51 protein-coding genes, 1 tRNA gene and 2 rRNA genes (2 of these 54 only partly in view) are annotated in these 57,671 nt (G+C 52.7%); 22 read left to right on the top strand and 32 right to left on the bottom strand.

The features are described 5' to 3' along the window. The 9 genes from BLS62_RS26245 to BLS62_RS26290 form a co-directional block, all read left to right on the top strand. Window positions 1-1,932, top strand: a 23S ribosomal RNA gene (locus BLS62_RS26245) (it extends 798 nt beyond the left edge of the window). Between the two features lie 274 nt (window positions 1,933-2,206). Beyond that, window positions 2,207-2,321 (top strand): 5S ribosomal RNA (gene rrf, locus BLS62_RS26250). Between the two features lie 74 nt (window positions 2,322-2,395). Next, window positions 2,396-2,472: transfer RNA gene (locus tag BLS62_RS26255), tRNA-Met, on the top strand. Window positions 2,473-3,133: 661 nt separating this feature from the next. Continuing rightward, window positions 3,134-4,672, top strand: a complete 1,539-nt coding sequence (locus BLS62_RS26265; protein WP_093188249.1) for a type I restriction-modification system subunit M — start codon at window positions 3,134-3,136, stop codon at window positions 4,670-4,672. After that, a complete protein-coding gene (locus BLS62_RS26270) occupies window positions 4,669-6,174 on the top strand; it encodes a type I restriction-modification system subunit M (protein ID WP_093188252.1) in 1,506 nt (501 codons plus the stop codon). Before BLS62_RS26265 ends, BLS62_RS26270 begins: the two co-directional genes overlap by 4 nt. After that, window positions 6,167-7,345: a restriction endonuclease subunit S gene (locus BLS62_RS26275; protein WP_093188255.1), complete on the top strand. Its 1,179-nt coding sequence runs from the start codon at window positions 6,167-6,169 to the stop codon at window positions 7,343-7,345. Before BLS62_RS26270 ends, BLS62_RS26275 begins: the two co-directional genes overlap by 8 nt. Then, on the top strand, window positions 7,335-7,514 hold the full coding sequence (locus tag BLS62_RS26280; RefSeq protein WP_093188258.1) for a hypothetical protein: 180 nt from the start codon (window positions 7,335-7,337) through the stop codon (window positions 7,512-7,514). Before BLS62_RS26275 ends, BLS62_RS26280 begins: the two co-directional genes overlap by 11 nt. Beyond that, complete coding sequence (locus BLS62_RS26285) at window positions 7,514-7,756, top strand: HNH endonuclease (RefSeq protein ID WP_093188261.1); 243 nt, start codon at window positions 7,514-7,516, stop codon at window positions 7,754-7,756. Before BLS62_RS26280 ends, BLS62_RS26285 begins: the two co-directional genes overlap by 1 nt. Window positions 7,757-7,812: 56 nt before the next feature. Beyond that, the gene (locus BLS62_RS26290) at window positions 7,813-11,052 is read left to right on the top strand and encodes a type I restriction endonuclease subunit R (protein ID WP_200798576.1); all 3,240 of its coding nucleotides are present in this window, start codon (window positions 7,813-7,815) and stop codon (window positions 11,050-11,052) included. 326 nt (window positions 11,053-11,378) lie between these two features. On the opposite strand, the gene BLS62_RS26295 is transcribed toward BLS62_RS26290, so the two are convergent. Genes BLS62_RS26295 through BLS62_RS26310 form a run of 5 tightly spaced genes read right to left on the bottom strand, consistent with a single transcriptional unit; the run spans window position 11,379 to window position 17,196 of the window. Continuing rightward, a complete protein-coding gene (locus BLS62_RS26295) occupies window positions 11,379-12,044 on the bottom strand; it encodes a peptidoglycan recognition protein family protein (protein ID WP_208991100.1) in 666 nt (221 codons plus the stop codon). Window positions 12,045-12,100: 56 nt separating this feature from the next. Further along, window positions 12,101-12,259 (bottom strand): hypothetical protein, encoded by a 159-nt coding sequence (locus BLS62_RS31115; RefSeq protein ID WP_159436576.1) that lies wholly within the window; start codon window positions 12,257-12,259, stop codon window positions 12,101-12,103. Further along, window positions 12,256-12,477, bottom strand: coding sequence for a hypothetical protein (locus tag BLS62_RS26300; RefSeq protein WP_093188267.1), 222 nt, complete (start codon window positions 12,475-12,477; stop codon window positions 12,256-12,258). The genes BLS62_RS31115 and BLS62_RS26300 overlap by 4 nt, the downstream gene beginning before the upstream one ends. Beyond that, window positions 12,474-13,223: a DUF2793 domain-containing protein gene (locus BLS62_RS26305; RefSeq protein WP_093188270.1), complete on the bottom strand. Its 750-nt coding sequence runs from the start codon at window positions 13,221-13,223 to the stop codon at window positions 12,474-12,476. The genes BLS62_RS26300 and BLS62_RS26305 overlap by 4 nt, the downstream gene beginning before the upstream one ends. A 10-nt stretch (window positions 13,224-13,233) precedes the next feature. After that, entirely contained in the window at window positions 13,234-17,196 is a 3,963-nt protein-coding gene (locus BLS62_RS26310; RefSeq protein WP_093188272.1) for a baseplate multidomain protein megatron, read from the bottom strand. Between BLS62_RS26310 and BLS62_RS32650 the strand changes: the two genes are divergently transcribed. Both BLS62_RS32650 and BLS62_RS26315 read left to right on the top strand, forming a co-directional pair. Further along, window positions 17,195-17,329 carry a hypothetical protein gene (locus tag BLS62_RS32650; RefSeq protein ID WP_280141883.1) on the top strand — a complete coding sequence of 45 codons (135 nt, stop codon included), beginning with the start codon at window positions 17,195-17,197 and terminating at the stop codon, window positions 17,327-17,329. The two genes, BLS62_RS26310 and BLS62_RS32650, sit on opposite strands and share 2 nt — an antisense overlap. A 35-nt stretch (window positions 17,330-17,364) precedes the next feature. Further along, complete coding sequence (locus tag BLS62_RS26315; protein WP_093188274.1) at window positions 17,365-18,486, top strand: type I restriction enzyme HsdR N-terminal domain-containing protein; 1,122 nt, start codon at window positions 17,365-17,367, stop codon at window positions 18,484-18,486. Here BLS62_RS26315 and BLS62_RS26320 read toward each other — a convergent pair. Genes BLS62_RS26320 through BLS62_RS26370 form a run of 11 tightly spaced genes read right to left on the bottom strand, consistent with a single transcriptional unit; the run spans window position 18,453 to window position 25,907 of the window. After that, window positions 18,453-18,938: an NlpC/P60 family protein gene (locus BLS62_RS26320; protein WP_093188276.1), complete on the bottom strand. Its 486-nt coding sequence runs from the start codon at window positions 18,936-18,938 to the stop codon at window positions 18,453-18,455. The genes BLS62_RS26315 and BLS62_RS26320 overlap by 34 nt on opposite strands. Further along, window positions 18,935-19,819 (bottom strand): DUF2163 domain-containing protein, encoded by an 885-nt coding sequence (locus BLS62_RS26325; RefSeq protein ID WP_093188278.1) that lies wholly within the window; start codon window positions 19,817-19,819, stop codon window positions 18,935-18,937. Before BLS62_RS26325 ends, BLS62_RS26320 begins: the two co-directional genes overlap by 4 nt. A 5-nt stretch (window positions 19,820-19,824) precedes the next feature. Next, a complete protein-coding gene (locus tag BLS62_RS26330) occupies window positions 19,825-20,454 on the bottom strand; it encodes a DUF2460 domain-containing protein (protein ID WP_093188281.1) in 630 nt (209 codons plus the stop codon). After that, window positions 20,454-22,454, bottom strand: a complete 2,001-nt coding sequence (locus tag BLS62_RS26335; RefSeq protein ID WP_093188284.1) for a phage tail tape measure C-terminal domain-containing protein — start codon at window positions 22,452-22,454, stop codon at window positions 20,454-20,456. Before BLS62_RS26335 ends, BLS62_RS26330 begins: the two co-directional genes overlap by 1 nt. Continuing rightward, window positions 22,447-22,638 carry a DUF7697 family protein gene (locus BLS62_RS26340; RefSeq protein ID WP_093188286.1) on the bottom strand — a complete coding sequence of 64 codons (192 nt, stop codon included), beginning with the start codon at window positions 22,636-22,638 and terminating at the stop codon, window positions 22,447-22,449. The genes BLS62_RS26335 and BLS62_RS26340 overlap by 8 nt, the downstream gene beginning before the upstream one ends. After that, on the bottom strand, window positions 22,635-23,162 hold the full coding sequence (locus BLS62_RS26345; RefSeq protein WP_093188288.1) for a hypothetical protein: 528 nt from the start codon (window positions 23,160-23,162) through the stop codon (window positions 22,635-22,637). Before BLS62_RS26345 ends, BLS62_RS26340 begins: the two co-directional genes overlap by 4 nt. Window positions 23,163-23,171: 9 nt before the next feature. Beyond that, window positions 23,172-24,131 (bottom strand): phage tail tube protein, encoded by a 960-nt coding sequence (locus BLS62_RS26350; RefSeq protein ID WP_093188291.1) that lies wholly within the window; start codon window positions 24,129-24,131, stop codon window positions 23,172-23,174. Window positions 24,132-24,143: 12 nt separating this feature from the next. After that, window positions 24,144-24,584: an acyl-CoA transferase gene (locus tag BLS62_RS26355; protein WP_093188294.1), complete on the bottom strand. Its 441-nt coding sequence runs from the start codon at window positions 24,582-24,584 to the stop codon at window positions 24,144-24,146. Beyond that, on the bottom strand, window positions 24,584-25,231 hold the full coding sequence (locus tag BLS62_RS26360; protein ID WP_093188296.1) for a DUF6441 family protein: 648 nt from the start codon (window positions 25,229-25,231) through the stop codon (window positions 24,584-24,586). The genes BLS62_RS26355 and BLS62_RS26360 overlap by 1 nt, the downstream gene beginning before the upstream one ends. After that, on the bottom strand, window positions 25,228-25,563 hold the full coding sequence (locus tag BLS62_RS26365) for a head-tail joining protein (protein ID WP_093188299.1): 336 nt from the start codon (window positions 25,561-25,563) through the stop codon (window positions 25,228-25,230). The genes BLS62_RS26360 and BLS62_RS26365 overlap by 4 nt, the downstream gene beginning before the upstream one ends. Continuing rightward, on the bottom strand, window positions 25,563-25,907 hold the full coding sequence (locus BLS62_RS26370) for a DUF2190 family protein (RefSeq protein ID WP_093188301.1): 345 nt from the start codon (window positions 25,905-25,907) through the stop codon (window positions 25,563-25,565). The genes BLS62_RS26365 and BLS62_RS26370 overlap by 1 nt, the downstream gene beginning before the upstream one ends. Window positions 25,908-26,191: 284 nt before the next feature. Between BLS62_RS26370 and BLS62_RS26375 the strand changes: the two genes are divergently transcribed. Further along, entirely contained in the window at window positions 26,192-27,172 is a 981-nt protein-coding gene (locus BLS62_RS26375) for an alpha/beta fold hydrolase (RefSeq protein ID WP_093188304.1), read from the top strand. Between the two features lie 172 nt (window positions 27,173-27,344). Next, on the top strand, window positions 27,345-27,836 hold the full coding sequence (locus BLS62_RS26380) for a DUF2867 domain-containing protein (protein WP_093188307.1): 492 nt from the start codon (window positions 27,345-27,347) through the stop codon (window positions 27,834-27,836). Window positions 27,837-27,939: 103 nt separating this feature from the next. Here the strand turns inward: BLS62_RS26380 and BLS62_RS26385 are convergent, their stop codons facing one another. Genes BLS62_RS26385 through BLS62_RS26415 form a run of 7 tightly spaced genes read right to left on the bottom strand, consistent with a single transcriptional unit; the run spans window position 27,940 to window position 36,287 of the window. Then, the gene (locus BLS62_RS26385) at window positions 27,940-29,964 is read right to left on the bottom strand and encodes a prohead protease/major capsid protein fusion protein (RefSeq protein WP_093188309.1); all 2,025 of its coding nucleotides are present in this window, start codon (window positions 29,962-29,964) and stop codon (window positions 27,940-27,942) included. Continuing rightward, the gene (locus tag BLS62_RS26390) at window positions 29,964-31,490 is read right to left on the bottom strand and encodes a phage portal protein (protein WP_093188312.1); all 1,527 of its coding nucleotides are present in this window, start codon (window positions 31,488-31,490) and stop codon (window positions 29,964-29,966) included. The genes BLS62_RS26385 and BLS62_RS26390 overlap by 1 nt, the downstream gene beginning before the upstream one ends. Next, entirely contained in the window at window positions 31,487-31,696 is a 210-nt protein-coding gene (locus tag BLS62_RS26395) for a phage head-tail joining protein (protein ID WP_093188316.1), read from the bottom strand. Before BLS62_RS26395 ends, BLS62_RS26390 begins: the two co-directional genes overlap by 4 nt. After that, window positions 31,693-33,678 (bottom strand): phage terminase large subunit family protein, encoded by a 1,986-nt coding sequence (locus BLS62_RS26400; protein WP_200798577.1) that lies wholly within the window; start codon window positions 33,676-33,678, stop codon window positions 31,693-31,695. The genes BLS62_RS26395 and BLS62_RS26400 overlap by 4 nt, the downstream gene beginning before the upstream one ends. Continuing rightward, window positions 33,671-34,234 (bottom strand): hypothetical protein, encoded by a 564-nt coding sequence (locus tag BLS62_RS26405; RefSeq protein WP_093188320.1) that lies wholly within the window; start codon window positions 34,232-34,234, stop codon window positions 33,671-33,673. Before BLS62_RS26405 ends, BLS62_RS26400 begins: the two co-directional genes overlap by 8 nt. Before the next feature lie 3 nt (window positions 34,235-34,237). Beyond that, entirely contained in the window at window positions 34,238-34,963 is a 726-nt protein-coding gene (locus BLS62_RS26410; protein ID WP_143521601.1) for a hypothetical protein, read from the bottom strand. Then, on the bottom strand, window positions 34,929-36,287 hold the full coding sequence (locus BLS62_RS26415) for a site-specific DNA-methyltransferase (RefSeq protein ID WP_143521602.1): 1,359 nt from the start codon (window positions 36,285-36,287) through the stop codon (window positions 34,929-34,931). The genes BLS62_RS26410 and BLS62_RS26415 overlap by 35 nt, the downstream gene beginning before the upstream one ends. A gap of 687 nt (window positions 36,288-36,974) precedes the next feature. On the opposite strand from BLS62_RS26415, the gene BLS62_RS26420 reads away from it, so the two are divergent. Both BLS62_RS26420 and BLS62_RS26425 read left to right on the top strand, forming a co-directional pair. Beyond that, complete coding sequence (locus BLS62_RS26420; RefSeq protein WP_093188329.1) at window positions 36,975-37,178, top strand: hypothetical protein; 204 nt, start codon at window positions 36,975-36,977, stop codon at window positions 37,176-37,178. A 97-nt stretch (window positions 37,179-37,275) separates the two neighbouring features. Further along, on the top strand, window positions 37,276-37,497 hold the full coding sequence (locus BLS62_RS26425) for a hypothetical protein (protein WP_093188332.1): 222 nt from the start codon (window positions 37,276-37,278) through the stop codon (window positions 37,495-37,497). Window positions 37,498-37,753: 256 nt separating this feature from the next. Here the strand turns inward: BLS62_RS26425 and BLS62_RS26430 are convergent, their stop codons facing one another. The 5 genes from BLS62_RS26430 to BLS62_RS26450 all read right to left on the bottom strand — a co-directional run bounded on the left by BLS62_RS26430 (window position 37,754) and on the right by BLS62_RS26450 (window position 40,054). Then, window positions 37,754-38,017, bottom strand: coding sequence for a hypothetical protein (locus BLS62_RS26430; protein WP_093189653.1), 264 nt, complete (start codon window positions 38,015-38,017; stop codon window positions 37,754-37,756). 355 nt (window positions 38,018-38,372) lie between these two features. Continuing rightward, a complete protein-coding gene (locus tag BLS62_RS26435; RefSeq protein WP_093188335.1) occupies window positions 38,373-38,759 on the bottom strand; it encodes a DUF6362 family protein in 387 nt (128 codons plus the stop codon). Beyond that, window positions 38,756-39,043 carry a hypothetical protein gene (locus BLS62_RS26440; protein WP_093188338.1) on the bottom strand — a complete coding sequence of 96 codons (288 nt, stop codon included), beginning with the start codon at window positions 39,041-39,043 and terminating at the stop codon, window positions 38,756-38,758. The genes BLS62_RS26435 and BLS62_RS26440 overlap by 4 nt, the downstream gene beginning before the upstream one ends. Before the next feature lie 61 nt (window positions 39,044-39,104). Further along, window positions 39,105-39,809 carry a helix-turn-helix domain-containing protein gene (locus BLS62_RS26445; RefSeq protein WP_093188341.1) on the bottom strand — a complete coding sequence of 235 codons (705 nt, stop codon included), beginning with the start codon at window positions 39,807-39,809 and terminating at the stop codon, window positions 39,105-39,107. After that, entirely contained in the window at window positions 39,806-40,054 is a 249-nt protein-coding gene (locus tag BLS62_RS26450; protein ID WP_093188344.1) for a helix-turn-helix transcriptional regulator, read from the bottom strand. Before BLS62_RS26450 ends, BLS62_RS26445 begins: the two co-directional genes overlap by 4 nt. Before the next feature lie 559 nt (window positions 40,055-40,613). On the opposite strand from BLS62_RS26450, the gene BLS62_RS26455 reads away from it, so the two are divergent. Further along, window positions 40,614-41,219 (top strand): hypothetical protein, encoded by a 606-nt coding sequence (locus tag BLS62_RS26455; protein WP_093188347.1) that lies wholly within the window; start codon window positions 40,614-40,616, stop codon window positions 41,217-41,219. Here the strand turns inward: BLS62_RS26455 and BLS62_RS26460 are convergent. Next, complete coding sequence (locus BLS62_RS26460; RefSeq protein ID WP_093188350.1) at window positions 41,119-42,477, bottom strand: site-specific integrase; 1,359 nt, start codon at window positions 42,475-42,477, stop codon at window positions 41,119-41,121. The two genes, BLS62_RS26455 and BLS62_RS26460, sit on opposite strands and share 101 nt — an antisense overlap. Window positions 42,478-42,720: 243 nt before the next feature. Further along, the gene (locus tag BLS62_RS26465) at window positions 42,721-46,944 is read right to left on the bottom strand and encodes a sacsin N-terminal ATP-binding-like domain-containing protein (protein ID WP_093188353.1); all 4,224 of its coding nucleotides are present in this window, start codon (window positions 46,942-46,944) and stop codon (window positions 42,721-42,723) included. 1,241 nt (window positions 46,945-48,185) lie between these two features. Between BLS62_RS26465 and BLS62_RS26475 the strand changes: the two genes are divergently transcribed. The 3 genes from BLS62_RS26475 (at window position 48,186) to BLS62_RS26485 (ending at window position 52,588) form a co-directional block, all read left to right on the top strand. Beyond that, the gene (locus BLS62_RS26475; RefSeq protein ID WP_093188356.1) at window positions 48,186-49,436 is read left to right on the top strand and encodes a helix-turn-helix domain-containing protein; all 1,251 of its coding nucleotides are present in this window, start codon (window positions 48,186-48,188) and stop codon (window positions 49,434-49,436) included. 927 nt (window positions 49,437-50,363) lie between these two features. Then, window positions 50,364-51,416 (top strand): ornithine cyclodeaminase, encoded by a 1,053-nt coding sequence (locus BLS62_RS26480; protein WP_093188359.1) that lies wholly within the window; start codon window positions 50,364-50,366, stop codon window positions 51,414-51,416. A gap of 20 nt (window positions 51,417-51,436) precedes the next feature. Beyond that, window positions 51,437-52,588 (top strand): amidohydrolase, encoded by a 1,152-nt coding sequence (locus tag BLS62_RS26485; protein WP_093188362.1) that lies wholly within the window; start codon window positions 51,437-51,439, stop codon window positions 52,586-52,588. A 219-nt stretch (window positions 52,589-52,807) separates the two neighbouring features. Here BLS62_RS26485 and BLS62_RS26490 read toward each other — a convergent pair whose 3' ends face one another. Beyond that, on the bottom strand, window positions 52,808-54,067 hold the full coding sequence (locus BLS62_RS26490) for an IS256 family transposase (RefSeq protein WP_093188365.1): 1,260 nt from the start codon (window positions 54,065-54,067) through the stop codon (window positions 52,808-52,810). 87 nt (window positions 54,068-54,154) lie between these two features. Then, entirely contained in the window at window positions 54,155-55,012 is an 858-nt protein-coding gene (locus BLS62_RS26495; protein ID WP_093188368.1) for a LysR family transcriptional regulator, read from the bottom strand. 168 nt (window positions 55,013-55,180) lie between these two features. Between BLS62_RS26495 and dctP the strand changes: the two genes are divergently transcribed. From dctP to BLS62_RS26510, 3 genes are all read left to right on the top strand, one after another. Further along, window positions 55,181-56,173 (top strand): TRAP transporter substrate-binding protein DctP, encoded by a 993-nt coding sequence (gene dctP / locus BLS62_RS26500; RefSeq protein ID WP_208991102.1) that lies wholly within the window; start codon window positions 55,181-55,183, stop codon window positions 56,171-56,173. Between the two features lie 178 nt (window positions 56,174-56,351). Then, the gene (locus BLS62_RS26505; RefSeq protein WP_208991103.1) at window positions 56,352-56,867 is read left to right on the top strand and encodes a TRAP transporter small permease; all 516 of its coding nucleotides are present in this window, start codon (window positions 56,352-56,354) and stop codon (window positions 56,865-56,867) included. Further along, window positions 56,864-57,671, top strand: partial view of a TRAP transporter large permease gene (locus BLS62_RS26510; RefSeq protein WP_093188377.1) — the 5' portion only. It continues 482 nt past the right edge of the window; 808 of the gene's 1,290 nt are visible here — the first part of the coding sequence; it begins with the start codon at window positions 56,864-56,866; its stop codon lies beyond the right edge, outside the window. Before BLS62_RS26505 ends, BLS62_RS26510 begins: the two co-directional genes overlap by 4 nt.

The following is a 57,671-nucleotide window of genomic DNA, read 5'->3' on the forward strand; positions in this document are numbered from 1 at the left end:
ATTTAGGTAGAGCGTCGAGTGAATACTCCTGGGGGTAGAGCACTGGATGGGCTATGGGGGCTCACCGCCTTACTGATCCTAACCAAACTCCGAATACCAGGAAGTACTACTCGGCAGACACACAGTGGGTGCTAACGTCCATTGTGGAGAGGGAAACAACCCTGACCGCCAGTTAAGGTCCCTAAGTTATGGCTAAGTGGGAAAGGATGTAGAGATCCCAAAACAACCAGGATGTTGGCTTAGAAGCAGCCATCATTTAAAGAAAGCGTAACAGCTCACTGGTCTAAATAAGGGTCTCCGCGCCGAAAATGTACCGGGGCTCAAGCCATACACCGAAACTGCGGGCTTAGTTTATCTAAGCGGTAGCGGAGCGTTCTGTAGGCCGATGAAGGTGGACCCGTGAGGGCTGCTGGAGGTATCAGAAGTGCGAATGCTGACATGAGTAACGATAAAGAGGGTGAGAGACCCTCTCGCCGAAAGTCCAAGGGTTCCTGCGCAACGCTAATCGGCGCAGGGTTAGCCGGCCCCTAAGGCGAGGCCGAAAGGCGTAGTCGATGGGAACGGGGTTAATATTCCCCGGCCTGTGGGTAGTGACGGATGCCGTGTATCGTATCTCCTTATTGGATTGGAGATGCGGTGAAGGTGTTCCAGGAAATAGCTCCCACGATAAGACCGTACCCTAAACCGACACAGGTGGACAGGTAGAGTATACCAAGGCGCTTGAGAGAACTGTGCTGAAGGAACTCGGCAAATTGCTCCCGTAAGTTCGCGAGAAGGGAGCCCAATGCGAAGGCAACTTTGTATTGGGGGCACAGAATTGGGGGTTGCGACTGTTTATCAAAAACACAGGGCTCTGCGAAGCCGCAAGGCGACGTATAGGGTCTGACGCCTGCCCGGTGCTGGAAGGTTAAGAGGAGTTGTGCAAGCAGCGAATTGAAGCCCCAGTAAACGGCGGCCGTAACTATAACGGTCCTAAGGTAGCGAAATTCCTTGTCGGGTAAGTTCCGACCTGCACGAATGGCGTAACGACTTCCCCGCTGTCTCCAGCACAGACTCAGTGAAATTGAATTCCCCGTGAAGATGCGGGGTTCCTGCGGTTAGACGGAAAGACCCCGTGCACCTTTACTACAGCTTCACACTGATATTCGTGATGACATGTGTAGGATAGGTGGTAGACGTTGAAACCAAGGCGCCAGCTTTGGTGGAGTCATCCTTGAAATACCACCCTTGTCCTCATGGATATCTAACCGCGGTACTACAATACCCGGGACCGTGTGTGGCGGGTAGTTTGACTGGGGCGGTCGCCTCCCAAATGGTAACGGAGGCGCGCGAAGGTAGGCTCAGAGCGGTCGGAAATCGCTCGTTGAGTGCAATGGCATAAGCCTGCCTGACTGCGAGACTGACAAGTCGAGCAGAGACGAAAGTCGGTCATAGTGATCCGGTGGTCCCTCGTGGAAGGGCCATCGCTCAACGGATAAAAGGTACGCCGGGGATAACAGGCTGATGATGCCCAAGAGTCCATATCGACGGCATTGTTTGGCACCTCGATGTCGGCTCATCACATCCTGGGGCTGGAGCAGGTCCCAAGGGTTTGGCTGTTCGCCAATTAAAGTGGTACGTGAGCTGGGTTCAGAACGTCGCGAGACAGTTCGGTCCCTATCTGCCGTGGGTGTAGGAATATTGAGAGGATCTGTCCCTAGTACGAGAGGACCGGGATGGACGTACCTCTGGTGGACCTGTTGTGGCGCCAGCCGCATTGCAGGGTAGCTATGTACGGAAGGGATAACCGCTGAAGGCATCTAAGCGGGAAACCCACCTTGAAACTAGTATTCCCTTGAGAGCCGTGGAAGACCACCACGTTGATAGGAGGCATGTGGAAGCATAGTAATATGCGAAGCTGAGCCTTACTAATAGCTCGATTGGCTTGATCACTCCCATTAAGCTATAATCACAAATGACAAACTTCTAAGTTTGTCACATAGGCCTGCTCAAAAAAGCAGATAAGCCTATGGATGAAAATGACAAATACTAAGCCAGTCACTTGGCTAACAAAATAGACCAGTTCAATATACAAGATCAGATAGATGACGCTAATCATCAATCTGAAAGATGCTTGAAACCTCAAGCCGTGGATCGTAAACCAAGATCCGCCTGAGGTGCAAAGCACTCTCAGACAAGCTGATCGCAATTATGTATGTTTATCCTGCCCGGTGGCTATGGCGGGGCGCCCCCACCCGATCCCATCCCGAACTCGGAAGTGAAACGCCCCTGCGCCAATGGTACTTCGTCTCAAGACGCGGGAGAGTAGGGCGCTGCCGGGCATGATAAACATACAAAATATCTTCAAAATAACCAGAATACATAAGGGCAACATAGTGCCCAATACTAAGTTTACCGCGGGGTGGAGCAGCCCGGTAGCTCGTCAGGCTCATAACCTGAAGGTCGCAAGTTCAAATCTTGCCCCCGCAACCAAATAAAGATCGAAAGATCAACAACATAACAAAAGCCCTGAACCTCTGGTTCAGGGCTTTTTGCGTTCGCGTCAACACCACGTCAACAAAAGACACGTTCTCCAGCAGCTTACTCAGTAGATGTGGGTGGGAAATGACAGCCGCAGTTGCAGTCAGTGCGGGGGAGAGTCTCCAAGGCAGGCGTAGTGAGGCATTTACCGCAAAGCATAGTTTCGGCTGGGGGGATTGCCACCTACTCAGTGCTGCTTATTTTCCTTTGGATGTTCGCTGCCTGAAGAGGAACTCGTGGGAGCTATCTTGCTTTGAGTTGAATAAGCTGATCAGGATGAATCCGTGACCAATTATTATGGTTGAAAGATCATCATCGGACCTGTGCTCCCGCAAGACTTGAAATGTGAATATTAGTGCAAACACTTTACAGGTGAAGAACATCTTCAATAGTCTCACAGGCTTGGAAATTTGGCATTGCTCGCCGCCAGAAAGAACTATAAAGCTCAATACTTCGAGCCTAAGCGCAAGAAACGAATCTACGCAGACTTGAACAATGTCGTGGCATTTGACACCACAAAATGAGTTCTAGACCAGGAATACTGGCGCGTCGAACATATCAAAGTGTAACACTTCGCTATGGTTGACGCAGCCACACAAATTTGGACGATTGTATGAAAGACGCAGCCGGAAGCTTAGCAGTGGGCAAACAACCATGTGGAGCAAGCCAACTCAAGTCTGCATTGTGGGAAGCGGCCAACACTCTGCGTGGCTCGGCCGTTGATCGCACTGATTGGAAGGGCTACATTCTCCCGCTGCTTTTCTTTAAGCGCATATCAGATGTCTGGAATGAAGAAACGTCCGAGGCACAAAAGACCTACGGTGAAGCTGATCCTTCCATGTTTCCCGAGGTTCATCGCTTTGTTGTTCCGGACGGCTGCCATTGGAATGATGTTCGTGAAGTCGCATCAAACGTGGGCGCTGCGTTGCTACGTGCAATGCAGGAGATTGAGCGAACCAATCCAGATACCCTTTTCCGCGTCTTTGGTACGGCTGACTGGGGTAACAAAGAGAAATTTTCCGATGAGCTATTAAAAGATTTGATTGAAGGCTTTTCGGAAATTCAACTCGGAAACACTGCGGTCAGCACTGATGTTCTTGGCGACGCATACGAGTACCTGATCGGTAAGTTCGCGGATGTCACACGGCGCAATAAGGCAGGCGAGTTCTACACGCCGCGTAGCGTCGTTCGTACGATGGTGGAGATTCTCGATCCTCAAGAGAGTGAAAGTATCTACGACCCAGCTTGCGGAACGGGTGGCATGTTGCTTGGTGCAATCGAGCACGTTATTCGCAAAGGCGGTGACCCCCGAACATTTTATGGCAAGATTTATGGCCAGGAGAAGAACCTAACCACATCGGCAATTGCGCGGATGAACTTGGTTCTACACGGGATCGAAGATTTTCAAATTGCTCGTGAAGACACCCTTCGCAGCCCGGCCTTCACTGATTCCAGCACAGGTGGAACCGCGACCTTCGACTGCGTGATCGCCAATCCTCCGTTTTCGCTGAAGGAATGGGGGCGAGAGCTCTGGGAGGCTGATCCCTGGGGTCGTGCTCAGTATGGAATCCCGCCGGAAAGTTACGGCGACTACGCCTTTGTCCAACACATGATCGCATCGATGGCCCAGACCGGAAACGCTCGGATGGCCGTTGTGCTCCCGCAGGGAGCTTTGTTCAGAAAATCCGCCGAGGGCAACATCCGCCAGGCGCTGCTTGAGAATGACATGATCGAAGCGGTCATCGGTCTCGCGCCTAACCTGTTCTATGGCACACAACTAGCCGGTTGCGTTGTGGTCCTGCGGCGTAAGAAGCCGGCAGAGCGCAAGAACAAGGTTCTAATCATCGACGCATCCAGTCTATTCCGAAAAGGCCGGGCGCAAAACTTCCTAGACCATGATCACAGCGAACAGATCGTATCGTGGTATCGCGCCTTCCAGGATGTGGAGGATCGTGCGAAGGTCGCGACCATTGACGAGATCAAGAAAGAGGGCTGGACGCTCAACATCTCCCGCTACGTACTCCCTCCCATAGGTGAGGATATTCCGCCGCTTCCCGAGGCAGTCGATGCTTTTAAGTCGGCCCTTGCGGACGCGCGCGTAGCCGAGGATCACCTGCGCAAGGTTCTGACCGAGGGAGGCTGGCTGCAATGACTGAACACCTCTCACAGCGAGAACTCGAAAGCTATCTCTGGGGTGCAGCGACGCTGCTCCGGGGTCTCGTCGATGCCAGCGATTACAAGCAGTACATTTTCCCGCTGATGTTCTTCAAACGCCTCTCGGATGTTTGGGACGAGGATTATCAGGAAGCGCTCCTTGAGACCAAAGACGAAGGCTATGCGACCGCCACGGCTAACGACCGCTTCGTCATCCCCGAAGGCGCGCATTGGAACAACGTGCGCAGTGCGCCAAAGGACGTAGGGCGAGCAATGCTCTCGGCATTCCTGGCCATCGAGGCCGCCAACCCGGAGCGGCTGCGGGGCGTTTTTGGCAACGCCAACTGGACCGACAAGGGCCAGATGCCCGATGCTACGCTTAAGAATCTGATTGAGCACTTCTCCAAGCACGAACTCACGCTGGCCGCCGTACCTGAGGATGAGCTCGGCAACGGCTATGAATACCTGATCAAGAAATTCGCCGACGACAGCGGCCACACCGCGCAGGAGTTCTACACCAACCGCACGCTGGTGCATCTGATGGCGCAGATGCTGGAACCGCAGCCAGGCGAGAACATCTACGACCCGACCTGCGGCACCGGCGGCATGCTGATCTCCTGCCTTGCCGAAGCCAAGCGGCGCGGCGGCGACACGCGGACCATGGGCCTTTACGGGCAGGAGCTGATCACCATCACCGCCGCCATTGCTCGGATGAACCTCGTCATCCACGGTGTGTCGGACTTCCAGATTACCAGCGGCAACACGCTGGCCGCCCCCGCCTTCACGCAAGGCGACAAACTACGCACCTTCGATGTGGTCCTCGCCAATCCGCCGTACTCCATTAAGAAATGGAACCGCGGCGCGTGGGAAAAGGATGCCTGGGGGCGCAATTCCCTCGGCACCCCTCCACAAGGGCGTGCGGATTACGCCTTCTTTCAGCACATTCTACAAAGTATGGACCCGGAAACCGGGCGATGCGCAATCCTGTTCCCACATGGTGTGCTCTTCCGTAATGAGGAGGCCGAGATGCGACGCAAGCTGATTGAGGCCGATCTGGTGGAATGCGTGCTCGGGCTTGGACCGGGGCTGTTCTACAACTCGCCGATGGAGGCCTGCGTCATCCTCTGCCGCAGTAAGAAGCCCGCCGACCGGCAAGGGCGTATCCTGTTCATTGACGCGGTGGCCGAAATTGCCAGAACTGACCAGAGCTTCCTTCGGCCAGAACATCAGACACGCATCCTTGTTGCCTATCAGGATTTCACCAATGCAGCGGGGTTCGCAAGCGTTGTCAGCACCGCCGATGTACTGGCAGCCGAGGGCAACCTGTCCATCGCCCGTTATGTTAAAAAGCCCAAGAAAGAAGTGGCGGTAGGCGATGCCGTGACCCTGACTGCCGCTTGGGATATCTTCGATACCGAAGCGCGCGGCTTCTGGGCTGGCATGGATACTCTGGTCGATATGCTCGACCGGTTGGAACTTATGGAAGATGCCGATGCTTGAGCGTCCATCAAAACTGACCTCCTACCGCTTCGATCAACTGGCGGATCATATCAGTCAGCGTGTGATGCCCGCAGAGGCGGATGTCGAACGCTATGTCGGACTGGAGCACCTTGACCCCGACAGCCTGCGCATTCGCCGTTGGGGTGACCCAAGCGAGGTGGAGTCGACCAAACTGCGGTTCGAGGCGGGCGACATTATCTTTGGCAAGCGCCGCGTCTATCAGCGCAAGGTCGCGGTGGCCGATACCGAAGGCATATGTTCCGCGCATGCAATGGTGCTGCGGGCCAAGCCAGATACCGTGCTGCCAGAGTTTCTGCCGTTCTTCATGCAGAGCGAATTGTTCATGGAAAGGGCGCTGAGCATTTCGGTTGGCTCGCTCTCACCTACAATCAACTGGAGGGCGCTGGCGAAGGAAGAATTCCTGCTGCCGTCGATCCAAGAGCAGGTGCGGTATGTAGAAGCCTTTCAGGCTATGAGTTCGAGCATTGAGTGTCATAAAGAGCTACTTTCTCAATTTGATCCACTTCTTCAAAGACACTTTGGAAATGTCATCGAGGGCGACATTGGCTCTATCCCGGAATGCATTCGAGGGTCGTTGGACGTTTCAAATTGGAAGAGGAAGTCTTTAGGTGAGTTGTGCGTCTTGGGTTCTGGTAACGGCTTTCGGCCAAAAGACTGGTCGGAACGCGGAATGCCAATAATTCGGATTCAAAATGTGCGAGGAAGTGCGGACTTCAATTACTTTGCCGGAGAAACAGAGCCGAAGTGGATTGTAGAGCCAGGCGAGCTTTTGTTCTCATGGGCTGGCGTTCCGGGAGTTTCCTTCGGTCCGGGAATTTGGAATGGCCCAACTGCAGTATTAAATCAGCATATCTATCGCGTAACGCCGAAGGATTTTGTAGACAGGGATTGGCTCTATGAAGTTCTTCTATACATCACGCCAAAAATCGAACGCCGGGCGCACGGATTCAAGAGTTCGCTTCTTCACATCAAGAAAATTGAATTCACATCTCAAAGTGTGCTTGTTCCGACGCTTGATGATCAAAGAATACTTGCACATTGGATTCAGGGTCTTCGCCAGCAGCGAAATGACGTAAAGTCACGAACTGGTGAGCTCCGAACGATGTTGAAATGTCTCCAAGACGAATTGACGCCGAACTATGACCTTTAACGAAGCCAACACCGTCGAAGCTTTCATCCGCGACCGCCTCACCGGGACGATCAGCCCAACCACCGTTACACCCGGCCTTGCCCGGCAGGGTGGCAAGATCTCCGGGCTCGGCTGGCATTTCGTCGGCCCGACCGACCTGCCGTGTCAGTCTCTGGAGGCTTCTGCTTGATGTCTTCGCGCCCACCGATCCCAACCGATATTTCACGCGATCTCATGGTCGAATGTGGTCATCGTTGTTGCGTTTGTGGTGAGCATGTCTCACTTGAACAAGCCCATATTATTCCTTGGGCGAAAACCAAGGATCATTCATTTGAGAACCTGATCGTCCTCTGTAGCCTTTGTCACAAAAAGTCCCACGATGAAAACTGGGACAAGAAGACGATGCAGGCCTACAAAGCGAAACCATGGTAGCCCGTTACAGGGGGGCTCCTGACACGCTCGGGTCAAAGCAAGTCCTGACGCTGAAGTTGGACACGACAAAGGAAGAATTCGAAGAAGAGAAGTTGCGTATTTTGGCAGCTGTCTCAGCAGTGCTGGATGCATGCCCGAAGGACATATTCGTCGTGTCCGTAGAGCAGGGCAGTATCCTTCTGACCGTGTCGGTGCCCGCAGCCGCTTCCCATAATTTGCTTCTCTCCCCGAAGGCGCATGAGCAACTGTGTGAGCTTTTGAAACCAATCAAGTTAATTAGTATTTTAGCCGATGGCGATGTGCATAAGAATTTTGATCGGAATGGTAGAAGAATGAGTAATTTCAATGAATCTAATACTGTAGAAGCCTTCATCCGGGACCGTCTTGCAGGCAGCGCTGGTCCGGCCACCGTTTCGCCCGGCCGCGCTCGGCAGGGCGGCGCGATTTCCGGCCTTGGCTGGCATTTCGTAGGCCCCTCTGATCTGCCGCGCCAGACACAGGAGGCATTGGTCGAGCCCTACCTACGCGATGCCCTGATCCGCCTGAACCCCGACATCGCCGCCAAACCGGGCCGAGTGGAGGATGTGCTCTACCGCCTGCGTGCCATCGTTATGAGCGCGCGCTCGGACGGGCTGGTGAAGGCCAATGAGGAGTTCGGCGCCTGGATGCTCGGCGAACGCTCCATGCCCTTCGGCCCGAATGGCGAACATGTCACCATCCGCCTGATCGATTTTGACGACATCGAGCAGAACAGCTTTGTCATTACCCAGCAGTTCACCTTCCGCGCTGGCAAGACTGAAAAACGTGCCGATTTGGTGTTGTTGGTGAACGGCCTGCCGCTTGTTCTGATCGAGGCCAAGACGCCGGTCCGCTCCAGCCAGAGCTGGCTCGACGGCGCCCTTCAGGTTCACGATGACTACGAGCAAAATATCCCAGAGCTATTCGTAGCAAATGCCTTCTCGGTTGCCACAGAAGGGAAGGAGTATCGCTATGGCTCCATTCGGATGCCGGTAGATCTCTGGGGTCCTTGGCGCTCAGATGACGACACATTGCAATCATTGGAAGAAGTAGAGAAGGCCGTAGTGGATATGCTGCGGCCTTCTGTGGTTTTGGATCTTCTTGCCAACTTCACAGCCTTTGCTACGCAGAAGGGTAAGCAGCGCATCAAGATTATAGCCCGTTACCAGCAGGTAGAGGGCGTAAACAAGATCGTGGAGCGGGTCGTCGCGGGTCAGCCGCGCAAAGGCCTGATCTGGCATTTTCAAGGGTCAGGCAAATCGCTGTTGATGCTGTTTGCCGCCCGCAAGTTGCGCCTACACCCCGTACTGAAGAACCCGACAGTGTTGGTGGTGGTTGATCGGGTAGATCTAAACAGCCAGATCGCCGGCACATTCTACGCCGCTGATCTGGCAAACTTGGTGCGGCCTGAGAAGCGTAAGGATCTGCAAAAGCTGCTGGAGAATGATACGCGTAAAGTCGTGATTACCAATATCCACCTTTTCGGGGAAGCTGAAGGCGTTCTTAATGATCGCGGTAACGTGATCGTAATGGTCGACGAGGCGCACCGCACGCAGGAAGGCGACTTGGGTCGCAAGATGCGTGAAGCGCTGCCAAACGCGTTCCTGTTCGGCCTGACAGGCACCCCGATCAACCGCGCGGACCGGAACACATTCTACGCCTTCGGCGCGGAGGTCGACGAGAACGGCTACATGAGCCGATACGGACTGAACGAATCCATACGGGATGGTGCTACGAAAGAGTTGCACTTCGAACCGCGACTGGTCGACCTGCACATCGACCAGCAAGCGATTGAGGCTGCCTACGCCGAACTGACTGATGGCTTGACAGACGAGGACAAGGACAAGCTCGGTCGCGCCGCTGCCAAGATGTCGATCCTCGTGAAAGCACCCGAGCGCATTCGCGCAATCTGTGGCGACATCGCCAAGCACTATCAGGAAAAGGTCGCGCCCAACGGGTTCGGTGCACAAGTTGTCACCTTCGACCGTGAAAGCTGCCTGCTCTACAAGCAGGAGCTCGACAAACTCTTGCCGCCTGAAGCGTCAGACATAGTCATGTCGGTCAACAGCGGTGAGGATCAATATGCAACCTATAAACGCGATCGGGACGCGGAAGAAAAGCTCCTTGACCGATTCCGCGACCCCAAGGACCCGCTGAAAATCATCATCGTGACCTCGAAGTTGTTGACGGGCTTCGACGCCCCGATCCTGCAGACGATGTACCTAGACAAGCCGCTGCGCGACCACACGCTGTTGCAAGCGATCTGTCGGACAAACCGTCCTTATGGCGAGCAAAAGACACATGGACTGATAGTAGACTACCTCGGTGTCTTCGACGACGTTGCACAAGCGCTGAAATTCGACGAGAAAGGTGTTCAGAAGGCCGTTTCCAACATCTCAGAACTCGCGGGGATGCTACCGTCGTCAATCCAGAAATGCTTGGAATACTTTGCAGGTGTCGACCGAAATCTCACCGGGTACGAGGGCTTGATCGCAGCGCAGGATTGCCTACCCAATGATGAACGGCGCGACGCGTTTGCATCCGATTTTAGTATTCTCAGTCGTATCTGGGAGGCACTGTCGCCTGATCCCATACTGACGCCGCATGAGAAAGACTACCGCTGGCTTACACAGGTGTATGAGTCATTGAAACCGTCAACCGGCACTGGTCGGCTTCTGTGGCACCGTCTTGGCGCGAAGACTATCGAGTTGATACATGAGAACGTTCATGTTGACGCGGTGCGGGATGATCTCGACACCCTAGTGATGGACGCGGAACTTCTTGAGGCGGTTCTTGGAACCCCCGACCCAGAGAAGAAGGCCAAAGAAATCTCCGTCAAGCTGACAGGGCGCCTTCGAAAACGCTCTGGTAACCCTCAGTATAAGGCACTGGCAGAACGGCTCGAAGACCTTAAGAACCGGCACCAACAAGGACTGTTGCTCAGTATAGATTTTCTGAAGGAATTGTTGGAACTGGCGAAGGATGTAGTGAAAGCAGAGCGTGAAGCACCCGTTGAAGAAGACATTAACCGAGGTAAGGCAGCTCTCACTGAGCTTTTTGAGGAAGCGAAGAACGGAGAAACACCTATCATGGTGCGGCGGATCGTTGATGATATCGACGAACTTGTCCGAGCAGTGCGATTTGATGGATGGCAAAATACCCATGCGGGCGAGCGTGAAGTAAGAAAAGCGCTACGCCAAACTCTTTTCAAATATAAGCTTCATCAAGACGCTGATCTTTTCGAACAAACCTACAGTTACATCGGTGAGTATTACTAGAGTAAATTTGAAATTTGCCGAGCTAAACGTCAGATAAAATTGGGTATATTTGTTATAATAGAACTTCAATCTGGCAAAGTATCAGGTTTGTTGAGATACAGCACGATCTAACATTGGCCTTAGAGAGGTATTTATTGAAATAGTGCAACGCTGTGTTTATGTTTTGACTAAATGTCCGTTCTGGGTAGGTTAAATGAACAAAGCACACAAATGGAAGCGATAGCAAAAGCCCGTAGGCGAGCTAGTTCAACCCACAATGGGCTGTTAAGGCTTCATGCCGTATCTCTTTGCACTTGTCGTGAATGGCTGGAGGAGCTATTGGAAGCTCAGAGCATCACCTCAGCGATGAGGGAGCGTAGCTTGTTACCCACGTCAATCGGATCTCCAGACCCTGACATATCAGGCAACCAGGTAATGTCCCATTTACTGCGCTGTTTGACACCTAGTGTTGGTTCGACCTCTGCATGGGTTAGGACCGAATATGGGCTGACAGGGATTTGATAGGTATCGCAGAGATCTGCAACAGTCTCGGCTAGCGCTTGGATTTGCTCGTGCGTGATTGGATACTTGCCGGCATCAAAGGGAGATTGCTTTGCGTCTGCCATGGCGTCGAGAGCTACGCCTATGGAACCTGTGTTGAGCGCCCTAGTGTGAGCGGCATAGCGTCCATCGCGGCAATTGGTATTGGCCTCCGGTTTAAGCGTACCTGCATGCGTTCGACCTGTCCGGTCAACAATGAGATGATAGTGCTGTCGCTCCAACTCGATGAGGCCATCCGCGCCAGCTGTCCAATGCAGAATGATGCGATGAAGGCCAGAGCGATGAAACAGCTCCTCAACGCGCTTTATGTTCTGCGCCTTCAAAGCTTCAGCAACAGCTGTCCTTGTCTTTGGTCCATCACGACCATCGATGGGACCAGGATCATAACCCAGCGCAGCAAGCTGGGCTTGAGTGTCTCGTGTGGTGTAGATCATGGGAAGTTCTCCAGACATGAAAAAAGCCGCCCTAAGGCAGCTTGAAGAAGCGGTGTATTGAGAATGGATAGGTGTCAGGCTCGGTCTTTTGCTTTTCTGGCTTGAGCTAGTTCCTGAAGCGCTTGGGTGAGTTCCTGGCGTTTTTGGCGCACAGCTATGACGGCTTCTCGGCTGCAGGTCTTGCCTGTCCGTTCCCTAGCTCGTTGCGCGGTTTTCAGGATGCGTTTAATCATGGCGCTTGGATCTCCTCAGTTAAGGCGCGAATGGCTTCAGTGCTCGCTTGTAGGCTTTCAGTGGCTTCCTTTTGGATCTCGCGAAGGGTAGCGTTGTATTCTTTGGTGTCTTCCCTCCACCAATTGAGAACCCGCCATGCAAAGAAGCCCAGACCGACGATAGCAACGGCTGCTGGCCCGCCGCCCAGCACACTGATGATTTCGCCGAAGTTGGTCATGGGGCGTCCAGTACACCGATGCTGAGATAGTGGATGGCCACGCTGACGGTACCGCCAGTGAAGTCGCCACCATTCGCTGTCAGGTGGATAGGCGTGTCTGCATAAAAGCCCTGTGGGCCAATGATGCCCAGGTTGGTACTGCCAGCAGCAACGCCGAGACTGCCACCGAACTTGGAAGGCTCTCCGTTGATGCCGCAGTCAAAAGAGGTGGCACCTGTGATTACCGTCATCGTGCGTGTCGAAACACCAAAGCAAATGGACCGATCTGGAATAGCAATTGTCGTCGCGACGGAAGAGCCCGATAGGCTTGCCAGAGTTTCTTCTAGTACGCCTAGACCTGTTGTACCACCAAGTGGTCCTTTCGCGACCTGTACCAGAGGTGCTGATTTTAGAAGGTTCAGTGCTTCGGGAAGGGCTTTCCAACTCCCTACGGTGTAGACCAGTAGGGTACTTGCTTCCGCATCCCAGGCACGCATGCCGTCGATGGCGGGGAAGCGGAACCAACTGCCATCAGTGTAGAAGGCCACATCCTTCTCCCAGTCCGTCCACACGTCTGTGGCTGGAGCGGCGATGATATAGGCGTCACCTTCATCAGGAGCGCTTGGTGGAGTGGTGGAGGTCGCGTTGATGATGCGCATCTGAACAAGCCCATCGAGCAGGCGAAGAGCTTCATTGTGGGTGATATGCTTTTGAGCCTGCGCTGTCATGATGAAGGGCAGGGCGAGACGAGATGTGGTCTCTGACATGGAAGTGACCTCAGAAATGTAAAGTGGTGGTAAGCGGTGTGCCGCGGCCCAAAGTGTTTGAGAGCTGGTAGATGCGAATGGCAATTGTGGCGCCAATCGTTAACTCGGCGCCGAAGTCCTCAATTTGCTCCGCTCTGATGTAAACCATGCTGGCGGTTGCTGAAGTCAGCGTACGAATGACCGAGCCTTCTTTGAAGATCTCCATCTCATAGGCTTCACTATGCTCGCCTAGCGGGACATCCCGGGGAAGCCAGCTGTCTGCTTCCAATACTCGAGAACGCCTAACCCAAGAGATGGTGAGATCTCCGGGAAGTCGGCCTTTGCGATTGGGCTGGGCAACATGAATAGGTGAGAATGGCTTCAAGCCGTTGGCTTCTGGTGTAAAGCCTAAAGCCAAACTTGCTGGGTCCGACATTGCAGCTCTGCCAGGTACAATGCGCCACTGGAACGGCAAACTAATCTCGCTCAAGGCTATGGGAGTAGGGACCAGGTTATCATCAAGGCGAATGACCCTTGCCCCTGCAGGGATACTGTCACCAATTGCGCTCTCCGTACCACGTTGACCTCTGAGAAGGCGTGAGAGCTTATAGGTGCTCAGCGCAATCAGCTCTGCCTTGCTGGCTTGAATGATCTCCCAGATGTCTTGGGCAGTTTCAATCGCAAAGGCATTGTCACCTGTAAAGAGCTCAAGGTCTGGAATGCTTTCAATAGTGCCTGAAGAGACTGATATGATCAGTTCATTTGCAAGATCAAACCGGGAAGTAGGACCTCGCTTGAAGGGTTCCAGAGTTACCCCGAACTGAGCTGGCGTGGTGATCCGCGCAATGCGCTTAAAGCCGGCGTCCTGCTGGCTGCGATAGACATTCAACGCACCCGGCCAGGGATCCGCATAAGCGGCCATCAAAGGCTGGTGAGCAGGCGTGCTGTCTGAGAGCTGAGGCAGGTCGAGAAATGCAAACAGCGGCTTGCCAAAGACAACCGCCTGAGAAAGGGCGCCATCTGCTCTCTTGCGTGATGGGCCGGGCGGCATGTCGTAGATTTGGCGATCCTGTCTGACACTGGTTAGCTTGCGCTCCACGCCATCATTCACGCTCAGGAGTCTCAGATCATAGCTTCGGCCATCATGGTTCAGCGCAACCACATCTGTTGGATCAAGGGCTAGCTCTGAGGGCGGCAGGGCAAAGCTGGCACCTTCGCGTCCAACCCAAGCTTCTTGCAGGGCGCGGCGCACCCGGCGCTCTGCTTCTTCCGGGGCAACAGCAAGCGGGAAGTTTTCAGAAGATACGCGGCTTGCCTGTACCGTTACCCGCTGCGCTTCCACCTGAATGGCGTCATAGTCCTCATCAGCACGGGCGACAGACCATTTCAAAGCTTGTGGCAGTTCAGTTTCTTGCGCACGTTCAAACTCAATGGGCTCAGCGTCCTTTGGTGCAGCGACCAGATCATCAAGTCCAAGCTGCTTGATGGCACCACGTCCTCTCATCTTGAAATGCAGGATGCCCTCGCTCTCAACCGCATCAAAGCCGAAGTGACGTGCCAGCACCGCGATGGAAGCTCGCGGACTTTGCAAAGCCGAGATCACATAACCTTCCACTGCGCCGTAAAGATCTGAGGTGTCTATCAGCTCTGGATCCAGCCCAGCGCGCTTACATAGATGCTTAACCAGTGCGCCAAGTCCAACTGCTCCGAGCCGTCCTCCAAGCCAATGGCCTAACCGCCAGTTCTCGCCATCTGACCAGACATTGGTGAGCTCTGGGAAGAAGGGGTAGGGCCGTGCATCCCATGTCCAGGCCGAACAGTTGCCAAGGTCCAGCATGGGCTCGCCATAAATACTAGAGGTGGGATTGCTGCCGGGCTCTTGCCAATAACTCAGAGTGGCATCCAGATAGGCGCGCTGGATGGCATCATCACGCCAGGCACGGGAGAAGTATGGAGCTTTGGATTCTGACGATTTGGGATCGATGAACACGTTGGGCTGGTTGGTGGCACGGTCCACAGCGGGACAGCCGAACTCAGTAAACCAAATGGGTTTGCTCTGTGGCACCCAGGCTGTTGGCTCCGCTTCTTCCACACCTCCCGGGCGGTCAAAATGTTGGTTGCCCCACCAGCCTTGCAGATCTTTATAGCGAAACACCCAGGGCTTGTTGTGCGCACCATCAGTGATTGGGGTTCTTACCTGAGCAATGCGAGTAGCATCACTCGCATAAAACCAGTCAAAGCCTTCACCTCCGGCGATGTTGCCCTTCAAATAGCTCTGATCGTAGATATGCGGGTGGGCCTGCGCATCCAAATGATCAAAACCATCACGCCAATCGGAAAGTGGCATGTAATTGTCGATGCCGACAAAATCACAGGCTTCATGCGCCCAAAGGGGATCGAGATGGAAGAAGAGGCCGCCGCTATCATCTTGTGGCCTGAAGCCAAAATACTCGGACCAGTCGGCGGCATAGGAGAGTCTGGTGGCATTCCTCAGTGCAGAGCGTACATCACTTAAAAGACCGGTCCATTGGTCAGTCGCAGGAAAATTGTTTGCAGATCCTCGCACCTGATTAAGGCCGCGCATTTCGGAGCCAATGAGAAAGGCGTCCACATCACCCGCAGCTTTGCAAAGCTGAGCATAGTGCAGGATCATGCGGCGCAGTCCCCAGTCATTGGGAGGGCCAGTCCAGGAGACGTTGGCTCCGCTCACACTGAAATCACCAATGGACGCCGAACCGAACAGTGCAGACACTTGCCCAGTCGCTGCTTCGCCTTTGTCTGGCGAACCAGTAAAGTCCGGAGCAGGGGAACACGTTAGTCTGCCGCGCCAGGGATATGCAGGCTGACCAATGTCACTGGCATCATCGCTGTAGGGATTGGGTAGGGTGTTGTCTGGTGGGATATCCATCAGAATGAAGGGATAGAAGGTCACTCGTAGGCCACGAGCCTTTATCTCTCTTATTGCTTCCACAACGGAAAAGTCAGCAGGCGTGCCGCCAAAGATCGGATCGCCCTTGTCATCACGGCTTACCAGAAAAGCATTAGACCGGCAGACACCATTGACGCTCCAGGACGTGCTGGCATTCTTGGTCGGTTGATCGACGCTAGGGCGGATTTTGCAAGACCCGCATCTGAGGTCATCCCCAAACCAGGCCACCACAAGTGAGATGCTTTGAATGTTGGGGGCTGAAGCTTGCAAGCGATCCAATGCCCCGACGAGATCGGCCTGCGTTGCCTCAGCATTCACATTGATGCCGATGGTTCTGGCACCACCCTCGGTTTTTGTCACCTGCCGCGTGGCATAGACATACTCGCCGGATGCCGGGACTAATGTGACCGACTGCAACCGGCCTTCCGGGGTGCCCTCCAACAGAGGGCGAAACACCTCCACGGTCACCTGCGGAATGCGGTTGCCGTAGCTTTCCAATAACAGCTCTTCAAAGACCAGATAGGCCGCACCGCGATAGGCAGGTGCCTCGCCCATCTTGGCCTTGATGAACGGATCTGGTTCCTGTGTCTCATCGCCCGCATACCAGCGCCAGGTGACGCCTTGTAGGTCCATGAGCTCACCGTCAGCCCATATGCGGCCAATTCCGGTGATGATCCCTTCGCACAGTGCGATGGCGAACGAAGCATAGTAAGCGTAGGTAGTGGTCGTGACCTTCGGCCCTCCGCCTTTGCCACTACCTTCTGTGCGCTGATTGATCTCCTCGCGAAAGTCGGTTGCCCAGATGATGTTGCCGCCCATCCTCATGCGGCCAAACACACGGGGAATGACTGCTCCCTCAGTCGAGGTGGTGACCTGCAAGCGGTTGAGCCGTTGACCCTCGATGGTCTGATTGGGAAGCGTTGTGCTGATCAACCAACTGTCAATATACGAGCCAGCCGCCGCACCAATCGCACCGCCAATGGTGGCAGCGGTCACGCCAAGAAACGAGCCGCCAATGGCTCCGCCCACGGCGGTGCCAACAGCGCCAAGGACAAGTGTAGCCATGGAAAGCCTCTCTTATGATCAGGATTTTGCAGCAATTTTGCTTGGAAATCAGTTTTATAGCGAGGGTGGCCGCTATCATCTGCATAACACGAACGCTGATGTTGCCTTTATTGATGTGACAATTTTAAGTTGATTAAAGGGTTCGACTCGCAAGAGAGAAGTTGTGAAATGACGATTGTAATACCGGCGGTTCTTCAAAAGACACATTCATATAACGAAGCAAAGGTGCGGTATCAGGTCATAGATCCCATTATGCGAAAATTAGGCTATGACGACGGTGGAGAAACTTATATCGAGCTCGAGGAAGAACTTGCCTATCCTTATTTTCACATTGGCCATAAAAGTAAGAAAAAGGATTTACCGCTAGGATTTCCTGACTACAGAGCAGGGTTAAAAGGAAGGCGTGGCAGCTTTGTTGTAGAAGCAAAAGCTGCAAAAGTAGGAATCTCTGCAGAGGATGTAGAACAAGCACATTCCTATGCTGCTCATGCACTAGTAGGTGCAAATTACTTCGTACTTTGTGATGGAAATACATTTGTCGTTTATGAAACACTGTCTGGTCCGAACAGCAGTCCAATCATAAATATTCCTCTAACTGAAATTGATGCTAGATTTCATGAGATTGAAAATATACTAGCGCCAGAGAGTTTAGCAAAGAACTGTCAGGTTTCTTATGATTTAAACCTTAAGCTGTGTGAAGGATTGAGGTCATCCGCTGAGCTCCGCTCAGGAGAATATGAAATTGATGAATGGTCTTTCCATATTTATCAAAATGGTATTGATAAAACAGAAGATTTCAAGAAATGTGCTCCGCAGTTTCAAGATATAGATGTGCAAATGAATCAGTTAAGAAGCGATTTTAACCTTAAGATCGAAGAGGGGACCTTACAGCGGGATAGAACAGGCAGGATTAGTGCTCACGTTAGTTTCATGGGTGCAACTAAGAACAATTTGTCTGCCATGAAGCAGCTTGGCATCAATACTCTGACTTTTGCTACAAAAGACGAGTTTTTGTCGTTAGATCGCACTCAACCAACGGTTTTTGAGACAACTGCAGATTTTTCTCTTGAGCACGGTACTATGTTTCCCCAGCTTCTAGGAAGTGCAGTACCAATCGATACAGATCTGGAGGGTGATACGCACACTGTTGCTTATCTTTTCAAAGAAGCAGATGCGGTGCTGGGTGATTACATTTCAACTGCAGTGTATAGGGTTCCACAGCTTGCAAGTTTGGGGCTCAAGCTTGAGTTAAAGTTTCAAGGCCGCATATTAATACGTTTGGCACCATAATTTGTGCCCCTTAATTGAGACGTCCCTATCAAACTAAACCCAAACGCCAGTCTCAGTCTCCACGCCTTGGTGAGCTGTTGCTCGATAACTCCAACCCGCTCATAGGCATGGATGAAGTGGTTAGCATCGCTCATGATCCCGCAATGCTTAGCGATGGCGGTATCCCTCATACGAAACATCAGAATGCAACCGGGTTTGATATGCTCAAGGGGGACCGGTTGAAGCCATTTCTTAGCTCCCTCTGCTAGAACCTCTATGCCACCAGTTTCCCCCCAATCCCGTGTGTAAGGCGGGATGTCGGTTGGCTCGTCACCGATGACCTCACGCCACACACCGCGGATAAGCCCAAGGCAGTCACAGCCCACACCGCGAACGCCAGCTTGATCGTGATAAGGCGTGCCTATCCAGCTTCTGGCGGCTGTAATGATCTGCTGGGCCTGATCCTCGGTCACAACGGCTCGCCCTTGTGTCCTCTGCTGGTGGCGGCATAGCGGATCAGCGTGTTGTTGCCGGGAATGTGTGGGAAGCCGCGGTAGTTATCGCCGTTGCTGAACTTTTCAAGGCAGGTTTGCCATCGCTTGTCGCAGCCGGCCTGAATTTTGAAGATATTCCCTACGCTGGGCGGGCGCACCGGTGCTTCCAGTAATGTAAGGATTGCAACGCCGGAAATGACCTCATGCCGGGAGATTTCCACCTGACGTCCTTCGTTACCTCCGCTCTGCCAGGTGAGAAGGCCAAGGGCAAACCAGTTTGCTGCGAATTCATCCAAACCAGAGACGGCAAAGCCACGATCCCCAATGAGGCTGGTGATTGCGCCTGTGGCTTGATATGCAGGCGTTTCCAGATTGACCTTACAGCGGGTATCGCCAAGGGTGGCATCGCAAGCATTCTGGAAGGTACGGCCCACGCTTTGTTCCAGCACATGTGCCATGCTGCGGACTTCCGCGACAAAGGCAGTTTTACCACGCCGGATCTGGCCGATAGATCCACGTCGCATCAGAACGCGTTCCTCTGCGTTCTGCCAGTTCACGCGCCACACCTCTACGCTGGCATTATCCCATAACCCTGCAAAGATATCGCTCTCCGAGATGCGATCGGAGGACAGCACACCTTCGGCTTCCTGTGCATCAACGGCAAGGCCAGACGAGACGCGCAGCTCTGACGGAATAAGCCCAGTCTCCGGTTCAAAACTGGTGCCGTCAAACTGCAGTGTCAGGTCATGATCGGTAAAGCCAAAGACCACACCATCCCCGCGGGTCAGGCGCCAGCACCAGCACAGCGTTGTGGTGCCGCTGGCGAGATGCGCTGTCAGGCCTTCGACAAGTTTCTTCATGGGTGTCAGGTGTCCCGAACTTCAATAAGAGGAATGGATGTGATGGAACCAAGGCGTTCCAGATCTAAGGTTACGTCAATGCTGTCTGTGTCAAACCGGCAAGGCACGTCGAACTCAAAGCCAGCGGTGATCGTAGCTCCATCTGCTGGCGCGCTATCAAAGCTGATGAGACCGGTGCTGTGGTCAGCTGTCCAGCTACTGGTTTGCTCAGTCTCGTTCACCGCTATTGAGATGCTGCCTGCTATTGGCTTCGTGATGGTGCGCCAGTATCCAAGCCCCTCTGTGCCGTAGAGTTTGCGCAATTGGAAATCGGTCTTTGTTCCGTCACCAACGCCTAGCTGCTGATCCAGAGGTGTGATGGCTTTAGAGGGCAGGGTACTTTTGTAATCCGCCCAGTCCTTGAAACGGAAAGCATAGAGCCTCCCATTGCGGGCCTCAAAGAAGGCCGTGACCTCTTGCAGCTGATCACTACTGCGAATACCAAAGGCAACATCATATTCGCGCCGGGAGTTGGCCCAGGAGGCATTGCGTTCCTCAAAGCCGGAATAAAGCTGTACTACTTGCGTGCGCCGCCGCGGTCCACCTCTGGCTCCGCGGCTGATCTTTTCCGGGAGCCGCACATCATGAAAGACCATCACAGTCCTCTGCGGCCACGGGCGATCGCCCGCTGAATATCGGCAGCCACTTGCGTTCTGGACTGGCGAAAAGATTCCACATCACGGGTTTGAATGTTGACGATCACGGGTGGCATGGCTTGTTGCTTCTCCCGGTTGCCTCGGAATTCGTCAATGATGCGCTCTTGCGGATGCATGAGAGCCATAAAACCGCCACGGCCATCAAGGCCACCCGAGCGCGGCGCTGCGCCCGTATGCCCGCCGCCCGCAAAACTTGTTGCAGGTGTCAGGAACGATTTGAAGAAACCTGCCAACAGGTTTTGCAGACCTCCTGATGGATTGCTCAACCCACCTGAAAGACCTGAGGCAATGGGCCCGAAGATAAAACGCCGTGCCGCAAGCTTTGCCATATCTGCAATCAGTGAGGTGATCAGGCTTTTAAACTCCAGCTTGCCAGTTTGGACGAAGTTCGCGATGGCTTGCTCCCCATCAGAGAACACTTTGACGATGCGGTCGCCAAAGGCAGCACCAATATCACGGGCACTGGCCACATAGGCATCAAGGGAGGCAAGAGCTGCTTCCCATCCAGTTTTGGCTTCTTCTGTAGCTTTCTTGACTGCCTTGCCGGTCTTGTCTGCTGTCTCCGCGATACGGATGAGAGCATTTTGGACAGCACGGGTTTTGATAGCGGAGAAGAGTTCGCCCAATGGATCTTCTTTTGCGATTTTAGCAACGAGCTCATCAAGTGCTCTGGAGGCAGTGGCTACCTGATCGGGATAGGGATTGGCGATCTGCTCAATCTGGATGTTTTGCAACTGGCCAATACGGAAGTTTTCATCAAGGCCCGGAATATTGGATAGAACCCGGTCGGCGGCCTGGATCAGTGTATTGAGGCCCTCGATGGTTTTGCTGATCATCAGATTGATACCGCGGATGACCGCATTGGTGGTTCCAATCATGATAGCTGCAAAGGCGGCAGGTAATTGTTCCCATATGGTTTTTATGATCTCGTAGGTGATCTTCATCTCGTTGATGATGAAGTTTCCGGTGGCTTTGGTTGCCGCGACAACACGGGTCCAGGCTGCTTCAAACCAAGGCGCCAGCGCATTGATGACGGGGGCGATGAGGCTATTAAAACCATCACGGATAAGCTGCCAGACCGCTAGCAGTGTGTCACCCATGGTGACAGAGACATCGGTGGTCTGATTGATCTCATAGGTCAGACCAGCAAGAGCCGCTGTCACCACTCCAATGGCTACAGCTACCGGCCAGAACCTGCGGGCTACACCTATGAGGAGAGACTTTAAGTCCTTAAACGCCGCAGAAACCCCTCCATTACCAAAGCCATAAATCTGGGCAAGCTGGGTGCCTTGCTGAACCAATACCAGAAACGGGTTCTGCCCACCTGCCAGCGAGACGCCGATATCGTTCACCTGAAAGAACATTTGCTGCAGGCGCAGGGTCGCTCCTCGTGAAGCACGCGCCAAGCGGGTCAAAGTGGTGGTTCTGTTTTTCAAGACGGCAATGCTCAGCAGAGCTTCCCGGCGCTCACGAGAAATGGCAGCTGTCATCTCATTTGTAGAAAGCGCTCCCTCCAGATGAGCAGCTCTGATTTCAGAAAGGGCTTGGCGGTACCGGCGAATGACGCCAAAGATTGGATTGTATCTGGCGCGTAGATCATCGAGCGCCAGGCCTTGCGCCAAATACGCGGCGGTGGTCTTGCCGATAGCAGGTGTAATACCGCTCATGCGGTTGATCTGATCAATCAGTGGCGTTGTGGCAGATGCTGTGGCTTTCAGCGCATTGGCTGAACGGGCAGCTTTAGCGGCAAGCTGCTCTAACTGTTCCCGGCCTCGGGCAACAGCCAAGGAGACCTGATCCAAGCCTGCATTAGCGGCCTCGCTGGCAGAGCCAATCTGAGTAAGGGCTGCACTGCCAGTCTTGCCGATGGCAACAAGATCATCTTTAAGAGCTTTACCGCCAATAGCAGCCAGTCTTACAGAGACCTTGCGTTCAACCATGGGCCTGTAGCCTCTCGTTGATCTTGGAGCATGCAGTCTGCTCAACCTCTGGAAGGATCAAGGCTGCGAGATATGGATTGGCACCAAGACCATCGGCAAGCCTCAAGGCCGCCGCCATGTCCCAGCCCACCACCACATAACCATTCATCGAAGAAACCGTGCGGACCTGGCCGCCCAGTCTCATGACGACCTGCCAGAGGCGCTTGCCTTGTTGGGTTTGCGGCTGGTTTTGCCGCTGCGGGCAGTCTTTGCATTTGCTTGGGCACGCACTGCAATACTGGGCGCCGCCACTGAAGTGCCATTCAGCAAGGGCGCAGAGACGTTTTTTTCTGAAGTAATGGTCTCGCCCACCTGAAGCCAATGCTGCATGTAATAAAGTAGCCAGGCATCGGCTACTTGCGGATGACGCAAGAATGCTGCGATGTGGTCAGGTGTTAACTGTGCCTTGGTGCCTGCTTCATCTTCAACACCTTCCCAATCGCGGATAACTTGCTCAGCGACGACTAAGGAGAGAATGCGGGCGAGTTTGGAAGCTTTGCCGGGTTCAAGGACTTCAGGCAGGGCTTCGTCCCCGGCGAGATCTTTCAGTCGTTCGTCGTCGCGAGCTGTGTCCATGATGTCGGTGACGGCAGGATCGGCCAGAACCCGAATGCCAGCTTCGGGGATGAGGTCATACCATTTAGGCTCTAAGCTAATATCAAGGCGCATGGTAGCTCCTTAAGCTGTGGGATTGTCGTAGGTGGCAACATCATTTTGAAGAGTGGCTGTTGCCATCCGGCCTAATGTTTCATCGCGGGCGGCTTGCCAGGCAAAACTCACCTGAATACCGCCGGGTCCTTCAATGGCAAGCTTAGGCTTGGGCAGATAGACCGCATGGGCGACAAGCTCAAAGCTGGTGTCACTGCCAAGAGCGTAACGAAAACTCAGTTTACACGGATCACCAGAAAGGGCTTGGGACAAAAGGGTCTGGTCGGCAAAGCGCACATCGATGGTGCCAGACAGCATGCCCATGGCAGGGTCTGCGCCATCAATCATGCCATCGCCGCGGATGGTCTCGATGGGCTCCAGATTGTTGGTGTAGGTGATCTGACCGGAGGTGATGTTGCCGAGTTGCACATCGTTACGAAGGATGGACCCGCTGAAGGAGCCAAAGCGTTTGAGCGCCAGTTGCTCCAAGTCACCAGTGCTGGAGGTGGTTCCGGTAATCTCGCCCTGGGCTATGAGGCTGATAGCAGCTGTCACTAGCCCCGAGCGCTGCATGGTCCAGCTGATGGAGTTGGCGCGGCATCCGGTGTTCATGGCAAAGTAGGGCACATCCGGCATGCCCACTTCAATAGCAAGACTGGGTAGATCCCACTTGCCACTTTGAAAGGCATGAGAGTAGGGCGCAGCAGAGCCTGTCGTCTCTGGCTGCCCTAAAAGCGCTTTTAGCCAGATGCCAAGGTAGCGCACATCAATGGGCACGCTGATATCGCCTTCCGTGGTGATGGCGTCTTTCACCGGTGGATAGGGATCACGGCCCTGTCCTAAGAGTTCGCTTTCCAACAAGGGCTGCTCGCTGCCAAGATTGGAACTGGCAAAGGGTACTTTCCAATATGAGCCCGCTGCCGGCGCGGTGCCGTAGTTGGCTTCAAATGCAGCCGCCAATATAGAGCGGGCACCTTGGGCGCGGGCCATGGTTATTCCTTTCTAAGCTAGAGGATCGGATGAGGCGTAGATCAGCTTAATGGTGATGCTGGCGGCTTTAATGGCTTCCGTGCCCTCAAGAGCCAGGTCAATGGGCTCTGGGGCTTCTGCTTCCACGTAGTCGCAAAGGCCAGCCATGGTTCTGTCAGCAGAAATGGCGGCACCTATAATCTGCTTAAGTGCATCAAAGGCAACATCCCGTGCCTCAGCTTCTCTTGCTTCCACCAGTACATCGACTTCGGCGCGGTGCTCATAGAGGTAAGACGGCGGAGAAAGCGTAACTTCCGGCTGACCGGGATCGCCATCGCGCAGGATCAGTATACCGGCATCAGGAATGCGCTCGGGATAGGTTTCATTACGCAGAAAAGTGACACCTTCTGGCCTCATACTTTGTAAGGCTGCAAACAAGGTCACAAGAACATTCTCGGAGGTGCTTAAGCCCATCACCGGCCTTTCCAGTTTGCAAGGATGAGACCAGGTAGGCGGCTTTCCCAAAGCTTGGTGTCGCGATCAAGGTCCAGGCGCTTCTTGAGTTTGACTTGAGGCACCAGCAAAAACACAGGGATGGTCTGAGCTCCGGTCAGGATACCGTCTTTTCGTCGGCGGCCACCTTTCTTGCCGATGCGTCCGCGTTTGGTGAAACGGGCATCCTCTGCCACCAGCAGCGAAGGCTGCCCGCGCCGATAGATAAAATGCAGGCGAAAGCCGGTGCGCCGTTCAAAGCCACTCGGCGTAATGCGCTTGTTTTGCGGTCCGCGCATGTTGGCGGCAACGCCAATGGGAATGGCAAGCCAGAAGCCTTCTTTGGATCTGATGAGAACACCGCGATCATGGGCGTCAACCACTTTGCTGGCGCGGCTGTAAACCAGACTGGCTGCTTTAAGGCTGGTTCCCCGCAAAGGATAGCTCTGCTGGCGAATGGTGCGTGCCAGTTTAGTGCCAAGACCCGCGCTTTGGATTTGCGCACGCCAGTCGTCTTTGAGGCCCTTGCCAGCAGCGCGAATGCCTTTGGTGACAGCGTTCTCAGCAAGTACCAGCTCTTTTACCATCAGGTCTTCTGGAGAACCGTTGATCTTGACGAGAAGCTTCATACGCTGGCTGCTTCCCCTTGCCAGATCAGGCGCTCTCGGTCTCGGGCGGGCTCACCGGTAAATTCATAAATCTCCCCTGAAGGCGTTCCATCGTCGGCTAAAAGCTCGAAGGTATCGTGCTTGGAAAGTTCTGGGACTTCGCTTACCCGCACATCAATGAAGACCGCATCCTGACGAAACCTGCCGCCATTGAACTGCTGCAGGGCATCGGGAGCGCGCAAGATTATGCGCACGAGAATGCCATCACCTTCACCTTGTTTGTGAAACAGCGCAGAGCGGGCCATGCTGTTGTCAGTAAAGATCAGATCAACTGCCGACTTGAAGAAGTCCATCAACCAAAGGAGCCGTTCAGCCGTACCTTGCCAAGAATATCGGTGGCCCCACCACCAACGGCTTCAATTGCTGCACCGATAAGCGTGTTATTGGTGGCAACATTGGTGCAGTGTTTGGCTGTGTTGTCCCAATAAACGGCGGCGCCCAGGCTCCACGCCTCTGAAGGTGCTTTAGCCAACTCGTAGGTTCCCAAAAGGTTTAGGATATCGCTTGTGTTCTCAGCAATATCACCAGCAGCAATGCCGAAGATAATGCCGAGCAACACACCGCTGCCAGAAGCGATTGGCGTGCCCGTGTCATTGGTGAACGTGAGCGTATTTCCCTGAGAGATGAAGTTCTTCATGGGTTTGACCTTTGACGTAGTTTTCGGGAATGAGAATGGGTGTTCGAAGGTTGCAACCAGAGAACGAACAGTATTGAATAAGTTACTCACGCTACAAGCGATCAGAAATTCCAATTGTCGCTTACCAACGCTCAGTGGGTAATTGAAGTTTGCTGTAATTATAAATCGGTTTGGTGTATTCAAGTTGATCTGAAATATATTGTAGGATCAATAGGTTAAAGTTGTTCTGTTTGCTTAAGTTAGGAAAATGATTTCGTTGTCCCGACCAGAGGAATTGCTATTACATGTCGGATCGTGTTGAGGCGCTAATGCCTCCTGTGAAGTTTTGCCGGTGCAATGGCATTAATATGGCTGTTTATGAAGCTGGCACTGGTCCAGCTGTTGTTTTGCTTCACGGCTGGCCGGAGATTGCGTATTCATGGCGTTACCAAATCCAACCGTTGGTGGCGGCTGGCTACCGCGTGATTGCGCCAGACCTTCGCGGTTATGGCAAAACGGGCCAACCAGATGAGGTCGATGCGTATAGCATGAAACATCTTATGGGAGATGTCATCGCGCTTTTGGATGCGTCGAGCATAGATCAGGCATTTGTGTGCGGTCATGATTGGGGCGGGCTGTTAATGTGGCAACTGGCGCTGTTTCATCCAGAACGGTTGATAGGTGTGATGAGCCTCAATACGCCGTTTATTCCGCGTTCGAAGATCGACCCGGTTGAAATGTATCGTCACAAGTTTGGCAAGGACATGTATATCGTGGCGATGCAGGAAGAAGGTAGGGTTGACCGTCTTTTGGACAATGAGCCGGAACGTTTTTTACGATCCCTCATGCGACGTAGATCCGTACCTTCAGGTAGAAAAGAGGCTAAGGCTCCAACAACAGACAATATGGCCCTGTTCAAAGAGTTTGAGGAAAATCGCGATGCTGAACCTCGAGGCGAGTTGCTGTTATCTCAAAGTGATCTTGATGTGTATGTTCGTACCTATCAGCATAGCGGCTTCACCGGTGGGCTAAACTGGTATCGCAACTTCTCTCGAAATTGGCGTGAAACTGAGGGAATGGAGCAGATTATTAAAGTGCCAACTCTCATGATTTGCGGGGCAGACGATGGATACCTTCCCCCATCATTGAGCGAGCAAATGCATCAGTCTGTTCTGAACCTAGAACGTCATGTTATCAAAGATTGTGGCCACTGGTCTCAGCAGGAGAAACCAGAGATCGTTTCAAACCTCCTTATTGAATGGTTGGGACGGCAACAAAGAACGTAAGTCTATTTCCCTGAGAAATATTGTTTCTTACGGGCTATGACCTTTGAGGTCGTTTCCTGAGATGAGAGCTATTGATGCTAGATGATTTCGATAGGTGTGCGTGGCAAGCATGTATAATCTAAGGGTTTATTCCGCCCTTTTGTCTTGATGATTCACCTGTTAGATTATGCAAATGATTAGATTTCCTGAAAGCAATGTCCGGATTCTCAAACCTGTTGCTGAATTGGACTATTTCGACAGCCAGGCTATTGAAATACCAAGCATAATCCATCCTTTGGAGGCGTGGCGGGTTATGATGAAAAAGCCGCAGCCGATATTGAAAGCTGCGTTCAAGGTGCGTGATGAAATTTCGTCACTCTTTGGTGTCAAGAAAATCAGCGGATTTGGTGGCGAGATACCTGACACTGTGGTGGAGGGTGATTATCTCGATTTTTTTTTGGTCGAGCACACAGATGAAAGCGCTTTAGTGCTTACAGAGAGAGACAAGCATCTTGATGTTATGACATGCATTTCGACGGACGGGTCCTCTGTCGCCGTGACATCTTCAGTGCTTGTCCATAACTGGTTCGGTCATGCTTATATGGTGCCAGTAGGTATTGCTCATAAGTGGATCGTACGTGGGTCTCTTGAATATTTGGAGAAGGAATTGGCTGGTATTGTGTAAGGGGCGCAGCATTCATTCCTGCACTATTCCACACCCGGCTCTAGAGGAGCTGGGTGGAGCCGGGTGTGGGTGGTCCTGACAAAGTACGGGTCTTGTCAGGACATTAGGGTGCCGCCGCACCAGGGTTCTTGTAGAGCCCACGATGATCAATGGCCTTGGCGGCAAAGTCGTGCCGGGCCTTTATCTCAATGCCGTCGACCTCAAAGCCTGTGCGGGTTTCAGTAAAGACACCTTCCTGGCCCTCCAGATAAGCAAACTCCACCGTATCAATGCGAACTGGATCGGCAGCCATGAACCAGGGATCCTGACCTGATGCCGGGATCAGGCGCGGTTCTTCTATGGGTTCCAGGCGACCTGCGTATGCATTCACATCCGCGGTATTGGCCGGGGTGGTGGCAGTGATTTGCTTGCGCGCTTCGACTGACCGTGGGCCGGGCGGAGTGATGATGTAGCGTGGCTGAACCGAGATCAGCCGGCCTTCTAGTCCCTTGTGCAGGCCAAAGGCACGATAAGCTACGGTGAGCGATGTCTCATCAATTCTGGCGGCAGCTCCCAGATTGTTATGCTTTGCATGAAACAACGCAGTCCCATCCTGCATGACCGGATTGTCCTTGAGGATGGCGTAGACAATATCGCTTTCAAGATCGGCGGCTGACGCTCCAAAGGAACGTGGGATCCTGGTAAAGGCATCCAAATCATCATTGATGAGGGCCTGCCGGGTGATGGCGATGATCTTGCCGTAGGTAGCCAGTGCATAGACTTCTTTGCCTTCACCCATGGTGCCGTATTGGAATTCACCAGATTCCAGCACTTTTTGTAAGTCAGGCGCACCGCCAAGCTGGGTGCGCTGTACGGGTTTGAAGTCCACGATGGTTGTGCGCCGTGCCCAGGGACGGAAGGTTCGCGGGGTGATGTCATAAGCATCGCGCAGGGTCTTGCCAGCCACATTGGCAAGAATGGCTGGAAAGTCTGAGGTTGCATGATAACCCGCGGAGCGCATGGCAAAGGCGGCGGTTGCAAGCTCCATCTTACTCATGCCAAGGGTGCTGAAACCGCGCCTCTCCAGAGCATGGCGGGCGAGTTCCAAAAGCGTCATGCCACGAAACTGCCGAGCATCCTCATTGAGTTTGTTGAGATCAGGCGAAGCGCGGTGTTGCAGTGCATTGGTGAGGGCATCGCGATAAGAGATCTCTCGAGTGTCTTGTCCTCGTGCTTCTGCTGGTTCTGAGGTTTTGCCTTTGAGCGGATCTGCCTCATAGATCTTGTCGAGGATTTCTGATCGGGCGGTCTCCAAGGACACGCCACGGGTGATTAGATCATCTGAATAGCTTTCTTCCAGCTTATGACGCCGGCACAGCTGAGTAATGGTGCTCACACGGGTTCGCTCTTCTGCACGCACGCTCTCAACGTTTGGTGCTTCCTCTGTGGAAGTTGAGGGCGAAGCTGTTTGCTCTGGCGTTTTCGGAGGGGTTGTCCTTGTCTTATCTTCTGTTGGTGGGGCTTTGGGCGTATCGGGCATCAATGCCTCCTTGGGCGAGGGGGAGAACGGCACACTGCGAATAAGGGTGCAAGGACTGAAGGAGTGGGGCATTTCTCCTATAGCCCGTGTTTGCGCACCCGGATCAGCTGGAATGGCGACTGCTGAAACTTCCAGAGGCTCCCAGTCGGTGGCACGCCAGAGTTCACGTTTGCCTTCTTGCGCTGTGATCTCATAGGTATGGACCCGGTAGCCAACAGACACACTGCGAACGGACCCTTCCAAAATACGCTGGACAATGCTCGAGGCATCTGGCGCATCGGTGAGCCGGATGGTGGCAACGCCTTTGCCGTCTTGCAATCGGACGGAGCCGGGCACCACGGAGCCCAGCACACTTTCCAGTCGCCAGGCATTGTGGGAGTTTAGGAACGGGGCTCCTGCGTCCAATCTGCCAAGGCGAACGGACCTCTCATCGACCAGCAGCTCTTCATCATATTCAACAAGCTCATCCCAACCCTCCCAGCGCATGCGTTGCACGGTGGCGCCCGTGGTCCAGACAATCTGGATAGTCCGAGCCTCACGGTCCACGCTATCTGCGCGCACTTCCGCGGCCCGCCCCAAAAGCGGCAGGTTGAATGTTTGCTCTGGCATCAGGCTTGGTCCTTCAGCGTGTTGCTCGGGGTGTCTGTTTGCGGTTCAGTTTGAGCAAGTCCGGCGCGGGAGACTTTGCGGGGATCGCTATCAAGAACCAGGCCAAGGGCATCAGTCTCATTGAGGAAGGCAGCTTGTTCCTCCGCCACCTGTTGTGGGTCATAACCACGTTTGGCGATCTGCTGGGGCAGGGAGGTGAAGCCTGCTCTGGTCTCGATAAGATCTGTTTCAGCATCCTGCTTGGGATTAACGCTTTCAAACTTGGGCGGTGCCCATTCGGCTGGCACCTCCAGCGTATCAATCAGCCCTGCGGTGTAAGCGGCCTCAACAAACCACGCCCAAATGGGCTCACAGAACATCGGGATAATGATGTGCCATTGCACCTGATCGACCATACGGCGGAACTCGTTCAACCCGGCGCGGTTGGAGGAAAAGTTGGCTTGGCTGAGGTCTCCTGTCATCAGCGCATACGGCACGCGGAAACCCGACGCGATGATATGCATCTGCACCCGGTTCCATTCGGCAATGCCACCAGAATGGCCCGGTGTGTTGAAGCGAATGTCTTTGCCGCCCCGCGCATAGGCAATCATGCCGGGCGAGAACTGCTCGATCTGGTTGCCGTCAGCATCTTCCACCGTGGGGGCAACAGAAGCTCCGCCATCGCCATCTTCACCAAGTACCACACCCACAAGGCAGGCTTCGGTCTTCTTGCGCACCATTTCAGCAAGCTGCCAGTCGCCCAGGTCTCGAAGCGCAGTCATGGCTGGTGTTCCCCAAGGGACGCCACGGGACTGTACCCGCTGACGCTCAAACAGATGGGCGACCATGTCTGCCGGGATGCGAATGGATTCTAGGCGCCGTATGAACGCGGAGGTGGTATCGCCCGGGTGGTCGGGAAACATCCAGTAGGCAGTACGCCGGCCTGTCTTGTCATATTCAATGCCTTGGCGGATAGAATTGTCTTTGGCCTCACTCAGGCGAGAGGTGTCCAGGTGATCAGCTTCTCGTAGCTCGATCTGCAACGGCACCTTGCCTTTGGCCGCGCGCAGCGGGCGTTTGAGTGCAAAGACCTCGCCACCTTCAATCATCTCACGCACGGCCAGACTGAGCAGACCATGAAAGTCTGTATGACCATGGGCATCGCAGGACTTGGACCAGACGTTCCAGAGCTTGTCGATCTTCTTGTTGCGCGCTTTGCTCGTTGTTGCCGCCCGTGGCCGGATGCCGGGACCAACCATGTTGTTGACCAGCACCTGAACCGCTTGAGCTGCTAGTGGATTGTTGCGCACCAGATCACGCATGCGCTCCCGCAGAAGACCGCCTGCTGCTGTGATCTCACTATCCGCAGCCGTATTGCTGGAACGCCATCCGTCGCTTAAGCGTCCTTTTTGCGCGCCTTCATAAAGCCGGCGTAAATTGGCAAGGGTGGCGCGGCTGGCATAGCGCTTTGCAGCCCGCGTTGGTGAAAACAGAGCCAGCGCCCGATCACTCCAGGTGAAAGGAACGTGCACCGACTTCGTTCTCATCGGATCTCCCGGGTGAACCGAACAAAGCCTGCCAGCGGTTTCTTCTTGCCACTTATCGCGGTAATTTCCGCATCAATGATGCGAATGCGGGCAAGCAGCTGGGCGCCGCTGTCGTACTCAACTGTCTTGCCCTCATAAGACACACGGGTGGCACCGGCTGCATAGGCTTTCTTCAAGGCTGCAAGCTCTGCCGATGTCCAGCTCATTTAAACCAGTTCCTTTGCTGTTTGCCGAACCAGGTGTTTTGCTTGATCTTGCGGGATCGCTTCTGCCGTTGCGGTTGGCCTGCTGGTTCTGGGGCAGATTGCTGAGCTTGCTTGAGCTGAGCTTCCAGATCCTGCCAGCGGCTTTCATCCCAGCGATCGATGCCCAGCAGCCAGGCCACAGCTCGGGCATAGACGCGGCAATCCAATGCCTCGTTGCGTTCGCGAGTTTTGACCCATTCTGATTTGGCAAACCCAGTGCGTTTGTTCTTGCGTTGAACCAGCTGCTCAGCGGTGATCTGCTTGAACCATTCAGCACTGACGCCCTGACCCACGTGGATAAAGCCTGCCGGATGGGTTTTACCAAGAGCAAGGTCTTCGTCGGTGGGCACATTCAAGCGGAAATAGCGGTAGGTCTCTAACTTGAAGACAGAAACTGCCACATTCCAAAGAGCAACGCCGCGGGAGATTTTGCGCCCGCCCTCAGTCACGTCCACATAGCTTGGCCCATCAACAGGGGCGATGCGGTCAAACCCGCCACGGCCTTTGAGGGCGATCACCTGGCCGCGACCCATCTTGCGCACCCAGGCATAAACGGAATCCACGGTCATGCCATCGCCCGTATCAATGCCCACGCGGGCGATGGACATGGGCACACCGCTCTCATGCGGCCAGGTGCTGCCACAAAGCTCGGTGAGCTCGTTCCATACATCGACCTTGGTGACATCGCCATCCAGCGTGATGTGATCAACCAACCAGCTCTCACTACCTCTGCCCCAAGCCCAAACGTCTGCCTCTAATCGCCCGGTTCGCTGAACATCAACGCCCATGGTAAGCACCAATCCGCCATGTGGGACAGTGCAAAGTTTGAAGGTCTCGCGGCGCTCATAAAGCTTTTGCCAGTCCGGTGCTTCGCCTTGTTCTTCCCAGGTCTCGCCAAGAGTGGTGTTCTTGAACGCCTTGAGAAGTGCGTCCTTACCCTGGGCTGCTTCCCAGGAGCGGGCAATCGCTTCCCAGGACAGCCAGCCAATGGGAGAATAAAGCCCTGAGATATGAAACCCGATGATGCCAGCTTCATGGGCCTTGCGGATCAATTCAGGATCTGCAGTTGGTTGCCAGCAGGCGCCGTTTGCAGGATCCATCATCCAAGTCTTAAAGCGTTCTTCGATTGGGTGGTCGCAATGCTCACACAGATAACAAACTGAACGCGGACTACCCCAATCCCATTTGAGGCGTTCGAACTTTAAATGCTGTAGGCCCAGACAATGGGGGCAGGGCACGAAGTAGCGGTTCTGGTCACTCAGCTCGAACTCTGCTTCGATGCGCGAGGCCCCTTTGATGGTTGGCGTAGACGAGATGTAGATCTTCTTGCGCCGGCCAAACGTATGGGTGCGTGCTTCAGCCAATGTGACCGGATCACCTTCCTCATCCAGATCATCTTTGTAAGCATCTACTTCATCAAGGTGTACATAGCGGATTGGCATAGACCTGAGGCCTGCCGCTGAGTTGCCGCCAGCAATGAAGAGATGCCCACCAGGATAACTTTTCTCCAACTGCGTGTTGCCGCTGTCTCGCGACTTGGCCGGGGCCACGATCCCTCGTATCGTTGGTGTTGCCTCAATCATCGGATCCACCCGCTGGCGGGAAAACCGCTTAGCAGTGGTCTCATTAGCCTGCACGGCTAAAAATGGTGCGGGCGCCACCTCCATGGTGTGCCCGATCCAGTTGATGCCGGCCTCCGTTGCGCCAACCTGAGCGGATTTGGCAAAGATGATCTTCTGAGCCCAGTGACTGGGGGAAAGTGCATCCATAATGGCGCGCATAAACGGGGTGCGCGAACTTGCATATTTGCCGGGCTCAGCTGCACCCTTTGAGGACAGATAGCGTTTGGCATCAGCCCATTGGGTAACCGTAAGGGCCGGATCTGGAGCCAGTCCCGAAAGCCAGGCGGTTTGAATGTCACTTGTGCCCTGATACTCACCCACTGAGCTCTATCTTGATTTCGGAAAGCCGGGCTAAGTGGTCACGAATGACCTCATCGAGTAACTGTTCCATCTTGTGCGCATCTACGCCAAGTTCGGCGGCCATATTGGCGGCAACACGCGCTGGTAGTTGCAACCACGAGTCTCGCTCTTTACGGGCCAGATCAAACACATGGTTTACCGCCGCACGACGATCAATGAGCTCGCCCTTGAGCTGCTGCAAGAGCAGCTTGGAGCGTTGTGCCTTTAGTGCCTCGTTTGCTGCCCTTGCCTTGGCATATGTAATGCCTTGGGAGCTGCCAATCGGGTCTGCACTCTCGGGAATAGCAGTAGGTGCCGCAGGTTGAGGCGGGTGAACCCTGGAGCGTTTGTGCTGCCTGCGTTTAGCATTGTCTGTCGATGCCTCCCATTCCGCATCCGCTTTGACGGGATCAATGCTGCCATCGGCCTCTAGTGTGACCCTGCCGAACTGGATTGCTTTACGAACGGCGGATTCTCCTCTGCCAGATAAACCCAAAGCTTTACGGTGGGCGGCATATGCACGTCGCGACAGTCCCATGTATCAGGTCCATAAATGATCGATTTCATCAAGAGACACAGCAATATCCTGTGCCGAGTGTGACCGTAAGGAGGTTTGTTGGAACTCCTGCTCTTCTGGGCTTTCAAGATAGCGGTCATAGACTGCCTGAATGATCGCCTTGTTATCCTGTGAGCGGGCTGACTGTTCCCACAAGGCATCAAACCAGCTTGTGTAGAACGCTGTCACTTTGTTATCCACGTCTATGTCGAACTGCTCGGTGCGTAGGTTCATGTTGAGGTTCATTGAGGAGCGCATCACCGCCTGACCGTGCTCGCCAGAGACAATCACCACCTTGGCGTGGACGGACAGACAGCGGAATGCCTCCACACCCAACTTCTCGATAAGTGGTCCAGCAAACTTGGGCGATTTTTCAAAGGTGCCGCGATCAAGAAGAATGCGGATATTTTTGATCCGGCCTCCCATCTGGATCTGCCGGGTCCGTTCCACATCATAGATCCCAGTGGTCCAGGTCGAGATGCGTACATCTGCGAGACCCAGTTCTGAGACCATGTGCTCCATGGCATCTATGGCGGAGAACTGTCCTGCTGTAAGCCCGGTGATGTGCAGACCAGGTTCCAACGGGCCGATCAGAGCTGCCGCACTTGCTGTTCGATGAATTACGGTGCGGGTTGCTTTGGACGCATATCGGAGTGCGCGCGGACGGCCTTTGGATTTAGCCATCAGCGCATACCAATGTTCTGATTTCATCAAAACTGCGGCCATCGCCCAAAAGTGTGGCTTTCTGGCCGGTGTATTCCTGCCAGCGGGCCACAATCACATCACAGTATTTGGGATCAAGCTCCAGCAGCCGTGCCTTACGTCCCATCTTTTCGCAGGCAATGAGGGTAGAGCCGGAACCGCCAAACGGGTCGAGTACCAAATCTCCTTGCTTGGTTGAGTTTTCCAGCATCTGCTGAATGAGAGAGACTGGCTTCATGGTCGGATGTTCAGCGCTTCTGATCGGCTTGTCGTGGTGGATCACAGTGCTATCAGCTGAACGCATGCTCATGTGCTTGCCTTCAACAATCACCACCTGATCTCCCAGATCAATCTGTAGACTACCATCTGGCATTACTCGCAAGGATTTGCCGTCCGCTTCAAAAACGGTGGTGTTGGTGCGACCGCCATACCAGCTGTGAGAGGCTCCAAGCTTCCAACCATAAAGGATGGGCTCGTGGCGCCACTGATAGTCTGCGTGCCCGATCACCAAAGCTGGCTTAACCCAAATGAGGCAGCTGGAGAGCTTAAACCCTGCCTCCACAAAAGCCCGGCGGAAACTCCTGCCTTCGGTTTCAGAATGAGCCACATAGATGGGTGCGCCTGAACGCATCACCGAGGCAGCGCAGGAAAACGCATCCAGAAGGAGCTTGCGAAACGCGCCGCGGCTCAAATTGTCGTTCTTGATCTTTCCAGCCGCGCCTTCATAGTTCACGTTGTACGGCGGGTCGGTCCAAACCGCATCTACCAACTTACCTGCGCACAGCGCGCTCATTTGCTCCATGGTTGTGCTATCGCCGCACATGACACGATGCCCACCAATAAGCCAGATGGCACCGGGAACCGAGGCGTGCACTGGATCTGGTGAGGGAACATGATCCTCATCACCATGCGGAAGTGGAGGGGCGTTCTCACTTCCAAAACCTAAAAGGTCACCAAGCTCCTCATCGGAAAAGCCCAGAACATCCAGATCAAAACTATCATCACTGAGCGCGGCCAGTTCTTCACGCAACAAGGCGTCATCCCAGCCCGCATTCTCAGCGATCCTGTTGTCAGCAATGATGAGCGCACGGCGCTGTACTTCAGATAGATGCGCAAGCCGAATGGCAGGGACTTGCTTAAGCTCCAGTCGCTGCGCTGCAAGCAAGCGTCCGTGGCCAGCGATGATATCGTTGTCAGCGCCGACTAGGATCGGGTTGGTAAAACCAAACTCGGCAATGGAACTGGCAATCTGGGTAATCTGCCAGTCGGGATGCGTTCTTGCGTTGCGTGCATAGGGCACCAGCGCCGCGATGGGCATCATCTCGACTTGCAATTGGAAACTCCTGTTGGCTGGGTGCGAACCATGGAAATCAGGGTGCGCACCCGAGTAGCCAAAGTGCGCACCCTGAGGTGATGGGTTCGACTGATGCCCTGCGAGGTGAAAACTAATCGTCTCAGTAGGTTATTGTTGCTGTGTTGCGGTGCAAAATTTGCCAAGTGCGCACCTGCGCACCCAAACTGCGCACCCAAAAAATCCGCCTGTAACTGGCGATCTGGTGCGCAAAGCCCCACCGCATACGGTTGCGGCCCGGAAGGACCCAAAACCCGGACTAGGGGATGCTTGGTATCGGATTATACGGGTGGTTTGGCGCGGCTTGACTCGATTGGAGGAGGGGCCGCAGCTCCACTGAGCATAGCGGCAATGTGCCTGAAACTACCCGATTTTGTCGCGCCAATAGTTCGGGTGATTTGTAGGGGGAGGCGGCACAAAGCAGCTGAACCCAGCCCAAAGTGGATGTGAGACGATGCCAGCCAGAAACAGACGGCACCAGCAGATAAGGCCCCTCTTGTTATTAGAAGCGCTCCGCCCACACTCAAGGCGCGCCGTGCCCTCGCAAATCCTAGGGTATGATAGACCAAAGCCCTTGATTGTGCAGGCCGCTATGGCATTCCACGGTACTCAGATAAGCACGGCTACTCCATGTGTAGGAGGGACAAGCAACCAGGAGGAGCAAGCGCCATGCACGTCAATTACATCTACACAGAACACCCGCAATGGAGCTCAGAAATTCTGCAATACACCAATGAAGAAATGCGCGAGGTCTTTGGCGATAAGCTCACTGAGGAACTCTGGGCCGGCAAGATCATCCTGCACAAGGGCGGTGCCTACCTGGACATGCTGTCTGCGGCGCGAGAGAAGCTGGCAGCAGAACTAGAAGCCTAAACCAGCTGCACCCCAAACATGACGAACCCCGCCAAGAAGTGCGGGGTTGCAGTCGTGAGAGGCGGGCAAGGCGCCTATCCCGAACGGAGGAAGGGCTATGAGAACCAGCACAATCAGAATTGCAGCACACGATCTGGCTAAAGCAGGCTTTGATGAACATAGGCCCTATGAGGCGTGCGACCCAATAGCTTGTGAGCTCGACGATAAGGCTGCGGTCAAGGCCCGTGTTAACGCAGACAGCATGACGCTTACGGTGGAAGTGAATACCGACCAGCTCCTCGACGCAGCGACCACACTTCGAGAGCTTGGTCTGATTTGAACCAGCTGGATGTCAGTGCATGGATTATAACCCCGCTCCGCGCGGGGTTCGTCTTTTGGCAAGTTTGGTGCCGCCAGAAGATTCGTTTGTGGTAAAGGAGGCATGGGCACCCCTTCCGGGTCTCTAGTGATGCACCTTCCCGGTCTATGGATGAGCTTTCAAAACTCAGGTCAAACCAAAAAGGCCTGAGAGGCACTGTGCCTCCCAAGCTAGAACATTCCATGAGAGGCGGAACCTCTCAGCATTCCAATGCTTTTTAGTCTTTTGAGACTTCCAGTGCGCAAGGTTCAAGCAGCTCGGATATCCTCTCGCTACTCCCTTGCACATTTTCTATGTGATTGCGCACAGTATCAAACAGCGTCAGCAACGCTTCATATTCCTGGGTATGCTCCATGCGTTCGCTCATCACCACGCTCATGGAATAGACTAGATTTTTGAGGTGGTTAGTTGATAATCGAAGCTGATCCACTTCATTGCGAAGGGACGTATGGGCACATTTCTCTTTTCCAGTTTCAGTCATATCAAAGCCCTCTTCGTTGGCTTGTTGAACAAACCACTCAGCAGAAGGCTTGTGACAACCCACTGGCGAGCGGGAGGTTCACAACCTGACGAAGACAGGCGGGTTTATTCCCCCGCGAGGGGTATTATATTCACCGCCCTCCCGCCCATAAGCGAGAGTTTGCGTAAGGAGAGCTAACTCCGAACACAAAATGACCGACAATTAACGGCTGCGGTGACCGCTTCGTAGAGGTTGTGATGCCTCAAGATGACCATGCGATGAATGTGGCAAGGTGTCAATGCAAGTAAACCGAATTCCTCCACAAACCCATGGGATTAGCCGGTCATGAATGTAGAGGGTAGAGGCATGATCGTACTTATCTTTGGTGTTTTATGGTGCGCTGTATGGTCAAAACAGCCGCCACAGCATGTCGGTGAGCGGTAGAGCGCGTGAGCCCCACCTGAATGCAGATGGGTCGCCAGCGGAAGCCTTCCGCACGCATCCAGAGTATTTTCCTGTCGTCGGGCTCTGGCACGTATCGCAGCCAATCGATGGCTTCTTCCATGAGCTGAATGTCCCTGGCGCTGGGTACCGCTCGGATTTGAGGTTTGTTGTAACCATAGGCTTCATGAACATCATGGATGATCTGCGGCCAAGTGTTGCCATCGCGGCGTGGAGATGACCGCGGCGGGTTGGGAAGTCGCCGTAACGTGCTGGCAGCAAGCTCCAGTCGGTCGACGATCTCTGTGGTGCTGAGTGTCATGATACCTTCTCGGTAGTTGCCTCTTGCGCTTCCAAAACGCTATGCAGCACCCGGATATGGAAGTTTCGCGCTGCCATGATGGGCTCAGTCAAGGTCATCAGTTGACCGGGTGTAGGCGCGATAGTCTTGCTGCTGCGCCGCCAAGCCTGACAAGCGGCAAAGATTACGTCCGTTGGATAGCTGCCCAAGTCCTGGATCCAGTCCTCGATGAGCTGAGTGATGGCCTCTGGTGGGAGGCGTTTCTGCGGGTAGTGGTTGAGAAGTTGTCCGACAGCTAAACTCACCGGTTCTGCCCCTCCAGGTGAGTTGGCCTGTGTGAGTGTGCCCAGAAGCTGCTCAAGTTCCTCAATCTCCTGAGTTGTCCGTTGCGCCTGGCGTCGTTCTGGTCTGGTGGTTACCAGATGCTGTAAGAGCCTCATCCCAGGCTCTCTGCCAAACAAGGGAAATGGATTTTTTGCGCTGGGTGGCTTCATGGGATCGAAAAGATTGCTCATGGGATTTCTCCTTGGCTGGCACTTTGGGTTTTGCCCGAAGTTGTTCACAGGTGGTGTTTTGGGGGATAGGGGGAAAAGGTTCTTTTGATGGTTCTAAATGACGGTTCAAGGGGGGCACCACGTGCCGGTTGGTAGCGGCACCACATGCCGGTTGGTGCGGCACCACGTGCCGGTTGCTGGAGGGGCCATCCGGCACGTGGTGCCGGTTGGTTGTTCCCGGTTTGATCGCCGGTAAGTTTTCTAGGGCAGGGTGGTCGTTTGTATCGGTGATGGGTTTGCGATCAGCAAAGCCTGTGAGGATGAAAATATCGGACCTCCGAGAACCATTGGCGCGGCGACGTTGATAGCGGGTGATGAGGCCCACCTCTTCCAGATGAGTTAGGCAATTGCGCAGTTTGCGCTCGCAGCAGCAGCAGGCCTCCTGCAGCGCGGCTTGCGATGGCCAGCACAGTCCGTACTCGTCTGCAAAGTTGGCGATAGTGACGAGCACAAACTTCTCGATCGGATCGGTGATCTCAGTGCATTGATAGGCCCAGGTTATGGCTTGAACACTCATAAGTTTGAGATCCGGTTCTCGCGGATTTCTTTTTGCCTGAGCCAGTCCAAGACCGCTTTGCGACGATAGAACACACGTCGCCCTGTACGCACACAGGGTGGGCCAATGCGCATGGTCTGCCAGCGGCTCAGCGTGTCGACGCAAACGCCAAGCTCTTTGGCAAGCTCTGCTCGTGTCATCCAGCCATCAAGGACGGCCTTAGGCTCTGTTTGTTCAGGGTCTGGGGTAGGGATGCTCTCTTCCATGTGCTCCTCCAAAGCAGGACCGGTTGAGACTCAAACGGTTTGCGGAAAAGCTAAGCATGGAAGGTCAATAGGCACGTAGGCGTTGATGGGCGTTCATAGGCGCTTAAACATTTGAGCACTGCCTATTGAGGCGAAATAACCCTCTACCAAACGCAGTTCGAGATGCGTAATGAGGCGTGGAATTCGCCTCTGTTAGTTCATGAGGGTTTGGAATATCCCTTAAATATCAATGGGTAATTTTAGATTCTTGGCGACGGCAAAACCTTTCAGTATTTCAAAAGGTTGACGCACTGGTCAAATCAACTTTGTTGGGACAGCACAATTGAGAGACTGGCCTGTTGTTAGCCGGTAAAGGTCTTAAGTTCTGCTGGAAATATCCTGACCTAAACGGCAGACTGAATGTGAAATACATGCGGCGGCGTGTTCTTTGATGAGGCCCAATAGAAGCTGGATGCCACAAGGCAGGATTTAAACAGCAGATATTAGACGCAGGTGATTTGCCTCGCGCCTCAACTTTTCTTCTTCATGATGTTTGGGTTGCGCGAGGGGAGGGAAACCAATGACGCTGCCATCAAAGGAGTATTTCACCTTATTTGAAGCTGAAGCGCGCTGGGGTGCCCCGTTAGGCACCATCGCTGGTTGGGCAGAAGTTGGCCGCTTTCGCATTGTCACCAGTACGCCGCATATCGCGTGTGGTGATCGGCGCGTTTTTGGCATGGTGGAGCTGTTTGGATCAGATTTGTTCAAGATGCTGAGTACGACAGGAAAGCGCTCCCGCTGTTGTTTGGTTCAGCGTGTGATCCCGTTTCACCAAGACTGTGCTGAGCTGCTCTATGTGACCAAGCCAGAACAGGGCTTGAAGGTCCAGCCCGATGAACTCTGGATTCCAGCCATCGATCTTTATCGTTTTGAAGAGAAGTACGGCCTTGCCCAGCGCGCTGGTAAAGGTGGTCGTGAGCCGAAATATGATTGGGAGGGAATGTGGGCACCGCTCTGCGTGCATATCTTTGCAGAAGGCGTTCCCAAAACCATGCAGGAGTTGGCGAATGAAGTGCAGGCCTGGTTTATTGAGGCGTCTCCAACCGGAGAGGCGCCTGATATGAGTACCATCCGCCGCCGTATTCGCCCCATTTGGGAGGCACTGAAGAAGGAGCGGGAGAATTAGAGACAGGTGCAGGCATGTTGGGGGGAGGCGATGCAGCAACCTGCTGTGCTTGTTGTGATGGTTTTTGTTTCACATACTCCGCCACCGCATTGACGCTATCACGCAGTGGAGATTCCATTAGATGGGCATAGCGCTGTGTAGTGCTCATCTGGGTATGGCCTAAGAGTCGACCGATAACCTCAAGAGACGCACCACCTGAGACCAGAAGAGACGCAAATGTATGGCGTAGGTCATGAATGCGGACATCGGATATTTCTGCCTTCTTCAAGATGCTCTGCCAATACCGGCGCATTTCATGAACGGGTTTACCAGTACCGTCTCCTGGAAAGAGCCAGGGGCAGTCCTCTAATACAAGATCCAGTCGCCTTTTCACTAGATCAGCCACTTCTGCGGAAATAGGCAGGCGGTGGGTGCGCTTCTGTTTGGTAGTCGTTGCTGGCTTAAACCAGGTGAGCAGTTCCAGATTAAAGTGCTCAAAACGAGCATTACGCACTTCTCCAAGGCGGGCGCCAGTTAGTAAGCACAGGCGGATTACATCGGCTCCACGCTTGTCTTCGCTGTTCTCCAGCGCTGTAGAGAGACGGTTGATCTCGTCAAAGGACAGAAACCGCTCGCGAGCATTCTCAGGACGCTTGTGAAACCCTTGGGCAGGGTTATCTGAACGCATCTTCCATTGCACAGAGAGGTTGAACATCTTGCGCAAGATCTCGCCAAGCCGGTTAGCACGGATTGGTGTCGGGCAGGGGGCAGATCGGAGCAGTAGTTTCTTAGTGGGACGGTGACGCCCAGCAGCCATCTCAAGCAAGAGCTTATTGACGTCTGCTGGAGAAATCTCGCGCACCAATCGGTTCCGCCACTGCGGCAGTACCAGCTTGGTCAACATGGAAATCTGGTCAGCTCGGTTGCGGACGGCCAACTTAGGCAAATGCTCGTCAATGTAGCGCTCAACCAAATCACTTATTCGGGGCACAACACGTTCTGCTTCCCGGTTGCCCAGCGGGTCGCACTCCATCTCAATCTCGCGGCGGATAGTTTTGGCGCGTTCTCGGGCTGCTACTACGCTCCAAGCGGGCCACATGCCAATGGTATAGCGGCGTTGGCGGCCATTAACACGGTAGGACAGATTAAACGCCCTGGAGCCGGATTTATAGATCACCAACGCAAAGCCCAGGACCTCAGTGTCAAATAGTTGATATTGGCGCACGGTTGGCTTTGCAGCGCGTGCTATCTTTTCTGTAAGGCGTTGACGACTATGCACAATACACTCCCCCTCACATGCCATCCCAGTAATGCGTAGTGTGCTAGCACTTGCAAGATTAAAGTCTTGGGGTGTTAAGCGCAGGTGCACAAGGGAGAGCCTAGAGGCAGACGCCTTTGGGCGTATAGGCGTTCATAGGTGTTTGAGGTATTAAAAGGGTATGCAAAGTAATAGTCATAGTAAGTGATAAACGTTGCTGAACAACATAATTAAACGGTTGTTTTCAGACCCCGCCGTTGAAACTCACAAAGCCTCTTCAATTACGCCATCAGTATCATCAACATTATTGGCCTTGGGTATAAGGTCGTACACATCTGGGGCCACGACCTTTTCGATTTGCAGTTCCCTCTCAATACGTATGGCTTCATGAAGCGCGACCGGATTTTGGATGATAGTGAGCTGAGCCAGGTCACGCCCGCCCGATATAAAAAATACTTGGTAAATGAAGTACCGATCCTGAAAGCTGTTTGCGGCTGCCCACTCATTGTCAGTGAACTTTATGCTCCCTGATTTCGTCTCGATGAAGCGGTTGATTAAGTCAATTTGGTCAGGGTTTTCTTTGAAGGTGGCGCGTTTCTCTTCGGTATCAAAGCTGAGAAAATCACACCCAAATGACCTATTCCCTTGGAGATGGGCCACGGTTAGGGGCCAACGACCTTCTTCAATTTCGAATGCCTTTGTCCAGTGTTCCGCATCAGCTGTGCGGTAATTGTCAGAATTTTTTGGGCTTCCGATGGGGCCGGTTGGCCTAGCAACCCGAAGCGTTCGCTTAGGCTTTTCGTTCGTGGTTGGAGATGTTGATGGAGGCATATCCCGTGGTTGCACCGCCAATTTAACATCGGGACCGGATGCTCTTGGATCGTTATCAGCCTCCACTTTCCCTTCTGGGCTTTTGTTAGCCTGATGATAAGTTGGATCTACATCGTTAGACTGGTGAGAGCTCCCAGGCGCAGGGCCAGATGCCAAAGTCTCTGCATCCACGTCGGGTGCATAAGGTGATTCAAATGCCCGGTCGGTGCCTTTGATAAGGGAGACGAGCTCCTCTTCACTAAATGACGTCAGATCGTGCTTGAGCTGACTGAGAAGTAGTTTTTCAGATGAAGCCATGAGATAGGGGAAGAATGCCGCCCCATTTTGCAATTCAAAGATTTCAGCGATGCCATCAGAAATAGCTCGAAGACTCTGGCTAATGATCTCATCTTGTGACCCTGTGTCGTCTATGGTTATCACAATCTGTTCTTTATCCAAGCTATGTTGCCACGGTTCCAGCTGTTCCTTAATCGTCTCTGCATTGATGCTGAACTCGATCTCGACCTTTCTGGCCACAGTCAGGGTGGTGGATTTGAAACGCTGATGGATTGCGGTGTATGACAATCCAATGCTTCGAAACGCTAGAATATATGGCTTTGCACGGTTGTAACGAGAAACAATTTCTTCTGAGAGAACGCTAGAGACTTTGTTGATTAAGCAAAGTCGAAGGTTGAGTTCATCCTTGCTTAACGTGGGCACTCCAAAGCGCGCCTCCACATGCTTGGCATTACGTCTAGAAGGTAGATCAATGAGCCGTAAGTGCGTCCTTGCTGACGCAGGTAGATCATTGCGATGCGCATAGTAGACGCCTTGCCGCTCACACCAACTGCGTTGTCCTGAGTTTTGAATTGGTAGAAACCCTTCAGTTATAAATTTGTCTCGCTCCTGCCCCCCAAGCTTAGGATCAAAGGAGTCTCGCTCTAGGATTTGCAAGTACAGTCGGCCAGCTACCTCAGGTTTGACATTTAGGGATGGCAGAGAAAGTAATAAATGGTAGATCTGTTGCTCGGGCAGGTCATCTAGATTCCGTACAACTCCAGCCCGTTCAAGACCACGTCGCCATATGGCTGCTTTGAGTGGGAACTCTGATTGGCTGTTGGTGTCATGGCTGTGGGGGGCTTTGAACAAGGCTGATAGAACCCCAGGCGCGATCATCATGTCTCGCGGCGCACAGTGTTTGTTTTCTTTGGATTCAAGCCAAGGCCTGGACTGTATTTCCAAGTGAATTGTGCTCGGCAATGTCTCTAGATAAGGCCGAAATTTAGCATGACCGGATTCGCGGGCTTGCAAATTAACCTTAAACGAAGGCTCCGCTGCGAGCGGATCAAGGCGATCATCATATGCTAACCAAGCGAGAATAACGTCACTTGGCGTTGTCATCAAAATTTGGTCAAGCCCAAAAACCGTTTCGTGGGTTGCCTTGCAATTGTAATCCCACCTCAGATCACTGTGCTGGACCTGCCTAATGGTATTCCCATCGGAAACAGTGAATTCTTCTGGAAGAGCTCCAATTATGTGCTCGCGCCATTTTACAGGTAAGTCCTCGGTCACTTTTCGTGGCCACTGATTGATCCCCAGCCAAACAAGGAACTGAGCGAGGTCATCGTTTGTTTCATCGAGGCCATTGTCGGAAGGGGAGCCTACAAGCACCTCCGGGTGACCAGAATATAGTGCAGAGGTAATCTCTCCAGGCGAACTATAGCTCTCAGAGAGGTGGACAGATGTGATATCATGCCAACATCCATCCTTGCATTTGACTTTGAAGACACCGGGCGGGCGATTTCTGCTTTGATCGTGCAGAGCATAAATGGTCGCAAGGAAACTTGCTTGCAATTTGTCTGGGGCATGACCTTTCTTCAGTAGCTCATTCGCTCTTTTACGCAGGGCCCCGACAACTGCATCTGCACTGTATTCAGTTACTTGAAACCCTTTCAACATTTGGATCGTGTCGCGTATATTTTTTTCTTTGCTTACAGCTAGAAGTTCGGTCCATAGCTCTGGGCAAATAAATCGAGCGTTGGCCCATGTCGGAAGTGCTAGATGCTTCATTTCCTTGGAAGGAGCGGGGAAAGGACACGATGTTGCCTTCATATTCTTACCGCTTATGTCGATAAATAAGCGAGTGTCTTGAGCGTTTTCCGGCACAAAACGAGCAAGGCCCACAATCGCCGTTGCCCTTTCTCTAGTGCTCAGTTCTGCATGCCGAAGCTCCTTCACGATATATTGTGGGTCCATTATCGATACTTTGAATTGCTCGCGGAGCAGATCTTCGACACTACTATCTTCTACCTTTGCGAGGCGGCCAAAGAGGCGAGCCGGAAGATAGTCAGCGTATCTCTTCGGACCGATCCTAGCATCTACGGGTGTCCTCCAAACGTCATCCCTACAAAGAACAAGAGGAAGCGTAGATGCGCGTTCCCAAGCTGCATCTGCAATTGGCTTAATTGGATCGGGGAAAGCTTGACCTGGGACAAGCCACAGGAGCGGCTCTTCAATTCTTCCGGCTTCGCGCAAGTCGTCAAGGACTTCTGCATGAAAACGGCCGAGTGCAGCCAGTACTTTGCGGTTTAGTTCAGATTCTGCATTTATTGTTTTTCGGCTAGAATCAAGCTCAAGCGTAGCGTGAAATAACCCGCAAAACGGAAGAGGAAGCGAAGTGGGGAAATAACAATGAAGTTTTTCGAAGCTGTTATCCTGTCCAGTACGGATAGCAATTGCAAGTTCGAAACCTCTCTCAAACTCGCCTTCACCAACTTTCCCAAACTTGTGCCTTAAAATCCAGTCTTGAGTACTGGTTTCTGAATGACTTTTGAGTACCAGGGATATGTACCCGTCTTCTTTTTCTATCTTCGTCCAGCATTTCTCATTGTGGTCTGGCAAACGGATGCGGATGGACTGGATGGCGCGAACAAATAACAAGAAACTCGGCTCGAATTCTCTTACCTGGTCGATTGCGCGATTTAGTGCGTTTCCGTCGCGAAGCGGCGCAGCGATTACTGTGTCATAACCATCTGCGCGTAACTGGCGTGCGCGTTTAAGTACAAGTGAAAGCTTGTCTTCTTCGAGCACATCTAATTCCGCCCCTCTCGCGGGAAATGCAAGCAATGGAGGTTGATTTGTGTTGCTTGAGGCGAAGTTTGCTGCAATCTCCGCATTTTTCCTGGCAAGCTCGGCAACCACTGCATGTGCGTGAGAGCGCGAAAAGCCAAGCTCGAGGTCCCCGCTGAAAATAATTGGCGCTTCAGTCCAGTTCAAGATAGCGCGAAACCCCAGCCCCTTAGCTCCAATCATTAGTGCTGCTTTTGTCGGTTTGTCACTGGTGTGTGCGGTCATAAGAGATTTTAAACCGCTCATCTGAAAGAGCTTGCCAGTATTAGCTACGAAAAGCGCGCCCTCGCTAACCTCAATGAGCACTTTTCCTGTTCCGCCAGCATCGCTTGCGGCATCAGCTGCATTCTGTACGAGTTCCAATAGCTCACGATCGGCATAATCTGCAGTCACTTGCTTTTCAGCCCGAGAATGTCCAAGGAGGAAAGCAGGTTTTTCCAGATAAGCATTACATGATGCTTGTAACTCACTCGCGATGAAAGCATCCCAAGCGTCTGATGTTTTGAGACAGTCCTTGTCTTCGTTATTGGCTACGTGCGAACAGGCCATCTGATACTCGCTGATTTTTAGATTGAATTGAAATCACGATCCAAGTTTGACAGTGTTTGCTGTCGAGACACCATCTCAGCTACTTGATGTTCTTGCCCTTCGACCTCAATACAGTGCGAATGAAGATCACAATGAACTCACTTATAGGTCGGTTCATGTCTCCATCCTGAGTGGTAGCAGTTGTTTAGGCAGCAGCTAGAGATTGAAATAATATTCAATCTACAATCAATCAAGTGACTAAATTGACGTAACTGGCTAGTTATCCGCAATGTCTCAAATGAGCATCAATGAGATAGCTGGAAATAGAAGTGTTTCTTCGTCAGTGAGGGACAGAACGGAACGCACCAGACAGGTTTGGGTCAAAAGGCCGACTAGTGTTCTGCGTCAACACCACGTCAACAGCTGTATTTGGATTGAACTGTACATTACGCCGCTTGGTGTCGTACATTCTCATTGAGTTTCGTGGGAGTTGCTAAGCTGTATCAGCAGCTTGTATGTTAACCCATTGATATTATTAAATACTCGAATGTTCCAAATAAGAGGCTCATAACCTGAAGGTCGCAAGTTCAAATCTTGCCCCCGCAACCAAAATTCAAACCGCTAGGCCAATGGCTTAGCGGTTTTTTTGTGTCTGGATTTTGCGGGGGTGACTTGCGCAGGAAGCTGTATGGAAGCAAGTGATTTGATGCAACTCTTCAGAAATTTAGCACACAGTTCTGATGGAATCCAAAAAGTTGGTGGTACTGGAAAGTTATAGTGCCTGCATGCCAATAGAATGAGTGGGTAGATTCCGTGCTTCATTGTCGAAAGTTCATTTGTTTTGTCATGATCGGAAACTACTACAGTTAAGATTTCTAATAACTCCTTACCGTCATGGGTAATAGGTAAATCAGGAATAGTAATACCGTGAAGTTGCCCGCCAGAGAAAAGATCATGTTCGGATTGCTCATCAGGAGCCCAAAGCTGCATTGTGCAATGTTGTAGTTTTTTGAACAGAGATCTGCTAAACGCCCAGTCGACCCATAATCTTCTAATAGTGCAAATAATGCAGAGAGAGTGGGAATGAGGGTGCTACCTGCTGTAGCCTCTTTAAAATAGGCATTGTCGCCTGATTGTCTGACGTCAGCCCCTATGGGTCCAAATAGCAGTATTTGATAAGAGAGTGTTTTTGGCTCATCGTAACCACTGAGGAGTGGGACATGAACTAGACAACAGGAACAGGCAATAGCCCTGGCGAGAAGATCGTCAAAGATATCAAACGCGCCACCCGCAAACCCTATTCATCAGAAGAAAAGATCAGGATCGTGCTGGATGGGCTGCGCGGTGAAGACAGTATTGCTGAGCTATGCCGCCGGGAAGGCTTATCACAAGGTATCTACTACAAGTGGTCGAAAGACTTCATGGAAGCAGGCAAGCGGCGTCTGTCTGGTGACACGGCGTGTGCGGCAAATACTGAAGAGGTTAAAGACCTCCGCCGGGAAGCTCGCGATTTGAAGGAAGTGGTGGCTGAACAAACGCTTGAACTCCGCTTGCTCAAAAAAAAACATGTTCGACGGTGGGGGCGACCCAGAATGAGGTATGCCGCATCTGAGAAGCTGGAGATCATCAGGTTGGTTGACGAAGGCCACCTGTCAGCTCGCCAAACACTGGCCAAGCTCGGTATTCCCCGCACCACGTTCTATCGTTGGTATGAGCGTTATCTACAGCGCGGGGAGGCTGGACTGAATGATCAATCTCCCAAACCCAGGCACGTCTGGAATCGCATTCCTGACGAGGTAAGGCGCAAGGTCGTCAAGCTGGCTTTGAAAGAGACGGAGCTATCACTTCGGGAATTGGCGGTTACGTTCGCTGATCGGGAAAGGTATTTTGTATCAGAGGCTTCTGTCTACCGCGTATTGAAGGCACACGACCTGATCACCAGCCCCGCCTTCATCGTCATCAAGGCAGCGAGTGAGTTCAAAGACAAAACGACAGCCATCAATCAGCTCTGGCAAACGGACTTCACCTATCTCAAGGTTCTCAGTTGGGGGTGGTTCTATCTCAGCACCAACATGAGGGCTGAAGATGTGACCGACACATTGGATCTAGCGCTGCAGGCATCAGGTTGCGATCAGGTTCACGTTGCCCAAAACCCCCGGTTATTAAGCGATAATGGCTCCAGCTACGTCTCTGGTGATCTGGCAGAATGGTTACAGGGAAAAGGTATGAAGCACACGCGCGGTGCACCCTATCACCCCCAAACCCAGGGAAAGATCGAAAGGTGGCATCAAACTCTGAAGAACCGGATTCTGCTGGAAAACGACGCCCTGCCGGGTGACCTTGAAGACCAGATCGAAGTCTTCATCACTCACTACAACCATGAGAGTTTAAGCAACCTCACGGCCGCCGACGTCTACTTCGGGCGCGACAAAGCTATTCTAAAACAAAGGGAAGGGATCAAACGAAAGACACTCGAAATGCGCCGCTTGCATCACAGGCAACACGCCGCATAATCAAACCAACCAGATCAGCCAAACTCTCTTAGTTTTCCAGCTCCTGGACCCAAAAACTCTGCCGACGCACAATGAGGACCACAGGCAGCCATCATAACAATCCGGTCGCCCCGAACCTATTGGAGCAGGATTTCTCATGCCCCGGCTCTGGTCAGAAGTGGGGAGCGGACATTTCTTGGGTCTGAACGGCGGAAGGTTGGCTGTATCTGGCGATTGTCGTGAATCTGTTCTCAGGACGCATTGTTGGCTGGATGACTAGCCAGCGAATGAAGGCAGATCTGGCAGTAAGGCACTCAAACGGCGCTGGCGATATGCTCCTCTCTAGATGGCCTCATCCATCATTCGGATAGGGGGCAGTCAGTATTGCTCTGATGCTTATCTGCGGCTCTCAACGAGACATGAAATCACCTCTTTCATGAACGCTAAGGGCGATTGCTTTGATAATTCCATGGTGGAAACCGTGTTTAAAACTATTGAGGAAAAAATGTTGTGGTGAACGCATTTTTCAAATGCGGCAAGAAGTAGAAAAGGCAATTGGCCTATGCATCGAGGGCTTTTACAATCCCACTCAGCGTTAGGCTATCAATCGCCAATTTCCTTTGAAACGCAGCGTGAAAAAGGGAGGAGGAGGCTCTCCACTTTTCCTGCGACAGTCCAATTTCATCTACTATCAGATTTGCGACCCGGAAATCCATGTGCGAAATATGGGGTATTTTGAAGATTTATACTGATATACATAGTATGAATTTGAATTATATCGCGGAATCCGTTTTTACTCGCTGTGACGTCTATGTAATTTCGACCCAGGCTTTGGTATTTGAAGTCATAATTTATTGGTGTTCGAATACATGTTTTATGTGCTGCCTGACTTGTCTATCGGCAGGACTGTTTGATCAGACAAACAATACACCTATCGAGGAAGTAACAATGACAATCCCAAGCCCTTCCAATCTTGCAATGGTTCCCTTTGTGAGTGTCGACAACATGATGAAGCTTGTTCACTCCATTGGTGTTGAGGAAATGATTGGAGGGATTGCGACATATGTGGAAGATGATTTTCGTCGGTGGGAGTTGTTTGACAAAACGCCCCGCGTTGCAAGTCACTCTGCTGAAGGTGTGATTGAGCTGATGCCAACCTCCGATGGGGAAGTCTATGGGTTCAAGTATGTCAATGGGCATCCTAAGAACACCAAGGAGGGGCTACAGACCGTCACAGCCTTTGGCCTTCTTGCAAATGTGAATACTGGTTACCCGGTGCTTGTTTCTGAAATGACGCTGCTTACTGCTCTTCGTACGGCAGCAACCTCCGGGATGGTTGCCAAATACCTTGCTCCGAAGAATTCCAAGGTTTTGGCAATGATTGGAAATGGGGCTCAATCCGAATTCCAGGCGCTGGCCATGAAGAGTTTAGTGGGTATAGATACCTTGCGTTTGTATGACATCGACAGCAAGGCGACTGAAAAACTTGTTCGAAATTTGTCCGGGCAGGGGTTGACCCTGGTTGCTTGTGCAACGCCGGAGGACGCTATCGAAGGTGCTCAGATCATCACCACCTGCACGGCAGACAAACAGTGTGCCACTATTTTAACAGACAACATGGTCGGGCCGGGGGTTCATATCAACGCAATTGGCGGGGATTGTCCGGGTAAGACGGAGCTTCACAAGGATATTTTGAGCCGGTCCGATGTCTTTGTTGAATTTCCGCCGCAGACGCGTATTGAAGGCGAAATCCAGCAAATGCCTGAGGACTTTCCGGTCACTGAAATGTGGCAGGTTATTTCCGGTGAGGTGAAGGGGCGTCGTGATGACCGGCAAATTACCTTATTCGATGGTGTTGGCTTTGCTGTAGAGGATTTCTCCGCTCTACGGTATGTGCGCGATAATATTGTTGGGACCGACTTATACCAGCAATTGGACATGGTTGCGGACCCGGATGACCCGCGGGACTTGTTTGGCATGTTGATGCGGGCGAAGCCATAACTGGATTTGGGGGAGAAAAAATGAAAGCTTTGTCAAAGCACCAAATCACTGATCTTGTTGATATTCGCCATACTTTACATGCAGCACCTGAGATCTCCGGGGAAGAAGAAAAGACCGCCGCATATATTGCCGGGCAACTTCGTGAGATCGGGGCGGATCGTGTTGTTAGCGGGCTCGGTGGGCATGGAGTTCTTGCCGAATATAAAGGGAAAGCTGGTGGGCCGACTGTGATGATCCGGTGTGAGTTGGATGGTCTTCCAATTCAGGAAATATCAAGGGCTGCCTATCGGTCGCGCGTTGAGGGCAAAGGGCATCTTTGCGGGCATGATGGTCACATGACCATGGTCTTGGGCATTGCCAAGATGCTCGCTGAAAAGCGCCCTGCCATGGGGCGGGTGATCCTTATGTTCCAGCCTGCAGAGGAAACCGGGGCTGGAGCTGTTGCTGTTATTGCCGATCCTAAGTTTGCCGAATTCCGCCCAGACTATGCGTTTTCCTTGCATAATTTGCCGGGCCGCCCTTTGGGTGAGGTGAGCATTTGCAGAAGTGTTGCAAACTGTGCCTCCCGAGGTATGCAGATTGTGCTGACCGGGAAAAGCTCCCATGCAGCTGCGCCGGAGGATGGTGTTTCTCCCGGTCCCGCCCTATCGGTCCTTATGCCAGAGCTTGCTTGCCTAGGGCAGGGCGGGGAGATGAATGATCAATTCTCACTAAGTACCCTAACACACGCTCGTTTAGGGGAGCCGACCTTTGGCATTGCGCCGGGGTTTGGTGAGGTTCGTGTAACACTCCGCAGCATCAGCGACGATCTGATGGCAGCTATGGTTGCCAATGCCGAAAAATGTGTTGCCGCTGCCGCCACTGGTCTTGAGGTGGATATCTCATGGCATGACATCTTCTTAGCAGGCGTGAATGACCCTGATTGCCGGGATCGCATCATCACCGCTGCAAGGGCGAGAGGCGCGGTGCTTCGCGAACTGGATTATCCTATGCGCTGGTCAGAGGATTTTGGCCGCTTTGGGTTGGATGGAGCAAAATCTGCGATGTTCTTCCTAGGGTCCGGCGAGGATCAACCGCAACTGCACAATCCTGATTATGATTTTCCAGACGAGATTATTCCAGTTGGGACAGGTCTCTTTCTTGAGCTGATTGATCAGTTGTTGGAGCTCTGATTGCATAATACGCCTCCGTTGTGACTTCGGCGGAGGCGTTATGTCTCCTCAATCCTGAGAATTATCGTCGGATCAGTCTAAGTAGCTGCGCAGCTCCAACGGTGTTCTCGCAATTTCATCCAGTAGAATTTCGATGAAGGCTGCCTCTGCTGCATTTCGTCTGGTCTTTGGATTGGTGATGAGCGCAACCGAGCTAACCGCAAAAGTTGGTGATGGGTTTCAGGCGGCGTGATTTTGGTTTGCATCACTCTCGATGCCATTTTTGAAGATGACACCCTGTATTATCTTAGGCAATTGATTTTTGCCTCTCAATTTCTGCCAGCGCTTCTCCGCTGCCTTGATCAGCATGAAGACCATTGGCATTGCAGTATCCCGGGAGAGGTAGTTCTTGGTCTGCCTTGTTCTGTGGCGCACAGTCGCAAAGGTTGATTCAATTGGATTGGTGGTTCTGATATGCCCCCAATGCTCAGCAGGAAAGTCATAAAAAGCCAACAGTTCGATCCTATCCTTGGCAAGGCATTGCGTGGCTTTGGGGTATTTGGCCTCAAATTTCTCTATGAAAAGATCAAAAGCCGTCTCAGCATCTACGCGGTTCTCTGCCATCCAGATATCCTGTAGATCTTTCTTTGCTTTGGCCTGCAAGGATTTAGGCATTTTGCTTAAGACATTCATTGTCTTGTGGACCCAGCAGCGTTGAGCTTTTGTTGTGCTAAAGACTTCCCGCAATGCCGCCCAGAAACCCAGAGCACCATCACCGACAGCCAACTTCGGTTCGATCTGCAAGCCGCGAGCTTTGAGAGCAAGCAGTAGCTCCCGCCAGCTCTGAGTATCTTCCCGGTAGCCATCATCAAAGCCAATCAGCTCTTTCTTGCCTTCCGGTGTTGCCCCGATCAACACCAGAATACAGCGACTTTCCCGTTCTCCCCGGGCTTTCAGATAGATGCCATCTGCCCACATATAAACGTAGTTGCGCGCTGACAGGTCTCTGGTTTTCCACTCTTCCCATAAAGATCGCCAGCTTTTGACAAGGCCGCGGATGACATCCGGTGAAAGGTTGGGGGCATCAACACCCAACAAAGCACTCAAAGCTTGCTGAACATTATTGGTAGAAACCCCACGCAAATAGAGCGCTGGGATCAATTCATCAAGACTGGTTGAACGGCGCAGATAATTAGGTAACAGATTGGAATGGTAATGAATTTTCTCTTCTGCATTCTCATCTCGATCCCGGATCCGAGGTTTGCTGACCGTGACTGGCCCAACGCCAGTCTGGACCTGTCGCTCTGGCAAATGCCCATGCCGAACCACCCGCTGACGGCCATCTGGTAATTTTAAGTCCGAGTAAAGCGAAAGCACGCTCATGACTTCACTCTCAATGGCCGCTCGCAAAAGTTGCTGTGCACCCGAACGCAAAACTTCCGTAAGTGCATCTTGAAATTCCCCTGGCTGCACAAGCGGGATAACACTATCATCTGTCATAGGCGTATCAGCTCCTCTGGAGTCAAAAGCAAGCCTCAATCACTTGCTATGATACGCCGCAATTCACTCCGTCACCAAGATTCACCGTTAGCTCAGCGCAACCTTGTAGATGGGCAAATCTTCAATACACGGGATCCGCCATAACCGCCCCATTTCAACAAATGGCTGGGCCACATGTATGGGGAAGGGTCCCACTCCGATGCCAATTTCAATCATGCGCCTTAACTCCTCTAGATGATAGGAGCGCCCGACAGGTGCTTTGTTAAAGCCCAGCTTGCTTCGGGCTAAAGCAAACTCGCTCATTTCGCCGCCGGGTTCGTCTGTTGGAAAGGTTACATATGGCTGTTTTGCCAATTCATCGCGGTCAACATCTGCCTTGCCGTAAAGGGGACTGCTTCGACCACAATAAAGGGCAAATCGCTCACGATAAATCAGGTCGTAGTTGAGGCCGGATTGCTTCGCTGTTGTCAGTCCGATCCCGCAGGAGGCTGCTTTGCGTTTGACAAGCGTGACGACATCGCCACTTGTCGCGACGTTGATTGATAACGTGGCTTTAGGAAAAGCTTTGTGAAAACGTATCAATGCCGCGTCGATAACAGGTGACTCGGCGTGTGTTGCCGTGGCAATGGAAACGTGGCCTGTGACTTCCTCGCGAACATCCTTTAGCACTTCGGCTATACGCGCGACGCCACTGCAAATCTCCAGGCATTCTTCAAAGAGTAAATGCCCTGCTTTGGTCAATGTAAACTCGCTGGCCGTGCGATCTATCAGCGTACAATCAAACTGATTTTCCAGACGCTTAAGTGCATTGGTCGTGGCAGGTTGCGTTACCAAAAGTCGCTTGGCAGCTCGCGTCACGCCTTTCTCTTCAACAATGACCAGAAATGTGTAGAGAAGATTCCAGTCAAGGTTTCTGCAGAAGCGTTCAATTAAGGTTTTGTTCATAGGTATATTACTCAAATTTATATCAGCATTAATTATATGAACTTGCCTAATAGGTCCAGCCTTGGTCCTATGAAGTTATGCGTAGGGAGCGTGGGGAGCCTACAAAATGAGTGGGCTCTCACCAGCGCAAAAATATCGCACGCAAGTGCAGCACCGGAGGAAATTATATTGAAACATTTTTCAAAGTTTGTGGCAGCTGCCGCGCTCACCATTGGTCTGAGCAGCGCAGCTTCGGCTGATATGACATTGAAGCTGGCGGGCGTTGTGCCAGTTGAGCATTACGGAAACACCCTCCTTGACCAGATCAAGGGCGATATTGAGGCTGCTAATGTTGGGTTGAATGTGACCGTGTTTCCGGCTGCACAGCTTGGCGGCGGTGAAGAATTGTTTGAGGCTGCTGCACGCGGAAACGTAGACCTGGTGCATGCTGTTGTTTATGCACACAGTGATCCCGTTCTTGAGATTAACTCTCTGCCTTACCTTGTCAGCAGCTGGGATGAAGCTGAAAAAGTGTACCTGAACAAGGGGTCTGCGTTTAACAAAATCTTTGCTGAGCGTTTGGATGGCTTAGGCCTGAAACTTCTGGCAAATGCACCCGAAGGCTTTATCGGCGTTGTTGCAACCGGTGTTCCAGCCAATGCAAACAACACCGGTGATAAGGACATGAATATCCGCGTGTGGAGTTCGCGCGTTATTAAAGCCACAGTTGAATCCATCGGCTTTAATGCGACAACCATGAACTGGGGCGAGATTTTCCCTGCCATTCAAGCTGGTACAGTAGATGGTGCAATTTGTTGTACAGCCCAACTGGCCTACAGCGCTTTTGCTACTTCAGACGTGGGTAAAGCTTTCATTCCTTACAATGCAGTCGTAGAAAACACCACTTACTACGCTTCCGGTAAAACCTGGGAGAAACTGAACGCCGACCAAAAGACCATTGTTCAGGCTGCATTTGATAAGGCTGCAACCGACTACGCTGCATGGGGCCGTAATAACGAAGCCCAGTACTTAACCAAACTGGCTGAGAGCGGTTACGACGTGGTGGAAATTTCAAATGAAGACCGTGCTGCAATTGCAGACAAGGTACGTGCTGATGTTTGGCCACAGATTGCAGAGATTGTCGGCAAAGACGTTATTGATGCTTTGATGGCTGACAAATAATCACAGGCAAATTTATATCGCATGGGCGGTTTATGCCGCCCGTGTGCCCACCTGAAAACAGCCAGCACAATAGGCATTCATGTCAGAACTTTCACAACAGCTCTCCCCAGGTCTTTCGAAATTTGTGAACCGGTTGGTTACAATTAAATCCTGGTTACTTGCCATTGGCTGCATCGTTATGGCCGGGACTTTTTTTCTCGTCGTGATCTTTCGATATGGTTTTGGATCTGACCTTTTTGCCTATGAGGAATGGCTGCTTATCATTTGCTTCTGGATGTACTTCGCTGGCAGCGCTATGGGCACCTATGATGGCACTCATGTAAATGCAGACTTGCTGACCTATGTCATTAAAGATCCCCGCAAAGCCCATATTCGTTCAGCAATTATTGGCGCGATTGAGTTCATTATTGCGATGGCTTTGGTCTATTGGTCCCTGTTGATGATTATAGACGAAGTTGGCAGCTATCCCCGCTGGCGCACCACAATCGCCCTACGCATTCCCTTTCTTGTGCCGCGGTCTGCTATGCTTGTCGGTTTTGCGACTATGGCGTTTTACAGCCTGTTGCATCTAATCGTGCTGTTAAAAGCTGGCCCAAAAATGGCTGAGGATGCACCGGCTTTGGAGGTTTTCGAAACACCTCAGCCGATACAACCCGCGCTTGAACAAGACAAAATCAAAGAGCCAGCCCTATGATTATTATCGGAAGCCTTATTCTTATCTGCATCATGCTGGTTATCGGCGTCAGCGTGCCTATGGCATTCGGGGCAGTGTTGTTATTCATTGCCATGTTTGGTGGTCATGATGTGAGTGGCTTTATGCCAACCGGGCATTGGAAAGTCAGCTCACTGGTATTGCTTGCCATTCCTCTGTTTATTCTGGCTGGAGCTATCATGGAGCGGGGCCGCATTGCGGCGCCTCTGGTGGCATTGGCAGAGCTTTTGGTTGGCAATATGCGCGGTGGGCTCAGTGCTGCTGCCGTCGTCGCCAGCGGAATATTCGGTGCCATTTCCGGGTCAGCAGCGGCAACGTTGACGTGCATCGGCTCAATTATGATGCCACATCTTCGCAAGGCAAACTATCCTGAAGGGATGGCCGCAGCCCTGATCGTGAGCGCCAGTCCGCTTGGTCTTTTGATCCCGCCCAGTTCCTCGCAGATCCTTTATGCTTGGACAACGCAGCAATCTGTACTGAAGTGTTTTCTGGCCACTGTTGTGCCAGGCGTGCTCTTGATTTGCTTTTTGTGCATCGTGAATTTCTTCATGCTGCGTAATGTGAAGGGTTTGAAAACAGAGCGTTTTGAAGGCAAATTCACATTTGAACTTCGCAGCCGTAGTTTCAAGGCAATTCCAGCGCTTCTCATGCCTGTTATCATCCTTGGCGGCATCTATGGCGGTGTAATGACCCCCACAGAAGCGGCAGGTGTGGCTGTGATCTATGCTATTCCAATCGGTTTCTTTATTTACCGCGGTTTGAGCAAAGAAAACTTTTTCCCGACAC

This window comes from Pseudovibrio sp. Tun.PSC04-5.I4, from assembly GCF_900104145.1.
Classification (GTDB): domain Bacteria; phylum Pseudomonadota; class Alphaproteobacteria; order Rhizobiales; family Stappiaceae; genus Pseudovibrio.

What these genes read in the sequence shown, in the direction of transcription:
- BLS62_RS26450 (WP_093188344.1), bottom strand. Translation starts at nt 40,054, where the DNA reads ATGGAAGAGAGCATCCCTACCCCAGACCCTGAACAAACAGAGCCTAAG.
- BLS62_RS26405 (WP_093188320.1), bottom strand. Translation starts at nt 34,234, where the DNA reads ATGGGACTGTCGCGACGTGCATATGCCGCCCACCGTAAAGCTTTGGGT.
- BLS62_RS26390 (WP_093188312.1), bottom strand. Translation starts at nt 31,490, where the DNA reads ATGAGAACGAAGTCGGTGCACGTTCCTTTCACCTGGAGTGATCGGGCG.
- BLS62_RS26495 (WP_093188368.1), bottom strand. Translation starts at nt 55,012, where the DNA reads ATGAACAAAACCTTAATTGAACGCTTCTGCAGAAACCTTGACTGGAAT.
- BLS62_RS26285 (WP_093188261.1), top strand. Translation starts at nt 7,514, where the DNA reads ATGTCTTCGCGCCCACCGATCCCAACCGATATTTCACGCGATCTCATG.
- BLS62_RS26340 (WP_093188286.1), bottom strand. Translation starts at nt 22,638, where the DNA reads ATGAGACTGGGCGGCCAGGTCCGCACGGTTTCTTCGATGAATGGTTAT.
- BLS62_RS26310 (WP_093188272.1), bottom strand. Translation starts at nt 17,196, where the DNA reads ATGGCTACACTTGTCCTTGGCGCTGTTGGCACCGCCGTGGGCGGAGCC.
- BLS62_RS26395 (WP_093188316.1), bottom strand. Translation starts at nt 31,696, where the DNA reads ATGAGCTGGACATCGGCAGAGCTTGCAGCCTTGAAGAAAGCCTATGCA.
- BLS62_RS26280 (WP_093188258.1), top strand. Translation starts at nt 7,335, where the DNA reads ATGACCTTTAACGAAGCCAACACCGTCGAAGCTTTCATCCGCGACCGC.
- BLS62_RS26295 (WP_208991100.1), bottom strand. Translation starts at nt 12,044, where the DNA reads ATGTCTGGAGAACTTCCCATGATCTACACCACACGAGACACTCAAGCC.
- BLS62_RS26385 (WP_093188309.1), bottom strand. Translation starts at nt 29,964, where the DNA reads ATGCCAGAGCAAACATTCAACCTGCCGCTTTTGGGGCGGGCCGCGGAA.
- BLS62_RS26370 (WP_093188301.1), bottom strand. Translation starts at nt 25,907, where the DNA reads ATGAAGAACTTCATCTCTCAGGGAAATACGCTCACGTTCACCAATGAC.
- BLS62_RS26325 (WP_093188278.1), bottom strand. Translation starts at nt 19,819, where the DNA reads ATGAAGAAACTTGTCGAAGGCCTGACAGCGCATCTCGCCAGCGGCACC.
- BLS62_RS26345 (WP_093188288.1), bottom strand. Translation starts at nt 23,162, where the DNA reads ATGCGCCTTGATATTAGCTTAGAGCCTAAATGGTATGACCTCATCCCC.
- BLS62_RS26305 (WP_093188270.1), bottom strand. Translation starts at nt 13,223, where the DNA reads ATGTCAGAGACCACATCTCGTCTCGCCCTGCCCTTCATCATGACAGCG.
- BLS62_RS26270 (WP_093188252.1), top strand. Translation starts at nt 4,669, where the DNA reads ATGACTGAACACCTCTCACAGCGAGAACTCGAAAGCTATCTCTGGGGT.
- BLS62_RS26505 (WP_208991103.1), top strand. Translation starts at nt 56,352, where the DNA reads ATGGCCGGGACTTTTTTTCTCGTCGTGATCTTTCGATATGGTTTTGGA.
- BLS62_RS26335 (WP_093188284.1), bottom strand. Translation starts at nt 22,454, where the DNA reads ATGGTTGAACGCAAGGTCTCTGTAAGACTGGCTGCTATTGGCGGTAAA.
- BLS62_RS26350 (WP_093188291.1), bottom strand. Translation starts at nt 24,131, where the DNA reads ATGGCCCGCGCCCAAGGTGCCCGCTCTATATTGGCGGCTGCATTTGAA.
- BLS62_RS26430 (WP_093189653.1), bottom strand. Translation starts at nt 38,017, where the DNA reads ATGACTGAAACTGGAAAAGAGAAATGTGCCCATACGTCCCTTCGCAAT.
- BLS62_RS26420 (WP_093188329.1), top strand. Translation starts at nt 36,975, where the DNA reads ATGCACGTCAATTACATCTACACAGAACACCCGCAATGGAGCTCAGAA.
- BLS62_RS26490 (WP_093188365.1), bottom strand. Translation starts at nt 54,067, where the DNA reads ATGACAGATGATAGTGTTATCCCGCTTGTGCAGCCAGGGGAATTTCAA.
- BLS62_RS26410 (WP_143521601.1), bottom strand. Translation starts at nt 34,963, where the DNA reads ATGAAATCAGAACATTGGTATGCGCTGATGGCTAAATCCAAAGGCCGT.
- BLS62_RS26275 (WP_093188255.1), top strand. Translation starts at nt 6,167, where the DNA reads ATGCTTGAGCGTCCATCAAAACTGACCTCCTACCGCTTCGATCAACTG.
- BLS62_RS26265 (WP_093188249.1), top strand. Translation starts at nt 3,134, where the DNA reads ATGAAAGACGCAGCCGGAAGCTTAGCAGTGGGCAAACAACCATGTGGA.
- BLS62_RS26365 (WP_093188299.1), bottom strand. Translation starts at nt 25,563, where the DNA reads ATGGACTTCTTCAAGTCGGCAGTTGATCTGATCTTTACTGACAACAGC.
- BLS62_RS26435 (WP_093188335.1), bottom strand. Translation starts at nt 38,759, where the DNA reads ATGACACTCAGCACCACAGAGATCGTCGACCGACTGGAGCTTGCTGCC.
- BLS62_RS26300 (WP_093188267.1), bottom strand. Translation starts at nt 12,477, where the DNA reads ATGACCAACTTCGGCGAAATCATCAGTGTGCTGGGCGGCGGGCCAGCA.
- BLS62_RS26355 (WP_093188294.1), bottom strand. Translation starts at nt 24,584, where the DNA reads ATGGGCTTAAGCACCTCCGAGAATGTTCTTGTGACCTTGTTTGCAGCC.
- BLS62_RS32650 (WP_280141883.1), top strand. Translation starts at nt 17,195, where the DNA reads ATGGAAAGCCTCTCTTATGATCAGGATTTTGCAGCAATTTTGCTTGGA.
- BLS62_RS26330 (WP_093188281.1), bottom strand. Translation starts at nt 20,454, where the DNA reads ATGGTCTTTCATGATGTGCGGCTCCCGGAAAAGATCAGCCGCGGAGCC.
- BLS62_RS26360 (WP_093188296.1), bottom strand. Translation starts at nt 25,231, where the DNA reads ATGAAGCTTCTCGTCAAGATCAACGGTTCTCCAGAAGACCTGATGGTA.
- BLS62_RS26380 (WP_093188307.1), top strand. Translation starts at nt 27,345, where the DNA reads ATGATTAGATTTCCTGAAAGCAATGTCCGGATTCTCAAACCTGTTGCT.
- BLS62_RS26445 (WP_093188341.1), bottom strand. Translation starts at nt 39,809, where the DNA reads ATGAGTGTTCAAGCCATAACCTGGGCCTATCAATGCACTGAGATCACC.
- BLS62_RS26315 (WP_093188274.1), top strand. Translation starts at nt 17,365, where the DNA reads ATGACGATTGTAATACCGGCGGTTCTTCAAAAGACACATTCATATAAC.
- BLS62_RS26480 (WP_093188359.1), top strand. Translation starts at nt 50,364, where the DNA reads ATGACAATCCCAAGCCCTTCCAATCTTGCAATGGTTCCCTTTGTGAGT.
- BLS62_RS31115 (WP_159436576.1), bottom strand. Translation starts at nt 12,259, where the DNA reads ATGATTAAACGCATCCTGAAAACCGCGCAACGAGCTAGGGAACGGACA.
- BLS62_RS26465 (WP_093188353.1), bottom strand. Translation starts at nt 46,944, where the DNA reads ATGGCCTGTTCGCACGTAGCCAATAACGAAGACAAGGACTGTCTCAAA.
- BLS62_RS26425 (WP_093188332.1), top strand. Translation starts at nt 37,276, where the DNA reads ATGAGAACCAGCACAATCAGAATTGCAGCACACGATCTGGCTAAAGCA.
- BLS62_RS26455 (WP_093188347.1), top strand. Translation starts at nt 40,614, where the DNA reads ATGACGCTGCCATCAAAGGAGTATTTCACCTTATTTGAAGCTGAAGCG.
- BLS62_RS26485 (WP_093188362.1), top strand. Translation starts at nt 51,437, where the DNA reads ATGAAAGCTTTGTCAAAGCACCAAATCACTGATCTTGTTGATATTCGC.
- BLS62_RS26375 (WP_093188304.1), top strand. Translation starts at nt 26,192, where the DNA reads ATGTCGGATCGTGTTGAGGCGCTAATGCCTCCTGTGAAGTTTTGCCGG.